33 protein-coding genes, 1 rRNA gene and 2 pseudogenes are annotated in these 57,671 nt (G+C 63.1%); 15 read left to right on the top strand and 21 right to left on the bottom strand.

Going from position 1 to position 57,671, the window contains the following annotated elements:
- Positions 1–131 precede the first annotated feature (131 nt).
- Positions 132–758, bottom strand: a pseudogene (locus DFS21_RS26920) (sterol desaturase family protein); the annotation flags it as partial.
- Positions 759–871: 113 nt separating this feature from the next.
- Here DFS21_RS26920 and elbB point away from each other — a divergent pair.
- Complete coding sequence (elbB, locus tag DFS21_RS13305; protein WP_110700134.1) at positions 872–1,540, top strand: isoprenoid biosynthesis glyoxalase ElbB; 669 nt, start codon at positions 872–874, stop codon at positions 1,538–1,540.
- Positions 1,541–1,629: 89 nt separating this feature from the next.
- Here elbB and DFS21_RS13300 read toward each other — a convergent pair whose 3' ends face one another.
- On the bottom strand, positions 1,630–2,082 hold the full coding sequence (locus DFS21_RS13300) for a YaiI/YqxD family protein (RefSeq protein ID WP_102684976.1): 453 nt from the start codon (positions 2,080–2,082) through the stop codon (positions 1,630–1,632).
- Positions 2,083–2,219: 137 nt separating this feature from the next.
- Entirely contained in the window at positions 2,220–4,163 is a 1,944-nt protein-coding gene (locus DFS21_RS13295; protein ID WP_111532474.1) for a cytochrome c/FTR1 family iron permease, read from the bottom strand.
- A 287-nt stretch (positions 4,164–4,450) separates the two neighbouring features.
- Here DFS21_RS13295 and DFS21_RS13290 point away from each other — a divergent pair, with 287 nt between their 5' ends.
- From DFS21_RS13290 to DFS21_RS13275, 4 genes are read left to right on the top strand one after another with little or no spacing between them, the layout of a single operon-like run.
- Entirely contained in the window at positions 4,451–5,842 is a 1,392-nt protein-coding gene (locus tag DFS21_RS13290; protein ID WP_111532473.1) for a COG3014 family protein, read from the top strand.
- 14 nt (positions 5,843–5,856) lie between these two features.
- Positions 5,857–6,225 (top strand): YcfL family protein, encoded by a 369-nt coding sequence (locus DFS21_RS13285; RefSeq protein ID WP_111532472.1) that lies wholly within the window; start codon positions 5,857–5,859, stop codon positions 6,223–6,225.
- Between the two features lie 21 nt (positions 6,226–6,246).
- Positions 6,247–6,834: a penicillin-binding protein activator LpoB gene (gene lpoB, locus DFS21_RS13280; protein WP_023632455.1), complete on the top strand. Its 588-nt coding sequence runs from the start codon at positions 6,247–6,249 to the stop codon at positions 6,832–6,834.
- 3 nt (positions 6,835–6,837) lie between these two features.
- Complete coding sequence (locus DFS21_RS13275) at positions 6,838–7,581, top strand: penicillin-binding protein activator LpoB (RefSeq protein ID WP_110700128.1); 744 nt, start codon at positions 6,838–6,840, stop codon at positions 7,579–7,581.
- Positions 7,582–7,663: 82 nt separating this feature from the next.
- Here the strand turns inward: DFS21_RS13275 and DFS21_RS13270 are convergent, their stop codons facing one another.
- From DFS21_RS13270 to DFS21_RS13240, 7 genes are all read right to left on the bottom strand, one after another.
- Positions 7,664–8,485, bottom strand: a complete 822-nt coding sequence (locus DFS21_RS13270) for an RHS repeat-associated core domain-containing protein (RefSeq protein WP_256591381.1) — start codon at positions 8,483–8,485, stop codon at positions 7,664–7,666.
- A 105-nt stretch (positions 8,486–8,590) separates the two neighbouring features.
- A complete protein-coding gene (locus tag DFS21_RS13265) occupies positions 8,591–10,009 on the bottom strand; it encodes an efflux transporter outer membrane subunit (RefSeq protein ID WP_110700124.1) in 1,419 nt (472 codons plus the stop codon).
- Entirely contained in the window at positions 10,006–10,881 is an 876-nt protein-coding gene (locus DFS21_RS13260) for an HlyD family secretion protein (RefSeq protein WP_102684980.1), read from the bottom strand. The genes DFS21_RS13265 and DFS21_RS13260 overlap by 4 nt, the downstream gene beginning before the upstream one ends.
- Entirely contained in the window at positions 10,878–11,090 is a 213-nt protein-coding gene (locus tag DFS21_RS13255) for a DUF1656 domain-containing protein (protein ID WP_011531590.1), read from the bottom strand. Before DFS21_RS13255 ends, DFS21_RS13260 begins: the two co-directional genes overlap by 4 nt.
- A complete protein-coding gene (locus DFS21_RS13250; RefSeq protein ID WP_111532470.1) occupies positions 11,087–13,174 on the bottom strand; it encodes an FUSC family protein in 2,088 nt (695 codons plus the stop codon). The genes DFS21_RS13255 and DFS21_RS13250 overlap by 4 nt, the downstream gene beginning before the upstream one ends.
- On the bottom strand, positions 13,171–13,608 hold the full coding sequence (locus tag DFS21_RS13245; protein ID WP_110700120.1) for a MarR family winged helix-turn-helix transcriptional regulator: 438 nt from the start codon (positions 13,606–13,608) through the stop codon (positions 13,171–13,173). Before DFS21_RS13245 ends, DFS21_RS13250 begins: the two co-directional genes overlap by 4 nt.
- 127 nt (positions 13,609–13,735) lie before the next feature.
- The gene (locus DFS21_RS13240; RefSeq protein ID WP_110700118.1) at positions 13,736–14,548 is read right to left on the bottom strand and encodes a tetratricopeptide repeat protein; all 813 of its coding nucleotides are present in this window, start codon (positions 14,546–14,548) and stop codon (positions 13,736–13,738) included.
- A 206-nt stretch (positions 14,549–14,754) separates the two neighbouring features.
- On the opposite strand from DFS21_RS13240, the gene DFS21_RS13235 reads away from it, so the two are divergent.
- Entirely contained in the window at positions 14,755–15,312 is a 558-nt protein-coding gene (locus tag DFS21_RS13235; RefSeq protein ID WP_102684983.1) for a WYL domain-containing protein, read from the top strand.
- Positions 15,313–15,395: 83 nt separating this feature from the next.
- On the opposite strand, the gene DFS21_RS13230 is transcribed toward DFS21_RS13235, so the two are convergent.
- The 7 genes and pseudogenes from DFS21_RS13230 to DFS21_RS13200 all read right to left on the bottom strand — a co-directional run bounded on the left by DFS21_RS13230 (position 15,396) and on the right by DFS21_RS13200 (position 24,295).
- Positions 15,396–16,259: an ABC transporter permease gene (locus DFS21_RS13230; RefSeq protein WP_110700116.1), complete on the bottom strand. Its 864-nt coding sequence runs from the start codon at positions 16,257–16,259 to the stop codon at positions 15,396–15,398.
- Positions 16,260–16,273: 14 nt separating this feature from the next.
- Positions 16,274–17,137, bottom strand: coding sequence for an ABC transporter ATP-binding protein (locus DFS21_RS13225; protein ID WP_110700114.1), 864 nt, complete (start codon positions 17,135–17,137; stop codon positions 16,274–16,276).
- Positions 17,138–17,143: 6 nt separating this feature from the next.
- Positions 17,144–18,163 (bottom strand): ABC transporter substrate-binding protein, encoded by a 1,020-nt coding sequence (locus DFS21_RS13220; protein ID WP_111532469.1) that lies wholly within the window; start codon positions 18,161–18,163, stop codon positions 17,144–17,146.
- Positions 18,164–18,181: 18 nt separating this feature from the next.
- A complete protein-coding gene (locus DFS21_RS13215; RefSeq protein WP_111532468.1) occupies positions 18,182–19,081 on the bottom strand; it encodes a TauD/TfdA family dioxygenase in 900 nt (299 codons plus the stop codon).
- A gap of 321 nt (positions 19,082–19,402) precedes the next feature.
- Positions 19,403–20,761 carry an HlyD family type I secretion periplasmic adaptor subunit gene (locus DFS21_RS13210; protein WP_173862469.1) on the bottom strand — a complete coding sequence of 453 codons (1,359 nt, stop codon included), beginning with the start codon at positions 20,759–20,761 and terminating at the stop codon, positions 19,403–19,405.
- A 7-nt stretch (positions 20,762–20,768) separates the two neighbouring features.
- On the bottom strand, positions 20,769–22,925 hold the full coding sequence (locus DFS21_RS13205) for a type I secretion system permease/ATPase (protein WP_046857557.1): 2,157 nt from the start codon (positions 22,923–22,925) through the stop codon (positions 20,769–20,771).
- Between the two features lie 44 nt (positions 22,926–22,969).
- A pseudogene (locus tag DFS21_RS13200) lies at positions 22,970–24,295 on the bottom strand (TolC family outer membrane protein).
- A 455-nt stretch (positions 24,296–24,750) separates the two neighbouring features.
- On the opposite strand from DFS21_RS13200, the gene DFS21_RS13195 reads away from it, so the two are divergent.
- Positions 24,751–26,877 (top strand): retention module-containing protein, encoded by a 2,127-nt coding sequence (locus DFS21_RS13195; protein WP_111532467.1) that lies wholly within the window; start codon positions 24,751–24,753, stop codon positions 26,875–26,877.
- Positions 26,878–26,940: 63 nt separating this feature from the next.
- Here the strand turns inward: DFS21_RS13195 and DFS21_RS13190 are convergent, their stop codons facing one another.
- Positions 26,941–28,278 carry a TolC family outer membrane protein gene (locus DFS21_RS13190; RefSeq protein ID WP_102684990.1) on the bottom strand — a complete coding sequence of 446 codons (1,338 nt, stop codon included), beginning with the start codon at positions 28,276–28,278 and terminating at the stop codon, positions 26,941–26,943.
- A 348-nt stretch (positions 28,279–28,626) separates the two neighbouring features.
- Here DFS21_RS13190 and DFS21_RS13185 point away from each other — a divergent pair, with 348 nt between their 5' ends.
- Positions 28,627–46,179 (top strand): immunoglobulin-like domain-containing protein, encoded by a 17,553-nt coding sequence (locus DFS21_RS13185; protein WP_111532466.1) that lies wholly within the window; start codon positions 28,627–28,629, stop codon positions 46,177–46,179.
- Positions 46,180–46,339: 160 nt separating this feature from the next.
- Entirely contained in the window at positions 46,340–46,681 is a 342-nt protein-coding gene (locus DFS21_RS13180) for a hypothetical protein (protein ID WP_046857559.1), read from the top strand.
- A gap of 54 nt (positions 46,682–46,735) precedes the next feature.
- Here DFS21_RS13180 and lapD read toward each other — a convergent pair whose 3' ends face one another.
- Both lapD and lapG read right to left on the bottom strand, forming a co-directional pair.
- Positions 46,736–48,682: a cyclic di-GMP receptor LapD gene (gene lapD, locus DFS21_RS13175; protein ID WP_110700104.1), complete on the bottom strand. Its 1,947-nt coding sequence runs from the start codon at positions 48,680–48,682 to the stop codon at positions 46,736–46,738.
- 10 nt (positions 48,683–48,692) lie between these two features.
- On the bottom strand, positions 48,693–49,394 hold the full coding sequence (gene lapG, locus DFS21_RS13170; protein WP_110700102.1) for a cysteine protease LapG: 702 nt from the start codon (positions 49,392–49,394) through the stop codon (positions 48,693–48,695).
- Positions 49,395–49,664: 270 nt separating this feature from the next.
- On the opposite strand from lapG, the gene DFS21_RS13165 reads away from it, so the two are divergent.
- The 6 genes from DFS21_RS13165 (at position 49,665) to DFS21_RS13140 (ending at position 57,239) form a co-directional block, all read left to right on the top strand.
- The gene (locus tag DFS21_RS13165; protein ID WP_102685160.1) at positions 49,665–50,357 is read left to right on the top strand and encodes a GntR family transcriptional regulator; all 693 of its coding nucleotides are present in this window, start codon (positions 49,665–49,667) and stop codon (positions 50,355–50,357) included.
- A 99-nt stretch (positions 50,358–50,456) separates the two neighbouring features.
- A complete protein-coding gene (locus DFS21_RS13160) occupies positions 50,457–50,996 on the top strand; it encodes a hypothetical protein (protein WP_110700100.1) in 540 nt (179 codons plus the stop codon).
- A 598-nt stretch (positions 50,997–51,594) separates the two neighbouring features.
- Positions 51,595–52,371 carry a DUF3050 domain-containing protein gene (locus DFS21_RS13155; protein WP_110700098.1) on the top strand — a complete coding sequence of 259 codons (777 nt, stop codon included), beginning with the start codon at positions 51,595–51,597 and terminating at the stop codon, positions 52,369–52,371.
- Positions 52,368–53,297, top strand: a complete 930-nt coding sequence (locus DFS21_RS13150) for a diiron oxygenase (protein WP_110700096.1) — start codon at positions 52,368–52,370, stop codon at positions 53,295–53,297. Before DFS21_RS13155 ends, DFS21_RS13150 begins: the two co-directional genes overlap by 4 nt.
- Positions 53,298–53,307: 10 nt before the next feature.
- Positions 53,308–56,739 (top strand): amino acid adenylation domain-containing protein, encoded by a 3,432-nt coding sequence (locus tag DFS21_RS13145; RefSeq protein ID WP_111532465.1) that lies wholly within the window; start codon positions 53,308–53,310, stop codon positions 56,737–56,739.
- A 32-nt stretch (positions 56,740–56,771) separates the two neighbouring features.
- Positions 56,772–57,239 carry an SRPBCC family protein gene (locus DFS21_RS13140; RefSeq protein WP_102685165.1) on the top strand — a complete coding sequence of 156 codons (468 nt, stop codon included), beginning with the start codon at positions 56,772–56,774 and terminating at the stop codon, positions 57,237–57,239.
- A 341-nt stretch (positions 57,240–57,580) separates the two neighbouring features.
- On the opposite strand, the gene rrf is transcribed toward DFS21_RS13140, so the two are convergent.
- Positions 57,581–57,671, bottom strand: a 5S ribosomal RNA gene (rrf, locus tag DFS21_RS13130); the annotation flags it as partial.

Raw genomic sequence — 57,671 nt, 5'->3', positions numbered from 1 at the left:
CGCCGGGCGTCGTCCCACAGCTGGGCATAGAACTGCACGTTGGCCCACAGCGGGTTCCAGCTCGCCAAAGGCATGGTCACGCCAAAGATCACCGGCTCGCGCTCGTCCTCTTCCTGGAAGGTGCCGAACAGCCGGTCCCAGATTATGAACACGCCGCCGTAGTTGCGATCCAAGTACAGAGGATTCTGCGCATGGTGGACGCGATGGTTGGACGGCGTGATGAAAATCCACTCGAGCCAGCCCAGCTTGGGCACATGGCGGGTGTGCACCCAGAACTGGTACAGCAGGTTCAGCGATGCCACGGTGATGAACACCAGGGGCGGCACGCCCAGCAGCGCCAGCGGCAGGTAGAAGATCCAGGAAAACAAGAACCCGCTGCTGGTCTGGCGCAAGGCGGTGGTGAGGTTGTACTCCTCGCTCTGGTGATGCACCGAGTGCGCTGCCCACAGGATGTTGCGCTCGTGGCCCAGGCGGTGCAGCCAGTAGTAACAGAGGTCGTAAAGCACGAAGGCGACCACCCACACCCACCAGGCATCCGCCGGCAGCCGCAACCAGGCCAGGTGCTCCCATGCCACGGCATAGGTGACCAGCCCCACCCCTTTGGTCAGCAGCCCGGTGCTGGTGGACAGCGCACCGGTGCTCAGGCTGTTGATCGAGTCGGCAAGCTGGTAGTTGCGACGCCCGCGCACGCGGTCGGCGATCAGCTCCACCGCGATCAGCACGAAGAAGAACGGCACGGCCAGCAGAATCAGGTCCATGAACGGCCACCTCCAAGGTTGTTCACGAAGATTAGGCCCGGCGAAGGGCAAATCCCATGGCTACATCTGCCAAACTAGAGGACATTTAGCGCCTCGACACTGGAGTATTGAGCATGACAAAAAAAGTTGCGGTGATTCTGTCCGGTTGCGGCGTGTACGACGGCGCCGAAATCCATGAGAGCGTGATCACCCTGCTGCGCCTGGACCAGCGCGGCGCCCAGGTGCAGTGCTTCGCGCCGAACATCGCGCAGATGCATGTGATCGACCACCTGACCGGGGAGGAGATGCCGGAATCGCGCAATGTGCTGGTGGAGTCGGCGCGCATTGCCCGTGGCGAGGTGAAGGACATTCGCGAAGCCAAGGTCGAGGACTTCGACGCCCTGATCGTGCCGGGAGGCTTCGGCGCGGCGAAGAACCTGTCGAACTTTGCCGTCGAAGGCGCCAACTGCACCGTGCAACCGGACGTGCTGGCACTGGCCGAGGCGTTTGCCGACGCCTGCAAGCCGGTCGGGCTGATCTGCATCTCGCCGGCCTTGGCGGCGAAGATCTATGGGCCGGGCGTGGTCTGCACCATCGGCACTGACGCCGGCACCAGCGCGGCGGTGGTGAAGATGGGTGGCACCCATGAAGAATGCGATGTGCATGACATTGTCGAAGACACCCAGCGCAAGCTGGTGACTACCCCGGCGTACATGCTGGCCAAGTCGATCAGTGAGGCGGCGGGTGGTATCTACAAGCTGGTGGATCGGGTGCTGGAGCTGACCCACGAGGGTGACAAGTAAGGCCTCGAAGGCCTGCTACGCAGGCCATCGCCGGCAAGCCGGCTCCCACAGGATCACCTACAGATGCGGGAACCGGCAGCCCCACGTACTTAACGCTTGGAAAGCCGTCCCAGAATCCGGTCCAGGGCATTGGCGAACGCCTGCTTCTCGCGTTCGCCATAAGGTGCCTGCCCGCCGCCCACCTGCCCCTGCTCGCGCAGTTCGGTGAACAGGTTGCGCACCGCCAGGCGCTCACCCATGTTGCGCTCGTCGAACTCGCGGCCACGCGGGTCCAGCGCGGCCACGCCTTTCTTGATCAAGCGGTCGGCCAGTGGCACGTCGCTGCAGATCACCAACTCGCCCGGCACGGCGTTGTCCACCAGGTAATCGTCGGCCGCGTCCATGCCGCTGGGCACCACGATAAGCCGCACGCAGGCGAAGGCCGGCTTGATCTGTGGCTGACCGGCCACCATCACCACCTCCAGCTTGCGCTTGAGGGCGAACTTGACGATCAGGTCCTTGGCCGCCTTGGGGCAGGCGTCGGCATCGATCCATACACGCATGGGATTAATCCTGTACTCCGGGCAGTGACGTCGTGGGAGCGGGCTTGCCCCGCGATAGCGCCTGAACAGGCGGACATTATGCCAGCCCCAGCCTCATCGGGGGGCGGCGACGCACCACCCCTTCCCCCTGCACGGACTCAGCTGGCCGCCGCCCGGCGCTTCTCGGCCAAGCGGCTGCGTCCATAGAGGAACACGATAGCCAGCAACGCCACCGCCTGCGCGCTCAGCGAGTAGAGATCGGCGTGGATCCCCAGCCAGTCGAACTCGAAGAACGCCACCGGCCGCGTACCCAGCACGCCGGCCTCCTGCAGCGCCTTGACGCCATGCCCGGCGAACACCACCGACAGCGCACAGAGCAAAGCCGCGTTGATGCTGAAGAACAACGACAGCGGCAGCTTGGCCGAGCCGCGCAGGATCACCCAGGCCAGGCCCACCAGCAGCACCAGCGCCGTGGCACCGCCTGCCAGAACCGCCTGGTGGCCAGCCGGGCCGGCCTGCAGCCAAAGGGTCTCGTAGAACAGGATCACCTCGAACAGCTCGCGGTACACCGAGAAGAACGCCAGCACGGCAAAGCCGAAGCGCCCGCCGCCACTGACCAGGCTGCTCTTGATGTAGTCCTGCCAGGCGGCCGCGTGGCGGCGGTCGTGCATCCACACGCCTAGCCACAGCACCATCACCGCGGCGAACAACGCCGTGCAACCTTCGAGCAGTTCACGCTGCGCGCCACCGACATCGATCACGTAGGCCGCCAGGGCCCAGGTGGCGAAACCGACGACCAGCGCCAAGGCCCAGCCGACGTTGACGCTGCGCACCGCCGACTGCTGGCCGGTGTTGCGCAGGAAGGCGAGGATCGCCGCCAGCACCAGGATCGCCTCCAGGCCCTCGCGCAGCAGGATCAACAGGCCAGAGATGTAGCTCAACGACCAGCTCAGGCCATCGCTGCCCAGCAGCTTCGAGGCCTGTTCGAGCTTGACCTTGGCTTCGGCCAGACGCTGTTCGGCCTGGGCCACCGGCAGGCCGTCCTGCAGCGACTGACGGTAGGCCATCAGTGACTTCTCGGTGTCCTTGCGAGCCTGGGTGTCGATGTTGTCGAGCGAGCTTTCCACCAGCTCGAAGCCTTCCAGGTAAGCCGCCACCGACAAGTCGTAGGCCTGGTCGTGGTTGCTGGCGCGGTAAGCCGCCAGGCTCTTGTCCAGGGTGCTGGAGGTGTACTCGAGCAGTTGCGCCGGGCCACGCTTGACCTGCGGCGGTTGCGCCCGCTGGGCGCGGAACGCGGCCACGGCGTTTGCGCCTTCACTGGCGGCAACCTCGGCCGGGGTCTGCCGGGCCAGGTCGGCGAGATTCCAGGTCTTGTCACTCTTTGCCGCCTGCGGATCGGCGGTGAAGCTGGCGATGTAGGCCGCCACGTCCCAGCGCTGGCGCTCGTCGAGCTGGTCGGCGAACGAGGGCATCTCGGTGCCCTCGATGCCCAGCCCGAGGGTGTTGTACAGGTCGAACAGGCTGAGCTGGTCGAGGCGCGCGGCATCGCGTAGGTTGGCCGGCGCAGGCTCCAGGCCGACGCCGGCCGGGCCATCGCCCAGCCCGGTATCGCCGTGGCAGATCGAGCAATTCTGGGCATACAGCGCTGCGCCACGGGCCGGATCCGGGGTGATCACCGGTGCCTGGCTGACCTCGTAGGCCACCGCCAGGCGTGCGCCCAGCTGGCGGGCCTGGCGAGCAACACCGGCGCCATCCTGACGCTGGTCGATGGCCTGGCGCAGGCTCTGGACACCCTGCTCCAGCGCGCCGCGCTCGGCATGCTCGGGCAGCCCCTTGACCAGCTCGGCCAGCACGCCGCTGAACTCCTGTTGCTCGCGGTATTCCCCGTCGTCCACCACCTTGCCGTCGCGCACGGTCGGCGGGTAGTCGGCACCGATGTAGTCCAGCAGATGCAACGCCTTGGTCGCCTCGGCCGGTGCTTCGGCCAGCGTCGGGGTGCTGCACAGCGCCAGTACCGGGCCAAGCAACAAGGCAGGCAGCCAGGCAAGCAGACGGGAACGGGAAATCATGGCCAATCTCGACGGAAATACGAAAGAGAACATTGTTCACTTCCACTCTCCCCCGCTCAAGGCTCACCCGCATATTTCATGAAAAATCTTGCGACAAATTGACCGGTCGACAACCTGGAAAGCGGTTTTCCGACCTGGCACGCATGCAGAAAATGCGAAGCAATTCGCCATCACGTAGCTACTACTTTGGGTATAATCCCGCGCCGCCGTAATAGCCATTAGCAATCAAGGCGCCTCCATCGAGAGGTTCTGGCGATAAAACAGAGGGATCTGCCGCCCCCGCCCACGCGGCCAACCGTTTCAGGGAAAGAAGAAGTCCGATGGTATCCCGCGCCCTCACCCTGGCGACCCTGGTCGCCGCCGTGCAGCTCACCGGCTGCTCGGTGTTCCGCAGCTACGACAGCGAACTGCAGGAGACCAACAAGCAGTTGGCCGCCGGCAATGTCGACGCCGCCCTCGCCCTGCTGGAAAACAACAACAAGGGCGACAAGAAAGACCTGCTCTACTACTTCGAGAAAGGCGAGCTGCTGCGCTCCAAGGGCGACCTCAAGGGCAGCCAGGACGCCTGGCGCTCAGCCGACAGCGTGGTGTTCCAGTGGGAAGAGTCGGTCAAGCTCGACACCGACAAGTACCTGAGCCAGTTCGGCAGCTACCTGGTCAACGACAAGGTCCGTCGCTACGAAGGCTACGACTACGAAAAAGTCATGCTGACCACGCAGATGGCCCTGAACCTGCTGGCACAGAACGATTTCGACGGCGCCCGCACCGAGATCAAGAAGACCCACGAGCGCGAGGCGATCATCGCCGAACTGCGCGACAAGGAATACCTCAAGCGCGAGGAAGAGGCCGAGAAGGAAGGCATCAAGACCGAGTACAAGGACCTGCAGGGTTACCCGGTCGCCAGCCTCGACGCCCCTGAGGTGGTCGGCCTGAAGAACAGCTATCAGAGCGCCTTCAGCCATTACCTGTCCGGCTATGTCTACGAGGCCCTCGGCGAGAAAGGCCTGGCCGCGCCGGGCTACCGCAAGGCCGCCGAGCTGCGCCCGAACACGCCGCTGCTCGACCAGGCGTTGCTCGAACTGGACAAGAACAGCGCCAAGGCCGGTGAAAGCGACGTGCTGATCGTGGTGCAGACCGGCCTGGCCCCGGCCCGCGATTCGATCCGCATTCCCCTGCCGCTGCCGATCCAGGACAACCTGGTGATCACCCCGCTGTCGTTCCCGATCATCAAGGAAGACACCTCCACCGCGCACCTGAGCGAGATCCAGCTCAACGACAAGGCCCTGGCCCTGACCGCGCTCAACAGCACCACCGCCATGTCGCGCCGCGCCCTGCGCGACGACATGCCGGGCATCATCCTGCGCACCAGCGTGCGCGCCATCAGCCGTGGCGTGGCACAGAAGAACCTGAACCAGTCCAACCCGATGGCCGGGCTGGTGGTGGGAATCGCCTCCACCGTGCTGGAGGGTGCCGATACCCGCACCTGGCGCACCCTGCCCGACGAAACCCAGGTGGCCCGTGTACGCCTCAAACAGGGCGAACACCACCTGAGCCTGCCGTCGAGCCTCGGCGGCACCCAAGTCACGGTGAAAGTCGATCGCCCCTACCAGGTGGTCAGCCTGCGCGTGGTCGGCAACCGCGTGTTCGCTGGCGGCCCGTCCGTCGAAGTCGACCCGCAGGCCGCAGCCACCGCTGTCGCCAGCCTCAAGTAACCCAAGGATCGAACATGCGCAAAACATGCCTCGCCCTGGCCGCCGTCGCCCTCCTGGCCGGCTGCGCCACCCCACCCCCTGCCCCCGGCAGCGCCGCCAGCAAGGTGGTGACCATGGGCCAGCTGGATGACATCGAGATCGGCCAGATGCGCGTCGCCCGCGAAAACGGCTACCTCACCGTCAACGTGGCTTTGACCAACAGCAGCCGCAGCAACCAGACCCTGTTCTACCGCTTCGCCTGGCTAGGCAGCGATGGTTTCCCGGTGGCCGATGAAGAGAGCTGGAAAGCCCTGCCGCTGTACGGCAAACAGGCCAAGTTCCTGCCCGCCATCGCCCCGAGCCCCGCAGCCCGCGACTTCCGCCTCGAAGTCCACACCCGGTAACCCCTTTCAGGAGCACATTCGATGTTTGCACGCCTTTCCCTCGCCGCCCTCGCCATTGCCCTGGTCAGCGGCTGCAGCACCCCTTCGCCGGTTCTCGGCGGCAAGAACATCAGCTACGGCGACAGCAAGGCTGTCGAGCTGGTGACCAACGAGTTCGGCTCCACCGACCTGCAGATGATCGCCGAGAGCATGACCCGTTCGCTGGCCCAGTCCGGCGTGCTGCACGGCCGCCCGGTGGTGCAGGTGTACGACGTGAAGAACAAGACCAGCGAGTACATCGATACCCGCGAGATCACCACCTCGATCAAGACCCAGCTGATGAAGTCCGGCGCCGCCCGCTTCGCCAGCGACAACACCGACATGCAGAGCCAGGTCGACCAGCTCAAGCTGCAGAACCAGAGCGGCCTGTACAAGAAGAAGACCGTGGCCAAGACCGGCAACATGATCGCCGCCAAGTATCGCCTGGAAGGCTCCATCAGCTCGATCGTCAAACGCAGCAGCGACTACAAGGACGTGTTCTACAAGTTCAGCCTGCAGCTGATCGACGTGGAAAGCGGCCTGGCCGAGTGGATGGACGAAAAAGAAATCCGCAAGACCACGGAGCGCTGATCGATGCGTGCATGGATGGCAATCATTGGCCTGGCCTGCGCCTTCGGCGCGCAGGCAGCCCCCAAGGTGGCGGTGACCGACCTGGCTTATCAAGCGCAGGTGGAGGAGTACATCCACACCATCAACGCCCAGAGCAGCGGCCAGGCCGGCATGTACCACGCCAGCGGCCAGTCGAGCTACAGCGAGTACGAGAGCCTCAACAGCTACATCGAGCAGACCGAGCTGCGCAAGTTCGGTGGCGACATCAAGGGTGAGATCCTCAAGACCGGCATGTTCCAGCTGGTCCAGGGCCGTCCTTATACCGCCGACTCGAAGGAAGACGTCTACGACGTGATCCGCCGCATCAAGAACGGCGCGTTCAAGGGCGCCGACTACGTGCTGTTCGGCACCCTGTCGGACATCGACTTCCAGCAGGACATCAACTCGCTGGACCACACCGACAGCTACTCGGCGGTGCTGGGCCTGACCGTGGTCGCCGACTTCAGCCTGATCAACACCCGCACCTACGAGATCACCTCGGCGTTCACCGCCATGGGCGAAGGGCAGGACACCAAGCTGGTGAAAAGCCAGGACCGCCGCGTGACGTTGAACCGTCCGCGGGTGGTGCGCGATGTATCGAAGGCGCTGGGCGAGGATGTGGCGCAGCAGTTGGCCGAGCAGTTGGGCGGCTCGGTGCCTGGGCAGGCGAAGCAGCCGCGTGGGCGGGACAACCTGCCACCGGATGAGCCGGCGCAGATTCTGCAGTGAGGGTAGTCAACGCCCGACCTAAAGGTCGGGCGTTTTCGACGACAGCACATATCTGATTAGAGCCACAAGTGTTGTCAGGACACTAAGTATGGCCACCAACGTCCCGGATATGAACCATCTTCGTTGTGATATGCGTCTTTGAGTCAGTTGATTCTTCTAGGAAGAACGTCACGCGCTGTCCTTGGCTAAGTCGCAACTGCCACTGATGTTGACCTGGGCGAATATTTTTTTTCAGAATTTTCAAATCAACATCTCCCAAATTATCGGCAGCTTCATGCGCCCCTACCTGCGGAACCATTTCCAGGAAGCGCTGATACTGGCCTGCTAATAAAGGAGGCAACTCCTGTACGATACGCTCATTCTTCCGGTTCAATTCCCACACAATCTTGTTCTTTGACTCCGCACTTCCCGATAGCCGCGAGACCGCCGAGCCTTTCTTATTTTTTGCAGGCGATATGACATTCGTGTCAATGGCGGGTCCTGGTGTCCGCCCTCCGTAGCCGATTGCAGCAAGCCTCATTTCGAAAGAGGTAGACCTCTGGGGCTTGGGTTTCTTACCTCCTCCCATGTGCCCTGAAGGATCTGTCTGGTTGACAGGATCCCCCAGAACATATGCATAGGCATTCACACCGCCCTCACCGAATGGACTCCAATCGTCCGGGCTGTTGAACCGCATCAAGACCGGGTTGTACAGCCGGAAACCTTGGCCCAGCAGGTAATGACCAATCACGGGCTCCTGCCGTTCCCCGTTGAAACCAAGGCGGCAGTCCTCAACCCCTTCGGCGTGGCGAAACCCATAGGGTGGATAGGCAAAAGGGGGCGTCTGGCGGGCCAGCCATACCCTTAGAATCGATCCTTGCCAATCTGTTGTCAGCAACTGGTTTTGCCTGACCTTCCGGGCCATCATTGTCTCCTGGGTAAGCTGCCAGTAACGCTAGATTGCGGCCCTGTTCAATTGACGTCTACTGACAGAAATGCCAGCTCTACTGACCGTGCAGGGCAGCGTACCTCAGCGCTGAGCGCTGCCCTTCCAGCCCCCACCCAGCGCCAGAAACACCCCGATCTGTCCCATCGCCACCTGACTGTTGGCCGCCGCCAGCTGCGCCCTTACATCGGTGTAGGTCCGCGTCGCCTGCAGGTCGGCCAGGAACGACTCGCGCCCAACCTGATAACGCAGATGCGTCTGGTCCGCCGACTCCTTGGCGGAACGCTCCGCCTCGGCCAAGGCGTCGCGCCGGTCCAGCAGCGCGCTGTACTGCGCCAGACGGGTCTGGGCTTCGCGAATGGCATTCAGCACCACCCCGTCGAAATGCGCCAGCGCGGCCTGGGTCGAGGCCTCGGCCATGCGGATGCGCGCGCGGGTGCCGTTGGTGGGGATGGTCCAACTGACCTGCGGGCCGAAGCCCCAGCGGTTGGTGGCCGGCTCGCCGAGGTTCTCGAGGATGCCGATGGTGCCCACCTGGGCGCCGATGCTGATATCCGGATACAGCGCGCCGGTGGCCACACCGATGGTGGCAGTGGCTGCCGCCAGCTGGCGTTCGGCCTGGCGCACATCCGGGCGGCGCTTGAGCAGAGCGGCGCCATCGCCGACCGGAACCAGTTGCGACAGCTGTGGCAGCTCGGCGCAATCGGTGGTGTCGGCAGGCAATTGCTCGACAGGCTTGGCCAGCAACGCGGCCAGCGTGTAGAGGCCCGCCTCGCGCTCGGCCTTGAAGCGCGGCAGCTCGGCGCGCAAGGACTTGAACTGGGTCTGCGACCGGGTAACCTGGCTCTCGTCGCCACGGCCGGCGTCGCGCAGACGCTGGGTCAGTTGCACGCTCTGCTGCTGCAGGTCCAGCGACTCGCGGGCGATGTGGTACTCCTCATTGGCCGAGCACACCTGGGTGTAGGCCTTGACCACATCGGCCACCAGGGTGATGCGCGCGGTGTCGGCGGCGGCCTGCACGGCATCGGCATTGGCCTTGGCGGCCTCGGTGCCGCGTTTGAAAGTCCCCCACAGGTCGAACTGGTAGCTGGCGCTGATGATCGCCTCGCCGATGTTGGCCACCGGCACTTTCTCCGGCAGCAGGAACGCTTCGCCGGACTCCTGCAGGCGCTGGGCACCCAGCTTGACGCCACCATTGAAGCCACCCTGCGACTCGGCCACCTCCACCTGGGCGCGGGCCTTGGCGATGTTGGCGGCAGCCACGCGCAGCTCGGTGTTGGCACCGAGCGCTTCGCGCACCAGTTGGTTGAGCCGTTGATCCTGATACAGCTGCCACCAGTCCTCGGGCACCGGCGCCGAGACCACGCTGTCGGCGTCCTGGCGCAGCGGACCGTTGAGGTCGCCGCGCTGCACGGCGGCCTCCTTGGGCAGCTCGTAGTCCGGGCCGACCATCATGCAAGCGCCGAGGGACAGGCACAGCCCCGCCAGGATCAATTGTTTCATGGGCGTTGGTCCTCGATGATCGACACCGTGGCGGTACGTCCGGCGATCATGCGAAAGTCTGCCGGCACTTCGTCGAAGGTGATGCGTACCGGGATCCGCTGGGCCAGGCGCACCCAACTGAACGCCGGGTTGACGTTGGGCAGCAGGTTGGCGCCGCTGCTGCGGTCGCGGTCCTCGATACCGGCAGACAGGCTCTGCACCCGGCCGCGCAGGCGAGTGGGGTCGCCCATCACACGGATATCCACGGCGTCGCCGATATGGATCCCACCCAGCTTGGTCTCCTCGAAGTAGCCATCGACGTGGTACGAGGCGCTGTCGACCACCGACAGCACCGGGCGCCCGGCGCTGACGAACTCGTGGGCGCGCGGGGCGCGGTCGTTGAGGTAGCCGTCCACCGGGCTACGCACCACCGAGCGATCGAGATTGAGCTGGGCCACATCCACCTGCACCTGGGCCTCACTCACCGCCGAGCGGGCGCGGGCCTCGCGGGACTGGCTCTCTTCAAGCTGCTCGGCCGCCACCAGGTTGCCCAGCTTGCGGTTGCGCTGGGCCTCGCGGGAGGCCTGGGCCAGGGTTTCCTGGCGCTCGGCCAGGGTTGCCTTGGCCTGGCGCAGGGCCAGGGTGAAACGGTCCTGGTCGATGGTGAACAGCACGTCACCGCGCTTGATGGTCTGGTTGTCGCGCACCTCGACCTGCTGGATCAGCCCGGAAACATCCGGGGCGATCTGGATCACGTCAGCGCGGATATGACCGTCGCGGGTCCAGGGGGCGAACATGTAGTACACCACCATCTGCCACACGAGCACGGCGGCGAAGGTCACTACCAGCAAGGTCAGGACCACGCGGCCCAGGGTCAGCAAAGGTTTTTTCATGGCAGCATCAGGCTTCGGCAAAAGTGGTCCACCGCGCCAAGCAGCACGGCATACAGGGCAACGTTGAACAGCGCCCGGTGCCAGACCAGGCGGTAGAAATGCAGGCGCACCAGCACCGCGTGCACCCCCAGGTACAACAGGTAGGTGCCAAACATCATCACCAGCAGCGTGGGCAGGAACACCCCGCTGATATCCAGTTCACCGATCACAGGGGTGCTCCGTCGAGGCCCGGGGGCAGTTGCGTTTGTTCGGCGGGCTCGAGCATCACCTCGACACCTGGCAGCAGCGCCAGGCGCAAACCGGCCAGGGCGTGCAGCAGGTGGGTGCGGGCATCGCCGCGCTCGTAAAGCTCATTGAGGTTCAGCGCCTGGCGCGCGCGCTCCATATTGCGCAGCAGTGCCGCCGGGGCATGCAGGCGCTCGCCGGTGCGCAGGCAGGCGGCGTAGTGCGCGCCGACTTCCTCGATCACCGTCTGCAGGCGCTCGCGAGCCTGGGCGCCGGCGCGGGGCATGTAGGCCAGCAGGTCGAGCAGGTTCAGGCCCACGCGCAGGTCGCGCAGGGCCACCCCGCTGTCCTGGCCGGTCTGCGACAGGCGTGGCAGGTGCTGCATCAGGCGGTCGAGCATCTGCACCCCGACCTGGCGGTGCTCGGCCAGGGTGGCCGGCGCGGTCATCTCGACGATGTCGCGCCAGGCGAAGCGGGTCATGCGCTTGGCCGCCAGCTCCACGCCGAACGGGCGTACCACCAGGGTCCAGATAAAAGCGAACAGCAGCCCCACGGGGCCGGCCAGGTTGGAATTGAGGAATGTGAAGAAGTCGGCGTCGTAGGCGCCCTGGATGCTGATGAAGGTCGAGGTGTTGACGATGGTCAGCAAGGTGCCAAGGTAGAAACGCGGCTGCACGGTCAGGGTGCCGACGCAGATGAACGGCACGGCGAAGGCCAGCACCAGCATGGCGAAGTCGTGCAGGTTGGGCAGCACCAGGAACAGATACAGGCTGGAGAAGATCACCGACATCAGCGTCCAGAAGAAGAACCGGTAGATCTGCGGCGCCGGGTCGTCCATGGCGGCGAAGAAACTGCACGACACGGCGGCGAGGATCACCGCGCTGGCGCCGTCGTTCCAGCCCAGGCCGATCCACAGGCCGCAGGCGACGACGATGGCGGTGACCGTGGAAAACACCGAGTAGAGCATCAGGCCGCGGTCGAAGAACGGTGTCAGCCGGCCCAGGCGCCAGTGACGGTAGACCGCGCGCCAGGGCGTGGCGTCGTCCTTGCGCAGGGCGTGCTGCAGGCTGCAGCAGTCCTGCCAGAGGTCGGCCCATTCGGTCAGGCGATAGAGGGCGTTGGACAGCAGCAGCTCAGAGCGCTGGTCGAGGGCGGCGGCGCCCGGCTGCAGGCGGTCGATCTGCTCGTGCAGGGCGGTCCAGCGTGCCACCGAGGCGCTGTCGGCGGTGCCTTCGAGCCATTCACGGGCGCTGCCCAGCACCGGTTGCAGCAGCGCGAACTGCGCCGGGGCGCGACCTTCAAGGGCGATCAGGGCATCGTCGAGCGCGTCGATCACCGGCAGCAGATGGATCATCCGCCCGCGCAATTCGCGGGCGTTCTTCAAGGTATGCGGGCCGGCGCCTTCATGGCCGAGCTGGCCGATCATCAGCTCCAGCGAGTTGAAGGTGGCGACCATCGCGCCACGCATGCCGCCGACCTTGTCGGCGCCGGCTTCGCGGGCCAGGTAGGTGTCGCAGTAGCGGATCGCCTCGCCGAACCAGCTGCCGGTGGCGCCGACCACCACGGGCGCCAGCCGGCGCGGCCAGAACACCGCGCCAACCACCGCCGCACAGACGATCCCCAGGCAGATTTCCTGGGCCCGGGACGAGGCCACGTCGAACACTGCCAGCGGGTTGTCGACCACCGCCAGGGCGATCATCGGCAGGGTGTAGCCGGCCAGCATCAGCACGTAGTTGTTGGCCGTGCGCAAGTTCAGCGAGAGGAATAGCAACGTGCCGGTCCACAGGGCGATGGCGATGCTCAGCAGCAGCGGGGATTGCACCAGCGGCGGCACCAGCAGGATTGCCCCACCTGCGCCCAGCAGGGTGCCCAGGGCGCGATACAGCGCCTTGGAGGTGGTCGGGCCGAGGAATGGGCTGGAGACGATATAGACCGTGGCCATGGCCCAGTAAGGGCGTGGCAGCTGCATCAGCAGGGCGATATACAGGGCAATCATCGATGCGGCGAAGGTGCGCACGCCGTAGAACCAGTCGCGGGCCGGCGGGACCGAGCTGAAGAAACCATTCATGGCTGCATGCCTGCCTGTTCGAAGGCATGGATGACCCGCAAGGTGGCCTCCAGGTCGGCCTGGTCGATGCCTCCAAGCACCTCACGACGCAGGCGTACCAGCTCGCCTTCAATGGACTCGGCCAGGGCGCGGCCCTCGACGGTCAGGCTCAGCGCCTTGGCACGACGGTCCAGAGGGTCCTCGCTGCGGCATACCAGGCCAGCCTTGCACAGTTGGTCGAGCAGGCGCACCAGCGACGGGCTTTCCAACCCGGCCGCCTGGGCCACCGCCACCTGATGCACGCCATCGCCCAGGCGCACGATCATCAGCAAGGGGACGGCGCAGGCTTCGGAAATGCCATAGCCGGTCAGGGCGCCCTGACACAGGCGGCGCCAGTGCCGGGCAGCCACAACCATGCCGCTGCTGATCTTCAGATGCAGTGCGTCGAGGGACATGTGAGAACCGAGGATATTCATAGTTTGCTAACTATCAATATACGCCCTGCCCTCCCCCTTTCGTCAACCGCAGGTGACGGAGGGAAAAGATGAAAGGTTGTTCATGATCCCTGCAGGCACGCTGCGCTCAAGGCTGGATCTGGTCTTCCAGCTTCATGGTCAGCGCCAGCGTGCTGCCCAGCTGGATCGCCTGGTCGCGCCAGCCAAGGTAGCGCGCTGCGTCGCGGCTGCTGAAATGCACCGCCAGCTCCTCGGCGGCCTGCATCACCCCGGTCGCCGCCGCCAGTTCCAGCCAGTACAGGCCGGCCTTGGTGTCAGCCTCCACATACACGCCATGCAGCAATCGGTAGCCCACCTCGAAGCGACAGCGCTTCTCACCACGCTCGGCGCCACGCAGAAACCATTGGTAAGCCTCGAGCGGATCGACCTGCCACACCTGGTCGCCCTCGCACACCTCCTCCTCGTACAGATCGCCCAGCGCCGCGGCGGCATGCACCATGCCCCGCTCGAAAGCATGGCGGTAGTATTCGGCCGCATTGACGTAGGAAACATCGACGCCCTTGCCGAAGTAGTGCTGCTGCCCAAGGTTGAACCAGGCCGCAGCATTGCCCTGCAACGCCGCCATGCGCAACAGGTGCCCCGCCAGCACCGTGTCGCCGCGCCAGTATTTGCCATTGAGCCAGATCCAGCCCAGGTCATTGAGCGCCGCGACATTGCCCAGCAGGGCCTGGCGGCAGAGGTCGTGGTAGACCGCCTGCAGGTCCACTGCCTCGTCCAGGCGGTCGATCAGGCCAAAGCGCTCGCCGCTCAGGGCCTGCTGGGCGGGCATGCCCACCCCGGCGAACAGCCGGTGGCGCTGCCCGGGGCGGGCCGGCGCCGGAACGATCCGCTCGGGTAGAAGCCGGGCAAGCAGCGAATGGATATTGCTGGCGGCAGACATGTTCATCCTCATTGAACGACCCACAGCTCCAACCTCCACTGTGGTGAGGCGTGATTCTGCGCGATGCCACGACAAAACCTGTCGCGAACGAATTGATCCCAGGCAACCAAATGCATCTTCCTTGATCTGAGCAGGCTGTGGCCAATTGCCATGCCCTGCCCGTGCCGCCATCCTATGCCGGCAAGCCTAGACAAGGACGTTTCCTTTTGCCGTTCGCCACCACCCGCGCCACCCTCAGCCGCCAATGGGCATTGCTGCGCCAGCTACCCAGCCGCTCTCCCGGGATCACCAGTGCCGAACTGGTGTGGCGCCTGCGTGACGTGGGCTTCAATGTCAGCAAGCGCACGGTCGAGCGCGACCTCAACGAGCTGTCGCTGATCTTTCCGCTGGAGCGCAATGACAAGAGCATCCCGTTCGGCTGGCACTGGTCGGCCAACGCCGGCGGCGAGTTGCGTGGGAACTTCGACCTGCAGGGGTATTTGCGCGGCGATACGTTGCAGCCTGGCCAAGGGGAAGGCATCGAACTGCAGGCGTGGATCAGCGACTTGCTGGCTCGCCGTCTGCGCGAGACGCCGCTGACCGCCGACATGCAGTTGACCGCGCTGGATCAGGGGCACCGATTGCGGGCAACCGTGGCGGATGGCTGGCCCTTGCGCTGGTGGTTGCTGAGCCAGGGGGATGGGCTGGTGGTGGAAGCGCCGCAGGCATTGCGCGAGGAGATTGCGCGGACGTTGGCCAGCGCAGCGGCGCAATACCTGGAATGACTGGAGGCCCAATCGCGGGGCAAGCCCGCTCCCACGATGTGGCCCTGAATCTCTGCGTGGGAGCCGCGATCGGGCCCGGATATCTAGCGCTGCATCCCCCAGCGTCGCACGGTCAGCCGTTCGAGGGTGTTGAACACCAGCCCCTCCACCAACAGGCCGATCAGGATCACCACTGCCAGCCCGGCGAACACCTTGTCGGTATACAGCTCGTTGCGGTTCTGGAAGATGTACCAGCCAAGCCCACCCTTGCCGCTGCTGGCGCCGAACACCAGCTCGGCGGCGATCAATGTGCGCCAGGCGAAGGCCCAGCCGATCTTCAGCCCCGACAGGATCGACGGCAGCGCCGCCGGCACCAGGATGTGCAGCACCAGGCGCAGGCCACGCAGCCCGTAGTTGCGCCCGGCCATGCGCAGGGTCTCGGATACGCCGAGAAAGCCTGCGTAGGTGTTCAGCGCCAACGCCCACAGCACCGAATGCACCAGCACGAAGATCAAGCTGTTGTCGCCCAGGCCGAACCAGAGCAAGGCCAGCGGCAGCAGGGCTATGGCCGGCAGCGGGTTGAACATCGAGGTCAGCGTGCCCAGCAGGTCGCGCCCCAGCTGCGTCGAGACAGCCAGGCTGGTCAGGCCGAATGCCAGGACGATGCCCAGCACATAGCCCTTGAGCAGCACCACCAGCGAAACGCCGACCTTGGCCGGCAGCTCGCCGCTGAGCAGCCCGTCCCACAATGCGCTGGAGGTTTGCAGGAAGCCCGGCAGCAGCAGGTCGTTGCCGGTATAGCGAGCCACCGCCTCCCAGGCCACCGCGAGCAGCATCAGGATCACGGCCTTGCGCAGCCAGCCCTGTTGCCACAAGCGTTGCACCAGCGGCAACTCGCGCTCCAGCGGCACACCCGGCAGGGGTTGCAGCTGCACTTCGTATTCCTGGCGTACAGGTGTCGTGGTCATGTCCTGGCTCCTGTTCAGTAGGCAATACGGATATCGTTGAAGCCCAGATCACCCGTGCTTTCCGGGGCGTCGGCCTGGTCGAACAGCAACCGGTGGATGCGCCGGGCACTAGCCTGGAAGTCGCTGGCGCCGAGGCTGCCGAGGTCGTACTGATGGCTGTGCACCTCGGCCCGCACGCGCCCGGGATGCGGCGACAACAGCAGGATGCGGTTGCCCACCACCAGCGCCTCTTCGATGGAATGGGTGACGAACAACAGGGTGAAACGCACCTCTTCCCACAGCAGCAGCAGCTCCTCCTGCATCTTGCGCCGGGTGAGCGCATCGAGCGCGGCGAACGGCTCGTCCATCAACAGGATCTTCGGTTGCGTGGCCAGTGCCCGGGCGATCGCCACGCGGGCTTTCATGCCGCCGGACAAGGTATGGGGGTATGCGTCGGCGAAGGCGGCCAGGCCGACCTTCTCCAGGTAATGCAGCGCCCGCTCTTCGGCCTCGGCGCGCTTGAGCTGGCCGGACACCAGCAGCGGGAACATCACGTTCTGCTTCACCGTCTTCCAGGGCGGCAGCTGGTCGAATTCCTGGAACACCACGATGCGGTCGGGCCCAGGGCCGCGCACCGGCTGGCCCTGCAGCAGGATCCGCCCTTCCCGGGGTTCGATGAAGCCAGCCACGGCCTTGAGCAAGGTGGACTTGCCGCAGCCGGACGGGCCGAGCAGGACGAAACGGTCGGCGCGGTCGACTTCGAAGCTGACTTGATGGGTGGCCCGCACCACGCGTTGGGCAGTGCGGTATTCGAGGCTCAGGTTGTCCACCGCCAGCAGCGGTGGCGTGGCGACACGGCTCAGGGTGCTGGCCGCGTGGCCTGGCAATGGGGCGGTCATTGGCGGTCAGCTCCCTTGCAGCGGGCGTTCATCCTGGAAGAAATAGTCCTTCCACGATTCGGGTTTGTGCTTGATCGCGCCGACCCGGTAGAGGAACTCGGCCAGCTTGTAGGTGTTCTTCGGAGTGACGGTGAATTCGTACTGCGGATTGTCGATCAGCTTGATCAGCGTCTCGCGGTCGATCTTGGCCTTGGTCACGCGGATGTAGGTATCGGCCGCGGCGGCCTTGTCTTTCTGGGCGAAGTCGGCGGCTTCGGCAAGGGCATCAACGAAGGCCTTGTAGGTCTTGGGATTGTCCTTGCGGAATTTCTCGGTGGCGAACAGCAGGGTCGGTGAGTTGGGCCCGAGCAGGTCGTAGCTGTTGAGCACCACGTGCACGTTCTTGTTGGCCAGTACCTGGTCCTGGAACGGCGGGTTGGAGAAGTGCCCGTTAAGCTCGGTGCCGCCGGCCAGCAAGGCCGCAGTGGCGTCCGGGTGCGGCACGGCCAGGGTGTACTTGTCCAGGCGGTTGTATTCCTTGTCGCCCCACTGCCGTGCGGCGGCATACTGCAGGAAGCGCGACTGCACCGAAACCCCCACCGCTGGGACGGCGATACGATCTTTCTCGGAAATATCGGCGATGGTCTTCACATTGGGATTGCTGCTGACCAGGTAGTAGGGGAAGTTGCCCAGTGAGGCAACGGCCTTGACGTTCTGGCGGCCCTTGGTGCGATCCCACACGGTGAGCAGCGGCCCGACGCCGGCGCCGGCGATGTCCACCGAGCCGGACAGCAACGCGTCGTTGATCGCCGCGCCACCGGAGAGCTGGGCCCAGTCGACCTTGATGTCGAGACCCTGCTCCTTGCCGTGCTTCTCGATCAGTTGCTGGTCACGGACCACGTTGAGCAGCAGGTAGACGATGCCGAACTGCTCGGCGATGCGGATCTGCCCTTCGGCGTGAGCCACGGTGGGCACCGCCAGACTGCCTAGACCCAAGCTGGCGCCCAGGCCGATACTTGCCGCCAGGCGGCTGATGGATTTGCGCATGGTGTATTTCCTCAGTCGTCAGAACGGGGCATCGCCCTGGATGGTGGTGCGGTACAGCTTGCGGCGCAGGTGCGCGGGGCAACCGGCGGCCAGGTGGATCAGCGAGCGGTTGTCCCAGAACACCAGGTCGTGGGGCTGCCAGTGATGGCGGTAGAGGTTCTGCTCCAGCACGCTCAGGGCGTACAGCTGTTGCAGCACGTCGCGGCTTTCGTCATCCGGCAGGCCGACGATGCGGGTGGTGAAGCCTTCGCTGACGAACAGCGCCTTGCGGCCGTTCTCCGGATGAGTACGCACCACCGGGTGGATGACCTCCTGGACCTGGGCCAGTTGCTCGGCGGTCAGCGTCGGGCGCCAGTTGCCTTCGAACTTGGTCTCGGCATAGCGGGCGGTATAGGAATGGGCGGCACTGCGGCCCTCGACGACCCGGCGCAGGGCGTCGGGCACCGCGTCCCAGGCCTTGTGCATGTCGGCGAACAAGGTGTCGCCACCCTCGCTGGGCAGCTCCTGGGCGTGCAGCATCGAGCCCAGGCTCGGCAGTTCCTTGTACGACAGGTCCGAGTGCCAGAACTTGCCGGCGTCGCCCAGGCCGACGTTGCGGCCGTCCTCGACGATGTTGGACACGATCAGGATCTCGGGATGGCCGGTGAGCAGGAACTGCTTGAGCACATGGATCTGCAGTTCGCCGAACCGGCGGCTGAAGGCGATCTGTTGTTCAGGGGTGATGCGCTGGTCGCGAAACACCAGGACATGGTGGTCCAGGTGGGCGCGGTGAATGCGGGTGAAATCCTCGGCATTGACCGGACGGCTCAGGTCGAGGCCGATGATCTCGGCGCCAACGGCGCCGGGGAACGAGCGGATGTCGAAGGTTTGCGGTTGGGCGCTGTCGATGGTCGACAAGGCGTTCGAGGCGGCTGGCATTGTTCACTCCCACGCAGTGCGCGACTCCAGGGCGCGCAACGATCGGAAACGCACGGGGATTGCCCGTGTGGGTTCGAGTCGTGCGGCGCGCCGATTGGTCAGCGGGTACGCAGTGGGGTGACTATAAAGTCATAAGAACCGCAATTTAAATACCTTTATTGCATATCCATATGAATATGCTAAGCCCTGCTCCAGCCTACAAAGCGAGGGCGTGGGAGAGGGCTCGCCCCGCAATGACGTCGGCAGCAACAACCTCGCTGCCTGGGCGAACGCCATCGCGGGGCAAGCCCGCTCCCACAGGATTTCCGCCCCCGCGCGCGATCAACGCTCGCGCAAGGCTTCCGAACGGGCCTTGATGATCGGCTTGAGCAGGTAGCTCATGATGGTCTTCTTGCCGGTCATGATATCCACCGTGGCCACCATCCCCGGGATGATCAGCAGCGGCTTCTCGTCGGTGCCCAGGTGACTCTTCTCGGTACGCAGCTTGATCAGGTAATAGGTGGTCTTCTTGTCTTCGTCGGTGATGGTGTCGGCACCGATCTGCTCGAGCTTGGCCTTCATCCCGCCGTAGATGGTGTAGTCATAGGCGGTGAACTTCACCGTGGCTTCCTGGCCCGGGTGCAGGAAGGCAATGTCCTTGGGCAGGATCTTCGCCTCCACCACCAGGGTGTCGTCCAGCGGCACGATCTCGATGATGTCGCTGCCCGGCTGGATCACGCCGCCGATGGTGTTGACCAGCAGCTGCTTGACGATACCGCGCACCGGCGAGATGACCATGGTGCGGTGCACGCGGTCGTCCAGCGCCTTGCTGGTGGCAGTGGCCTTGTTCAGCTCGGTACGGGCCTCGTTGAGCTGGGTCAGCGCCTCGCTGCGGAACTTGCCGCGGGTCTCCTCGATCTTGCTCTCGACCTCCTTGATCGCCGCCTCGGCCCGCGGGATGGCCAGGGTGGTGGAGTCCATCTGGCCCCGGTTCTCGACCTCGGCGCGGCGCAGGCGCAGCACCTCGACCTGGGAAATAGCACCCTGAGCCACCAGTGGCTCGGACATCGAGATTTCCTGGCGCAACAGCTGCAGGCTGTTGGCGTACTGGGCGCGCTTGGAATTGAACTCGCGCAGCTCCTGCTGCTTCTGCACCAACTGCTGCTGCAGGCCGCCGATCTCGTCCTGCAACTGCTGGCGACGGCTCTGGTACAGCGATTGCTCGTTGGCGGCCTGGCTCGGCGCGGCCTTGCGCAGCTCTTCGTCGATCTGCAGCGGCTTGTCCTCGACCTCGGCCGTGAGGCGCTGCACGCGCAAGGCCATGGCCAGACGCGAAGCCTCGGTCTCGTCGACATTCGAGGCGAAGCGGGTCTCGTCCAGACGCAGCAGCGGCTGGCCGACTTCGACGATCTCCCCCTCCTTGGCGAAGATCTCGGCAACGATGCCGCCTTCGAGGTTCTGGATCTTCTGCACCTTGGACGACGGGATGGCCTTGCCCTCCCCGCGCGTCACCTCGTCGATGGGCGCGACGCTGGCCCAGACGATGAGAAACAGGAAGAACGCGATCACTCCCCAGATGGTCAGGCGCACCACTCGCGGCGCGTCCTCGATCAGCGCCTTGTTGACCTCGGGCAGCGGCTGCCCGGCCAGCGACTCGGAGCCCTTGAAGTAGCGGCGCAGGTTGTCCTTGAAACGCCCCATATCCAGCTTATGCAACACTGATCTGCCCCTTCTTCAGCGCATCCATGACGGCGGCTTTCGGGCCATCCGCGACGATCTGTCCACGATCGATGACGATCAACCGGTCCACCAGCGACAGCAGCGACGCCCGGTGGGTGACCAGCAGCACGGTCTTGTTCTCGATGACTGCGGCCAGGCGCTGCTTGAGGCGTTCCTCACCGGTGTTGTCCATGGCGCTGGTGGGTTCGTCGAGCAGCAGGATCTGCGGGTTGAGCAGCAGCGCCCGCCCCAGGGCGACGTTCTGCCGCTGGCCACCGGAGAGGTTCTGCCCGCGCTCGCCGACCTGCAACTCGTAGCCGTCGGGGTGCAGGCGGGCGAACTCGTGCACGCCCGCCAACTCGGCGGCTTGCAGGATCAGCTCGTCCTCGATGTAGCGGGCACCACTGACCAGGTTGTCGCGCAGGGTGCCGGCCAACAGCTGGATATCCTGGGGCACATAGCCGATGTTATGGCGCAGTTCACTGACATCGATCTGACGAATGTCCACGCCATCGACCAGCAGCGAGCCGTTGTCCGGCTCGTACAGGCCGACGATCAACTTGGCCAGCGAGCTCTTGCCCGAGCCGCTGCGGCCGATGATGCCGACCTTCTCGCCTGGGCGGATGTTCAGGTTGATGCCCTTGAGCGCCTGGTTCTGCTGGTTCGGGTAGGTGAACTCGACGCCGCGGAACTCGATGGCGCCCTGCAGCACCTGGCGGCTCAGCGGACGCTCTTCGAAGTTGCGCTCCTGGGGCAGTTCCATCATCTGGTCGGTGGCGACCATGGTCACCTTGGCTTGCTGGTAGCGGGCCAGCAGGCCGTTCAGCGAGCCCAGCGGGCCAAGGGCGCGACCGCTGAGCATGTAGCAGGCCACCAAGCCACCCATGCTGAGGTTGCCGTCGATGATCAGGTACACGCCCACACAGATCATCGCCACGCCGGCCAACTGCTGGATCAGCAGGGTGATGTTCATGGCCAGGCCTGAAAGCACCTTGACCCGCAGCTCGAGGCGGCTGAGGGTGCCGAGGGTCTGCTCCCACATGTACTGGCGCTCGCTCTCGGCGTTGTTGACCTTGATCCCGTCCAAGCCGGCCAGGGTCTCGATCAGGCTCGACTGGCGCTCGGAGGCCAGGGCCATGGTGCGTTCCATGGTCGCCATCAGCGGCTTCTGCAACGCGTAGCCGATACCCAGGGCCAAGGGGAAGGCAAGGACCGGGATCCACACCAGGTGCCCGCCGATGATGGCGATGACCATCAGGATCAGCAGGGTGAACGGCAGGTCGATCAGGCTCGTCAGCGTCAGCGAGGCGAGGAAGTCGCGCAGGCCCTGGAACTCATGGATGTTCTGGGCGAAGCTGCCGACCCGCGCCGGGCGGTACTTCATGGCCATGCCGACGATGCGCTCGAACAGCGTCGCCGAGATGATCAGGTCGGTCTTCTTGCCGGCCAGGTCCAGACAGAGGCTGCGCAGCCCCTTTAGAATCAGGTCGAAGACATAGGCCCCGGCGATACCCACCGCCAGCACCCATAGCGTCGAGGTGGCCTGGTTGGGCACGACGCGGTCGTACACGTTCATCACGAACAGCGGCGCGGCCAGGGCGATCAGGTTGATCACCAGGCTGGCGGCGATGGCATCGATGTACAGCCATTTGCTGCGCAGCAGCGTGTCGCGGAACCAGGAGCGCGCGCGTGGGATCAGGTTGCCGTGGTTGACGTCGAACTTGTGCTGGGGCTGGGCGAAGAACACCTTGCCGCTGTAGTCGCCCAGCAACGCCTCACGGGTGACATGCACTTCACCGCCGTCGCTCTCGCTGAGCAGCAGCCGCGCGGTGTCCTCGTTTTCCCAACCCAGCAGCACCGCGCAGCGGCCTTCCTTTAGCAGCAGCATCGCCGGCATGGCGATGCTGGGTATCTGCTCCAGCTTGCGCTGCAACAGGCGCCCCTGCAGCCCGGCCCGGGCGGCCGCACGCGGCAGCAGCTCGGCGGTCAGGCGTTGCGAGGGCAAGGGCAGCCCGGTGGTCAGCATGGCCCGGCTGGCGGGCTTCTGATGCAGGACACACAGGGTCAGCAGACTGTCCAGCAGCGGGTCGTCATGCTGACTGCGTGGATCGTGGCTGAGTTGGACTCGACTGACTTCGGATTCCACGCGGCGCTCTCTTCATCCTTGCGGGGGTGGGTTCAAGGCGCCTTTCAGTTCATGCCTGGCAGGTTCACCTTGGGTTTCAGGTCGTTCTGCACAACGGTGCCAGCGGTGCTACGACACCCTGACTCTTGAGCAGCTGGCCAATGGTCGCCTTGATTCGGTACTGAGTAAACATTTGTATGTTCTTCACCTCTACCAGACGACGCTGGGCGGTGAAGGTTTCATTCTCGCTGTCGAGCAGGGTTCGCTCGCCCAGGCCGAACTGCTGTTGGTAGGCGCTGCGCACCCGGTTGCCGTGATCGACGTACTGCTGGGCGATCGGCACCTGGGCGTTGGCGTTTTCCAGAGCATTCCATGCCAAGCCTAACTCCTCATTGAGCTGGCGCAAGGCGTTGTTGCGAATGTCCGAGGCCTGGTTGGCCAGATACGACTTCGATTCCAGGCCCGCCTTGTTGCTGCCGCCAGCGTACAGGTTGAAGTTCATGCGCAGCATGGCCTGCCATTCGTTGCTGTGGCCGATTGCACCGTCGAGGTTGTTGTCCGCCGCTCGTCCAGTTTCGGCATCGAAACGCGGGTAGAACGTGGACTTTGCCGCTTCGTACTGCTTCTCGGCGCCCGCGATGTCCGACTCGGCCGAACGCAGGATCGGACTGTCCTCAATCAACTGATGACTGCCTCCTCAGGGTGGCCGGCAGCAGGTCGAGAAATGGCGCAGGCGTGCTCAATTCGCCGGGCATCTGTCCGACGACGCTCAGGTAGTTGGTGTTGGCATCGGCCAGGTTGGTCTGCTCGGTGATCAGGTTGTTGCGGGCTTGGGCAAAACGCGCTTCGGCCTGGTCGAGGTCGGCCAGGCGGCCCACACCACGGCTGGTACGCAGTTTGATCGGATCAAGGATGCGTTCGTGGTTGCGCAGGTTGTCTTCGGCCAGACGCACCATCTCACGGCGCGACAGGACGTCCAGGTAGACCTGGGCGACGCTCAGCACGGTGCGCTCGGAGGTCCCCAGCAAGGAATAGGCGCGAGCGTTGACAGTGGCCTGTTGACGACCGACCTCGCTGGAGGTGACGAAGCCGTCGAATACCATCTGCCGCAGGCGGATCGCCGATTCGCCACGGCTGAGCGTCTCCCTGCGGTTGCGGGTGCCTGGGCTGTCGGTGCCCTCGCGGCCATAACCAGCTGTCACATCGACCCGCGGCAAATAGCCTCCTTGAGCGGCGTGCAACTGATAGTCCGCCGCCGCGCTGGCGTTCAACCCGGCCTGGATTTCCGGATGCACCTCGAGGGCTTTCTGTATGGCTTCGGGCAACGTCTGGGTTTGAACAACAGTAGTGATGAAAGTGAAAGGCAGGACGGCGAACAAGGACACACGCATTCAACTGATTCTCGGAAAAATACTGGCACAGACATAAAAACTAATTTTTTCTAACTTTTTAAAGTGAAAGCTCACTTGTAGTCGTGGGAATTCTTCCTCAATCATGTACGACAAGTAGGAATATTCTTCAGGCAGCCCACTACCAATATGAGGCGCTTGAATTATTGCTTAGCATTATCCGAAAGATGCCAAAGACTCAGGCACACAAACCTGGGACTTGTGCAAATAGTAGTCTAGCGGCGATCAGGCAAGGCAAAAACAGGCGAGGAACGGGCCGAGTCGCGCTCGGCTTTACAGGCTATGAATGAACACCCCAAGCCTATTTTCAACCGACATAGTCGTCGCGCAAGTAAAACCTAAAGCCTGCCCTACACACCTAAGTACGCCAAATCCAAGTTAAACACCAACATGATCGCCACTATGGCAGACCACCAAATACAATTCTGGAGATTTAAATGAGCACTGTTGTCGCCATCGTCAAAAGCATTGTTGGCCAGGTTATCGCAGTTTCCCCAGAGGGTATCCAGCGTGTATTGATCGAGGGTGACCGCTTACTTGCCGGAGAGCAACTGGACACCGGCATCGGTGGCTCGGTGGCCCTTGAACTGGCCGATGGCCGCATCCTCGAACTGGGTCGCAACACCCGGTGGACCGGCTCCCCCCCAGACAGCAGCGACCTCAGTAAGGCCGCATCGTCGACTGAAGCGCTGCTGCAGACCATCATGGCAGGCACAGACGCAACTATCGAGTTCGAAACCACAATCGTCGCCCCAAACGCCCCTGATGACGGTGGCCACAGCAGCGTGATGCTACAAGAAACCGCGGGAAAGGTTGCCCCGAGCATCGGCTTCCCAACCAAGGCAGGCACGCCATCGAGCTGTAACGATCTCCACGACTCGCCTGGCAATGCATATACCGTAAGCAATCGGGCGCACAACACGCTCCATGCATCTACCGCGACGCCATCCTTTACTGATCAGCCGCAGGCCTACGTCGACATCAATCTGAACGAGGGAGATGACAGCTACACCGGTACCGCCGATCACAATATCGTTGTGGCAGACATCGCGGGCTGGCGTGTCCTGCCTGGGCAGAACTACAACCTTGCGTTCATCGTCGACACCTCTGCCAGTATGAAAGAGGAAGGCGTAAGTGCAGCGAAAAAGTCCCTCGAGTCAGTATTCAAGATATTGGCCGCCAGCGCCCAGGGCCCACACTCAGGCAGCGTGAACATTCTCCTGGTGGACTTCTCCTCCGAGGTCAACAGCATCGTTTCGGTAACCCTGAACGATGCAGGCCTACAGCAATTGCTCGGTAGCTTGAACACCCTCAAAGTGGGAGAGGGCCAAAACGGGGGCACAAACTATGAAGATGCATTCAAGACAACTGCCAACTGGTTCAATAATCTCCAGAGCGCTGGCAGCTCCGCCAGCAACCAGACATTCTTCATCACCGATGGCGTGCCAACCCATTATCAAGAAGAGCGCATCAATCCGACACTGGGTGACTCAGGCATTACCCTGGACATTTTTCTGAGCACGATAGGCTATCAGCAGGGCATGGTATACAACGGCCATCTGGACAGGGGCACCACCACTATAAACATCGACAGCGATGGCAGCCTGAAGCTGAACTATCTCAGCGATAATACATGGGAGTATGAGTTTCTTGGAAAACTGCGCGCAAATGGCAATGGCGCTTACGAACTGTCAACTGTAGTACATGAAAACCCAAAGAAAGGCCCTAACTCCCATATCAATGCACTTGCCAGCTTCAAACTGCTGACAGGCCTGTCCAATGTCGAGGCCATCGGCATGAATGACAGTATCAAGCTTACGGAGCTGAACCCTTTTGACTCCGACGGCGAGCCGCAGGCCAATATCGACCCCAGCAAGCTGGCCGGGGCTATCTTCGGAAATACCGAGTACATCCGACCGGGTAACGATACCGTCAATGGTGGTGGCGGCAACGACATTCTTTTCGGCGATCTGATCAGCTTCGACGGCATCGCCAGCGCTGGTGTTCATGCGATTCAAGCTTACGTCGCCGACAAATTGAGCATGACAGTGAATGCTGTGAATACCGATACCATGCACAATTTCATCACCGAGCACAGCGCCGAGTTTAACGTTTCGGGCAGCAATGATGGGGCCGACACTCTGCTGGGCGGTGCCGGCCAGGACATTATCTTCGGCCAGGGTGGCGACGATCACATAGAGGGTGGCAAAGGTAACGACGTGATGATCGGAGGCAAGGGAGCCGATACCTTCATGTGGAGGGTCGGCGACCAAGGTAAGGATGTGATCAGGGACTTCAACGTTCGGGAAGGCGACCGACTCGACCTGCGCGATCTGCTACAGAGTGAGGAGGACATTGCCATCGATAACTTCCTCAGAATCACCACCATCGACGACGAGACCACGCTACAAGTGAGCAGCGACGGCAAGTTGAACGCTGCCGGCGGCTTGGCAAATGCCGATGTCAGCATCAAGCTCGAGGGTGTCAACTGGTCGAACACCACGATCCACTCACTGATCAGCGGTGCCGATCCGACCATCAAGATCGACCACTCCAACAGCTGAACCCGCTCCCACCAACGACCTGCAGCCACCGCTGGAAGGAGCCGGGGATACTCAAGACTTCCCTCAGTTCATACCCGGCAGGTTCACCTTGGGCTTCAGGTCGTTCTGCACAACCGTTGCCATCGGCGCGACGACACCCTGGCTCTTGAGCAACTGGCCAATGGTCGCCTTGATTCGGTACTGAGTAAACATTTGTATGTTCTTCACCTCTACCAGACGACGCTGGGCGGTGAAGGTTTCATTCTCGCTGTCGAGCAAGTCGAGCAGGGTTCGCTCGCCCAGGCCGAACTGCTGTTGGTAGGCGCTGCGCACCCGATTGCTGTGATCGACATACTGCTGGGCGATCGGCACCTGGGCATTGGCGTTTTCCAGAGCATTCCATGCCAAACCTAACTCCTCATTGAGCTGGCGCAAGGCGTTGTTGCGAATGTCCAGGGCCTGGTTGGCCAGATACGACTTCGATTCCAGGTCCGCCTTGTTGCTGCCGCCGGCGTACAGGTTGAAGTTCATGCGCAGCATGGCCTGCCACTCATTGTTGTGGCCCACCGCGCCGTCGAGGTTGTTGTCGGCCGTTCGTCCGAGTTCGGCATCGAAACGCGGATAGAAAGTAGACTTTGCCGCTTCGTATTGCTTCTCGGCAGCCGCGATGTCCGACTCGGCCGAACGCAGGATCGGGCTCTCTTCGACCAGTTGGTGACGCGCCTCTTCGAGGGTGGCCGGCAGCAGGTCGACAAATGGCGCAGGCGTGCTTAACTCGTCGGGCATTTGCCCGACGACGCTCAGGTAGTTGGTGTTGGCATCGGCCAAGTTGGTCTGCTCGGTGATCAGGTTGTTGCGGGCCTGGGCCTGGCGCGCTTCGGCCTGGTCGAGGTCGGCCATGCGGCCTACGCCACGGCTGGTGCGCAACTTGATCTGGTCGAGGATGCGCTCATGGTTGCGCAGGTTTTCTTCGGCCAGGCGCACCATCTCACGGCGCGACAGCACGTCCAGGTAGACTTGGGCGACGGTCAGCGCGGTGCGCTCGGACGTCCCCAGCAGGGAGTAGGCGCGAGCGTTGACGGTGGCTTGTTGACGCCCGACCTCGCTGGAGGTGGCAAAACCGTCAAAGACCATCTGCCGCAGGCGGATCGCCGATTCGCCACGGTTGAGCGTCTCCCAGCGGTTGCGGGTGCTTGGGCTGTCGGTGCCCTCGCGGCCATAACCGGCCGTCACATCGACCCGCGGCAAGTAGCCGCCCTGGGCTGCACGCAGTTGGTAGTCCGCAGCCGTACGGGCGTTCACGCCGGCCTGGATTTCCGGGTGTACCTCGAGGGCCTTCTGCATGGCTTCAGGCAAGGTTTGTGCTTGAGCGAAAGAGGCGGCGAGAGCGAAAGGAAGAGCGGTGAACAGTGACGCACGCATTTTTACTGGTTCCCGAGAGAGCTGTTGTCCCAAATCACAGCCGAAGCCGTGCCTGCCTTGGAAAATGGCGAACCCTGATCTGTATGTAGGAAGCTTCCGAATAGGCAGTGCGATTAATACAAAAGAAAGGGGTTGGCTGGCCAAATATCAATGTGACATTACCTTGGCGATTGTTTAGGATGGCAGCCAGAAGGTCAATAGTTTGGCATAAACTTAATAGCCAGAAATTATAGACGTAAAATTGACGCAATTATGCGTCAAAAACATTATTGAAACATTCCATCAGTCGCCGCCTTCGAATGCCGGCCGGGCATGGAAGCCAACTGAACGGGTAGTCCGGAGAGTCCAATGAGCACTGTTGTTGCCATCGTCAAAAGCATTGTTGGCCAAGTCATCGCAGTTTCCCCAGAAGGCATCCGGCGCGTACTGATCGAAGGCGATCGCCTGCTTGCCGGTGAACAGGTAGACACCGGCACTGGCGGCGCGGTCACTCTGGAGCTGGCCGACGGCCGTCTGCTCGACCTCGGTCGCGACACCCAGTGGAGTGCCGACGCCCCCGACAGCAGCATCGACCTGAGCCAGGCCACCGCCCAGGCGGCGCCCTCGGTGGAGGAGCTGCAACAAGCCATCGCCGCCGGCGTCGACCCGACCACCGAACTGGAGGCCACCGCTGCCGGCCCGGCCGCGGCAGGCGGCGGTTCGGTAGGCGGCGGGCATAGCTTCGTCCTGCTCCAGGAAACCGCCGGGGTGGTCGACCCGACCATCGGCTTCCCCACCGGCCCAATAGGCTTTGCCAACGGGCTGGGTATCGATGAGCAGGGCGGGCTGGACGGCAACAACGCCAGTACCAACACCACCAACGCCCCGCTCACCACAGGGCTGACCCTGAGCGCCACTCCCACGATCACCGAGGCGGGTGGCGTAATTGTCTATACCGCCACCGTCGGCCAGCCACCGCTGACCAACCTGACCGTGACCCTGTCCAATGGCGCTGTCATCGTGATCCCGGCGGGCCAGACCACCGGCACCGTCAACGTCAATGTCCCGGCCAACGACACGCCCTACATCGATGGCGGCCAGATCTCCGCGACCATCACCGGAACCAGCGGCGGCAACGGCCTGATCGTCACGCCGAGCACCACGCCGGCGGTGACCGAGGTCACCGACACCATCGATACCACCACTGCCACGCTGACCGCCAACCCAAGCGTGACCGAAGGTGGCGTGATCACCTATACCGTGACCCTGACCAACCCGGCCCAGACCCCAGTCACCGTCACCCTGTCCAATGGCCAGACCGTCACCATCGAAGCCGGCAAGTCGTCAGGCAGCGTTGATTTCCAGACCCCAGCCAATGACGTCTATAACAACGGCAGCACCGTCAGCACCACGATCACGGGGGCAACGGGCGGTAATTTCGAGAATCTGGTGCCAAACCCGGCACCTGCGGAAACGAAGATCAACGACTCCGTCGACACTACCACCGCCACCCTGACCGCGACCCCAAGCGTGACCGAAGGTGGCGTGATCACCTACACCGTGACCCTGACCAACCCGGCCCAGACTCCGGTCACCGTCACTCTGTCCAATGGCCAGACCGTCACCATCGAGGCTGGCAAGTCGTCCGGCAGCGTCGATTTCCAGACCCCGGCCAACGACGTCTATAACAATGGCAGTACTGTCAGTACCACGATCACGAGCGCAACGGGCGGCAACTTCGAGAAACTGGAGCCGAACCCGGCACCAGCGGAAACGAAGATCAACGACTCGATCGACACCACCACCGCCACTCTGACCGCGACTCCAAGCGTCACCGAAGGCGGCGTGATCACCTACACCGTGACCCTGACCAACCCGGCCCAGACTCCGGTCACCGTCACTCTGTCCAATGGGCAGACTATTACCGTCAAGGCCGGCGAAAGCACTGGCAGCGTCGACTTCCAGACCCCGGCTAACGACGTATTCGTCAACGGCAGCACGGTCAGCACCAGCATCACTGGTGTCACCGGTGGCAACTTCGAGAAGCTGGAACCCGACACTACGCCGACCCAGACCGTGATCAGCGACAGCATCGACACGGTGACCGTCAGCATCGCCAGCAATGGCAACGTGACCGAGGCCGAACAGCCGACCTTCACTGTATCGGTCAGCCAGAAGCTCGACCATGACCTGACCGTGACCCTGTCCAATGGCGCCACTGTGGTCATCAGCGCCGGCCAGACCCAGGCCACCTACAGCCTTCCGGCCCAGGGCGACGACGTATTCAACGACGCCGGCTCCGTGACCCTCGCCGTGACCGATGCCAGCGTGGCGGGCAAGACCTTCGAGAACCTGCAGTTGGGTGGCGATGCCACCGTGCAGATCACCGACACCGTCAGTGAAGTGGTCGCAACCCTCACTGCCGACAAGACCACTGTGTCCGAAGGTGGCCAGATCACCTACACCGTGACCCTGACCAATGCCCAGGGTCTGCCGGTCAGCGGCCATAATGGCCTGACCTTCACCCTGACCGATGGCACCAAGGTCACCATTCCGGCAGGCAGCACCAGCGGCACCTTCACCATCACGGCTCCTGACGACGTATTCGTCGGTGGCCAGCCTTCGATCGTCAACAAGATTGAATCCGTTGCCGGTGGCGACAACTTCGAGAAGCTGACCCTCGGCGACAACTCGGTCACCACCACCGTGACCGACGAGCCAGGTACCGGCACTCCAGGCACCGACAACCAAGGCGACAAGGTCACCGTCACCATCGTCGGCAAGGGCGATGTCACCGAAGACCAGCAGCCGGCCTTCACCGTCAAGGTCAGCCAGAAGCTCGACCACGACTTGACCGTCACCCTGTCCAATGGCGACAAGGTGGTGATCCCTGCTGGCCAGACCGAAGCCGAGTACAAGGCCAAGGCCCAGGGCGATGACGTATTCAAGGATGGCGATACCCTGACTGTCGGCATCACCGATGCTGCCGTTGACGGCAAGGCCTTCGAGAACCTGGAACTGGGCGGCAACGCCTCGGTGCAGATCACCGACACCATCAGCGAAGTCGTCGCGACCCTGACCGCCGACAAGACCACTGTGTCGGAAGGTGGCCAGATCACTTACACCGTCACCCTGACCAATGCCCAGGGTCTGCCGGTTAATGGCCACAACGGCCTGACCTTCACCCTGACCGATGGCACCAAGGTCACCGTACCGGCCGGCAGCGCCAGCGGCACCTTCACCATTACCGCACCGGATGACGTGTTCGTCGGCGGCCAACCAACCATCACCAACAAGCTGGAAGGCGTCACCGGCGCCGACAACTTCGAAAAACTGACCCTGGGTCAGGACGAAGTGAAGACCTCCGTCACAGACGAGCCGGGCACTGGTACCCCAGGCACCGACAATCAGGGCGACAAAGTCACCGTCACCATCGTCGGCAAAGGCGATGTCACCGAAGACCAGCAACCGGCCTTCACCGTCAAGGTCAGCCAGAAGCTCGACCATGACCTCACCGTAACCCTGTCCAACGGCGACAAGGTGGTGATCCCAGCAGGCCAGACCGAAGCCGAATACAAGACCAAGGCCCAGGGCGACGACGTCTTCAAAGACGGCGATACCCTGACTGTCGGCATCACCGATGCTGCCGTTGACGGCAAGTCCTTCGAGAACCTGGAACTGGGTGGCAACGCCTCGGTTCAGATCACCGACACCATCAGCGAAGTGGTCGCAACCCTGACCGCAGACAAGACCACCGTCACCGAAGGTGGCCAGATCACCTACACCGTGACGCTGACCAATGCCCAAGGTCTGCCGGTCAACGGCCACAACGGCCTGACCTTCACCCTGACCGATGGCACCAAAGTCACCATTCCGGCGGGCAGCGCCAGCGGCACCTTCACCATCACCGCACCGGATGACGTGTTCGTCGGCGGCCAGCCTTCTATCGTCAACAAGATCGAATCGGTCGCCGGTGGCGACAACTTCGAGAAACTGACCCTCGGCGACAACTCGGTCACCACCACCGTGACTGACGAGCCAGGTACCGGCACCCCAGGCACCGATAACCAAGGCGACAAGGTCACCGTCACCATCGTCGGCAAAGGCGATGTCACTGAAGACCAGCAGCCAGCCTTCACCGTCAAGGTCAGCCAGAAGCTCGACCACGACCTGACTGTCACCCTGTCCAATGGCGACAAGGTGGTGATCCCTGCTGGCCAGACCGAAGCCGAGTACAAGGCCAAAGCCCAAGGTGATGACGTCTTCAAGGACGGCGATACCTTGACCGTCGGCATCACCGATGCTGCCGTTGACGGCAAAGCTTTCGAAAATCTGGAGCTGGGCGGTAACGCTTCCGTCCAGATCACCGACACCATCAGTGAGGTCGTCGCAACCCTGACTGCGGACAAGACCACCGTCAACGAAGGTGGCCAGATCACCTACACCGTGACCCTGACCAATGCCCAAGGTCTGCCGGTCAACGGCCACAATGGCCTGACCTTTACCCTGACCGATGGCACCAAGGTCACCGTTCCTGCCGGCAGTGCCAGCGGTACCTTCACCATCACCGCTCCTGACGACGTATTCGTCGGCGGCCAGCCGAGCATCGTCAACAAGATCGAATCGGTTGCCGGTGGCGACAACTTCGAGAAGCTGACCCTGGGTCAGGACGAAGTGAAGACCTCCGTCACAGACGAGCCAGGCACCGGCACTCCAGGCACCGACAACCAGGGCGACAAGGTCACCGTCACCATCGTCGGCAAAGGCGATGTCACCGAAGACCAGCAACCTGCCTTCACCGTCAAGGTCAGCCAGAAGCTCGACCACGACCTGACTGTCACCCTGTCCAATGGCGACAAGGTGGTGATCCCTGCTGGCCAGACCGAAGCCGAGTACAAGGCCAAAGCCCAAGGTGATGACGTCTTCAAGGACGGCGATACCTTGACCGTCGGCATCACCGATGCTGCCGTTGACGGCAAGTCCTTCGAGAACCTGGAACTGGGTGGCAACGCCTCGGTTCAGATCACCGACACCATCAGCGAAGTGGTCGCAACCCTGACCGCCGACAAGACCACCGTCACCGAAGGTGGCCAGATCACCTACACCGTGACGCTGACCAATGCCCAAGGTCTGCCGGTCAACGGCCACAACGGCCTGACCTTCACCCTGACCGATGGCACCAAAGTCACCATTCCGGCGGGCAGCGCCAGCGGTACCTTCACCATCACCGCTCCTGACGACGTATTCGTCGGCGGCCAGCCGAGCATCGTCAACAAGATCGAATCGGTTGCCGGTGGCGACAACTTCGAGAAGCTGACCCTCGGCGACAACTCCGTCACCACCACCGTGACCGACGAGCCAGGTACCGGCACTCCAGGCACCGACAACCAAGGCGACAAGGTCACCGTCACCATCGTCGGCAAAGGCGATGTCACCGAAGACCAGCAACCAGCCTTCACCGTCAAGGTCAGCCAGAAGCTCGACCACGACCTGACCGTGACCCTGTCGAACGGCGACAAAGTCGTCATTCCAGCCGGTCAGACCGAAGCCGAGTACAAAGCCAAAGCCCAGGGCGACGACGTCTTCAAAGACGGCGACACCCTGACTGTCGGCATCACCGCTGCTGCTGTCGACGGCAAGTCCTTCGAGAACCTGGAACTGGGCGGCAACGCCTCGGTGCAGATCACCGACACCGTCAGTGAAGTGGTCGCGACCCTCACCGCTGACAAGACCACCGTGTCCGAGGGCGGCCAGATCACCTACACCGTGACCCTGACCAATGCCCAAGGTCTGCCGGTCAACGGCCACAATGGCCTGACCTTTACCCTGACCGATGGCACCAAGGTCACCGTTCCTGCCGGCAGTGCCAGCGGTACTTTCACCATCACCGCTCCTGACGACGTATTCGTCGGCGGCCAGCCGAACATCGTCAACAAGATCGAGTCGGTTGCCGGTGGCGACCACTTCGAGAAGCTGACCCTCGGCGACAACTCGGTTACTACAACCGTGACCGATGAGCCGGGTACTGGCACTCCAGGCACCGACAACCAAGGCGACAAGGTCACCGTCACCATCGTCGGCAAGGGCGATGTCACCGAAGACCAGCAGCCAGCCTTCACCGTCAAGGTCAGCCAGAAGCTCGACCACGACTTGACCGTCACCCTGTCCAATGGCGACAAGGTGGTGATCCCAGCTGGCCAGACCGAAGCCGAGTACAAGGCCAAGGCCCAGGGCGATGACGTATTCAAGGATGGCGATACCCTGACTGTCGGCATCACCGATGCTGCCGTTGACGGCAAGGCCTTCGAGAACCTGGAGCTGGGTGGCAACGCCTCGGTACAGATCACCGACACCATCAGCGAAGTCGTCGCAACCCTGACCGCTGACAAAACCACCGTCACCGAAGGCGGCCAGATCACCTACACCGTGACGCTGACCAACGCCCAGGGTCTGCCGGTTAACGGTCACAATGGCCTGACCTTCACTTTGACCGATGGCACCAAGGTCACTATTCCTGCGGGCAGTGCTAGCGGTACCTTCACCATCACCGCTCCGGATGACGTGTTCGTTGGTGGTCAACCAACCATCACCAACAAGCTGGAAGGCGTCACCGGCGCCGACAACTTCGAAAAACTGACCTTGGGTCAGGACGAAGTGAAGACCTCCGTCACTGACGAGCCGGGCACCGGCACTCCAGGCACCGACAACCAGGGCGACAAGGTCACCGTCACCATCGTCGGCAAAGGCGATGTCACCGAAGACCAGCAACCGGCCTTCACCGTCAAGGTCAGCCAGAAGCTCGACCATGACCTCACCGTAACCCTGTCCAACGGCGACAAGGTGGTGATCCCAGCAGGCCAGACCGAAGCCGAATACAAGGCCAAGGCCCAGGGCGACGACGTCTTCAAAGACGGCGATACCCTGACTGTCGGCATCACCGATGCTGCCGTCGATGGCAAGTCCTTCGAGAACCTGGAACTGGGCGGCAACGCCTCGGTGCAGATCACCGACACCATCAGCGAAGTGGTCGCGACCCTCACCGCCGACAAGACTACCGTCACCGAAGGTGGCCAGATCACCTACACCGTGACGCTGACCAATGCCCAGGGCCTGGCGGTCACCGGCCATAACGGCCTGACCTTCACCCTGACCGATGGCACCAAAGTCACCGTTCCGGCCGGCAGCGCCAGCGGGACCTTCACCATCACCGCCCCGAGCGACGTATTCGTCGGCGGCCAGCCCTCGATCGTGAACAAGCTCGAAGGTGTCAGCGGCGCGGACAACTTCGAGAAGCTGACGCTCGGCAAGGAGACACTCACCACTACTGTCACTGATGATCCGGATACCGGCAACAAGGTATCTGTCACCATCGTCAGCAACGGCGATGTCACCGAAGACCTGCAGCCGTCCTTCACCGTCAAGGTCAACCAGAAGCTGGACCAGGATCTCACCGTCACCCTGAGCAATGGCGCCAAGGTGGTGATTCCGGCTGGCCAGACCCAGGTCGAGTACAAGGCGGATGCCCAGGGCGATGACGTCTTCAAGGATGGCAGTTCGCTGACCGTCGGCATCACTGATGCAGTCGTTGATGGCAAGACCTTCGAGAACCTGCAGCTGGGTGGCGATGCCACCGTGCAGATCACCGATACCGTCAGCGAAGTCGTCGCGACCCTGACCGCCGACAAGACCACTGTGTCCGAAGGTGGCCAGATCACCTACACCGTGACCCTGACCAATGCCCAGGGTCTGCCGGTCAGCGGCCATAATGGCCTGACCTTCACCCTGACCGATGGCACCAAGGTCACCATTCCGGCAGGCAGCACCAGCGGCACCTTCACCATCACGGCTCCTGACGACGTATTCGTCGGCGGCCAGCCTTCGATCGTCAACAAGATTGAATCCGTTGCCGGTGGCGACAACTTCGAGAAGCTGACCCTCGGCGACAACTCGGTCACCACCACCGTGACCGACGAGCCAGGTACCGGCACTCCAGGCACCGACAACCAAGGCGACAAGGTCACCGTCACCATCGTCGGCAAGGGCGATGTCACCGAAGACCAGCAGCCGGCCTTCACCGTCAAGGTCAGCCAGAAGCTCGACCACGACCTGACTGTCACCCTGTCCAATGGCGACAAGGTGGTGATCCCTGCTGGCCAGACCGAAGCCGATTACAAGGCCAAAGCCCAAGGTGATGACGTCTTCAAGGACGGCGATACCTTGACCGTCGGCATCACCGATGCCGCCGTCGATGGCAAGGCCTTCGAGAACCTGGAACTGGGCGGCAACGCCTCGGTGCAGATCACCGACACCATCAGCGAAGTCGTCGCGACCCTGACCGCCGACAAGACCACTGTGTCGGAAGGTGGCCAGATCACTTACACCGTCACCCTGACCAATGCCCAGGGTCTGCCGGTTAATGGCCACAACGGCCTGACCTTCACTTTGACCGATGGCACCAAGGTCACTATTCCTGCGGGTAGTGCCAGCGGCACCTTCACCATCACCGCGCCGGACGACGTGTTTGTCGGCGGTCAGCCTTCGATCGTCAACAAGCTCGAAAGCGTCAGCGGCGCGGATAGCTTCGAGAAGCTCACGCTCGGCAAGGACACCCTCACCACGACCGTGACCGATGAGCCAGGTACTGGCACGCCCGGCACTGGCAACGAAGGCGACAAGGTTTCCGTGACCATCGTTGGCAACGGCGCAGTCACCGAAGATCAGCAGCCGTCGTTCACCGTCAAGGTCAGCCAGAAACTCGGTCAGGACCTGACCGTAACCCTGAGCAACGGCGATAAAGTGGTGATCCCGGCCGGCCAGACCGAAGCCGAGTACAAAGCCAAGGCCCAAGGTGATGACGTCTTCAAGGACGGCGACACCCTGACCGTAGGGATTTCCGACGCCTCGGTCACCGGCAAGACCTTCGAGAACCTCGAGCTCGGCGGCAACGCCAGCGTTCAGATCAACGACACCATCAGCGAAGTCGTAGCGACCCTGTCTGCCGACAAAACCACCGTCAGTGAAGGCGGCCAGATCACCTACACCATTACCCTGACCAATGCCCAGGGCCTGTCGGTCACCGGCCACAACGGCCTGACCTTCACCCTGACCGACGGCACCAAGGTCACCGTGCCAGCGGGCAGCGCCACCGGCACCATCACCATCAATGCGCCGGACGACGTATTCGTCGGCGGTCAACCTACCATCACCAACAAACTGGAAGGCGTGACCGGTGCCGACAACTTCGAGAAACTGACCCTGGGTCAGGACGAAGTGAAAACCTCCGTCACCGACGAGCCAGGCACCGGCACTCCGGGCACTGGCAACGAAGGCGACAAGGTCTCGGTCACTATCGTCGGCAACGGCGCGGTGACCGAGGACCAGCAGCCGTCGTTCACCGTCAAGGTCAGCCAGAAACTCGGCCAGGACCTGACCGTCACCCTGTCGAATGGCGATAAAGTCGTCATCCCGGCCGGTCAGACCCAAGTTGAGTACAAAGCCACCGCCCAAGGCGATGACGTATTCAAGGATGGCGACACCCTGACCGTCGGTATTTCCGATGCGTCGATTACCGGCAAGACCTTCGAGAACCTCGAGCTCGGCGGCAACGCCAGCGTTGAGATCACCGACACCGTCAGCGAGGTCGTCGCCACGCTGACCGCCGACAAGACCACTGTGTCTGAAGGCGGCCAGGTCACCTACACCGTGACCCTGACCAACGCCCAGGGCCTCTCGGTCAACGGCCACAATGGCCTGACCTTTACCCTGACCGATGGCACCAAGGTCACCGTTCCTGCCGGCAGTGCCAGCGGTACCTTCACCATCACCGCTCCTGACGACGTATTCGTCGGCGGCCAGCAGAGCATCGTCAACAAGATCGAATCGGTTGCCGGTGGCGACAACTTCGAGAAATTGACTCTGGGTGACAACACAGTCACCACGACCGTGACCGACGAGCCAGGTACTGGTACCCCAGGCACCGACAACCAGGGCGACAAGGTCACCGTCACCATCGTCGGCAAAGGCGATGTCACGGAAGACCAGCAGCCAGCCTTCACCGTCAAGGTTAGCCAGAAACTGGACCATGACCTGACCGTCACCTTGTCGAATGGCGACAAAGTCGTCATTCCTGCTGGCCAGACCGAAGCCGATTACAAGGCCAAAGCCCAAGGTGATGACGTCTTCAAGGACGGCGATACCTTGACCGTCGGCATCACCGATGCCGCCGTCGATGGCAAGGCCTTCGAGAACCTGGAGCTGGGTGGCAACGCCTCGGTACAGATCACCGACACCATCAGTGAAGTGGTCGCGACCCTCACTGCCGACAAGACCACCGTCACCGAAGGTGGCCAGATCACCTACACCGTGACGCTGACCAATGCCCAGGGGCTGCCGGTCAACGGCCACAATGGCCTGACCTTCACCCTGACAGATGGCACCAAGGTCACCATCCCGGCCGGCAGCGCCAGCGGCACATTTACTATCACCGCGCCGGACGACGTGTTCGTCGGCGGCCAGCCTTCGATCGTCAACAAACTTGAAGGCGTCAGCGGTGCGGGCAACTTCGAGAAGCTCACGCTCGGCAAGGACACCCTCACCACGACCGTCACCGACGAGCCAGGTACTGGTACTCCGGGCACCGGCAACGAAGGCGACAAAGTCTCGGTCACCATCGTCGGCAACGGCGCTGTCTCCGAAGACCAGCAGCCAAGCTTCACCGTCAAGGTCAGCCAGAAACTCGGCCAGGACCTGACCGTCACCCTGTCGAATGGCGATAAAGTCGTCATCCCGGCCGGTCAGACCCAAGTTGAGTACAAAGCCACCGCCCAAGGCGATGACGTATTCAAGGATGGCGACACCCTGACCGTCGGTATTTCCGATGCGTCGATTACCGGCAAGACCTTCGAGAACCTCGAGCTCGGCGGCAACGCCAGCGTTGAGATCACCGACACCGTCAGCGAGGTCGTCGCCACGCTGACCGCCGACAAGACCACTGTGTCTGAAGGCGGCCAGGTCACCTACACCGTGACCCTGACCAACGCCCAGGGCCTCTCGGTCACCGGCCACAATGGCCTGACCTTCACTCTGACCGATGGCACCAAGGTCACCGTACCGGCCGGCAGCGCCAGCGGCACCTTCACCATTAACGCACCGGACGACGTGTTCGTCGGCGGCCAGCCTGCGATCGTCAACAAGATCGAAGGCGTCAGCGGCGCAGAAAACTTCGAGAAGCTCACCCTCGGCGACAACACGGTCACCACGACCGTGACCGACGAGCCAGGCACCGGCACTCCAGGTACCGATAACCAAGGCGACAAGGTCACCGTCACCATCGTCGGCAAAGGCAATGTCACCGAAGACCAGCAGCCGTCGTTCACCGTCAAGGTCAGCCAGAAACTGGCGCAGGACCTGACCGTGACCCTGAGCAACGGCGACAAGGTCGTGATCCCGGCCGGTCAGACCCAGACCGAGTACAAGGCTGCCGCCCAGGGCGACGATGTGTTCAAGGATGGCAGCTCGCTGACCGTCGGCATCACCGATGCCGCAGTCACCGGCAAGACCTTCGAAAACCTGGAGCTCGGTGGCAACGCCACTGTGCAGATCACCGATACCATCAGTGAAGTCGTCGCGACCCTCACCACCGACAAGACCACTGTGTCCGAAGGTGGCCAGATCACCTACACCGTGACCCTGACCAATGCCCAGGGCCTGTCGGTCACCGGCCATAACGGCCTGACCTTCACCCTGTCCGACGGTACCAAGGTCACCATCCCCGCCGGCAACGCTACCGGCACTGCCACCATCAATGCACCGGACGATGTGTTCGTCGGCGGCCAGGCGACCATCAGCAACAAACTGGTGACCGTCAGCGGTGCCGACAACTTCGAGAAACTGACCCTCGGCCAAGGTGAGGTGCAGACCTCCGTGACCGACGAGCCGGGCACTGGAACCCCGGGCACCGACAACCAGGGCGACAAGGTCTCCGTCACCATCGTCGGCAATGGCAATGTCACCGAGGACCTGCAGCCCTCGTTCACCGTCAAGGTCAGCCAGAAGCTTGGATACGACCTGACTGTCACCCTGTCCAACGGCGACAAGGTGGTGATCCCGGCCGGTCAGACCCAGACCGAGTACAAGGCTGCCGCCCAGGGCGACGACGTGTTCAAGGACGGCAGCTCGCTGACCGTCGGCATCACCGATGCCACGGTTCCAGGCCATACCTTCGAAAACCTGGAGCTGGGTGGCAATGCCACCGTGCAGATCACCGACACCATCAGTGAAGTCGTGGCTACCTTGTCCGCCGACAAGACCACCGTGTCCGAAGGCGGCCAGGTCACCTACACCGTGACCCTGACCAACGCACAGGGCCTCTCGGTCACCGGCCACAACGGCCTGACCTTCACCCTCACCGATGGCACCAAGGTCAGCATCCCGGCCGGCAGCGCCACTGGCACCGCCACCATCAATGCGCCGGACGACGTGTTCGTCGGTGGTCAGCCGACCATCAGCAACAAGATCACCGGCGTCACCGGCGCGGACAACTTCGAGAAGCTGACCCTGGGTCAGAACGAAGTGAAGACCTCCGTCACTGATGAGCCGGGCTCGGGCACACCAGGCACCGGCAACCAGGGTGACAAGGTCTCGGTCACCATCGTCGGCAATGGCAACGTCACCGAAGACCAGCAACCGTCGTTCACCGTCAAGGTCAGCCAGAAACTGGCGCAGGACCTGACCGTGACCCTGTCCAACGGCGCCAAGGTGGTGATCCCGGCTGGCCAGACCCAGGTCGAGTACAAGGCCGCCGCCCAGGGCGACGACGTGTTCAAGGACGGCAGCTCGCTGACCGTCGGCATCACTGACGCCGCAGTTACCGGCAAGACCTTCGAGAACCTCGAACTGGGCGGCAACGCCACCGTGCAGATCAACGACACCATCAGTGAAGTGGTCGCCACGCTGTCCGCTGACAAGACCACCGTGTCCGAAGGCGGCCAGGTCACCTACACCGTGACCCTGACCAACGCCCAGGGCCTGTCGGTCACCGGCCACAATGGCCTGACCTTCACCCTTTCCGATGGCACCAAGGTCACCATCCCGGCCGGCAGTGCCACCGGTACCGCCATCATCAACGCGCCGGACGACGTGTTCATCGGCGGCCAGGCCACCATCAGCAACAAGATCACCGGCGTCACCGGCGCCGACAACTTCGAGAAACTGACCCTGGGTCAGAACGAAGTGAAGACCTCCGTCACCGACGAGCCGGGTTCGGGCACTCCAGGCACCGGCAACCAGGGCGACAAGGTCTCGGTCACCATCGTCGGCAACGGCGATGTCAATGAAGCCCAGCAGCCATCGTTCACCGTCAAGGTCAGCCAGAAGCTCGACCAGGACCTGGCCGTCACCCTGAGCAATGGTGCCAAGGTGGTGATTCCCGCCGGCCAGACCCAGGTCGAATACAAGGCGCCGATCCAGGGCGACGATGTGTTCAAGGACGGCGGCCCGCTCACCGTTGGCATCAGCGATGCCAGCGTGGTCGGCAAGACCTTCGAGAACCTCGAGCTCGGCGGCAGCGCCACCGTGCAGATCAACGACACCATCAGTGAAGTCGTGGCCACCTTGTCCGCCGACAAGACCACCGTGTCCGAAGGCGGCCAGGTCACCTACACCGTGACCCTGACCAACGCACAGGGCCTCTCGGTCACCGGCCACAATGGCCTGACCTTCACCCTGTCCGACGGCACCAAGGTCAGCATCCCGGCCGGCAGCGCCACTGGCACCGCAACCATCAATGCGCCGGACGACGTGTTCGTCGGTGGTCAGCCGACCATCAGCAACAAGATCACCGGCGTCACCGGCGCGGACAACTTCGAAAAACTGACCCTCGGCCAGAACGAAGTGAAGACCAGCGTCACCGACGAGCCAGGTTCGGGCACGCCGGGCACCGGTAACCAGGGTGACAAGGTCTCGGTCACCATCGTCGGCAATGGCAACGTCACCGAAGACCAGCAACCGTCGTTCACCGTCAAGGTCAGCCAAAAACTGGCACAGGACCTGACCGTGACCCTGAGCAACGGCGCCAAGGTGGTGATCCCCGCCGGCCAGACCCAGGTCGAGTACAAGGCCGCCGCGCAGGGCGACGACGTGTTCAAGGACGGCAGCTCGCTGACCGTCGGCGTCACCGAGGCCGTAGTCACCGGCAAGACCTTCGAGAACCTGGAGCTGGGTGGCAATGCCACCGTGCAGATCACCGACACCATCAGTGAAGTGGTCGCCACGCTGTCCGCCGACAAGACCACCGTCACCGAGGGCGGCCAGGTCACCTACACCGTGACCCTGACCAATGCCCAAGGTCTGTCGGTAGTCGGGCACAACGGCCTGACCTTCACCCTGACCGACGGCACCAAGGTCAGCATCCCGGCCGGCAGCGCCAGCGGCACCTTCACCATTACCGCCAAGGACGACCCGTACCTCGGTGGCCAACCGAACATCGTCAACAAGATCGAGTCGGTCGCCGGTGGCGACAACTTCGAGAAGCTGACCTTGGGCAGCAATACCGTCACCACCAGCGTCACCGACGAGCCGAGCGGCCAGGGCGACCTGACCACTGTCGGCATCAGCGGCGACACCTCGGTGACCGAAGGCGACACCGCCCACTACAACCTGACCCTGAGCAATCCGTCGAAGTCCGAGGTGACCATCACCCTGACCTACAGCGGCACCGCCACCGACGGCCAGGACTTCACCGGTGTGGTCACCGTGAAGATCCCGGCCGGCAGCAGCGGCACCACCTTCGACATCAAGACCATCGACGACAAGCTGGTCGAGGGCTCGGAGAACTTCACAGTCAAGATCAGCGGTGCCACGGGCGGCGGCTTCGAGAACCTGCAGGTCGACGCCGGCAAGTCCAGCGTCACCACCACCATAATCGACAACGACCATGCACCGGTGTCGACCGGCGGCGCGGTGACCGGCAGCGAAGACACCGACTACGTGTTCAAGTGGGGCGACTTCAACGTCAGCGACGCCGATGGCAACACTGGTCTTTCGGTGACCATCAGCAAGCTGCCGGACCTGGGCGGCCTGAAGTTCTTCAACGGCACCTCCTGGGTCGATGTCTCGCTCAACCAGAATATCAGCCAGGCTGACATCGCCGCCGGCAAGCTCAAGTTCGTGCCGCAGGCCAACCAGTCGGGCGTCGACGGTTATGGCGGCAGCGGCGTGGGCAACAAGCAGGCCGACTACGCGCAGATCAAGTACAAGCCCAACGACGGCACCAACGCCGGCGGCGAAGTGACCATGAAGGTCGATATCGCGCCTGTAGCCGATAAGCCTGACCTGAACATCGGCAACAACAACGTCAACTCCATCGGCCTGCTCAAGGAAACCTGGAACAGCCTCACCGGCCTGGGCAGCAACGGCAACGGCATCACCGGCGATGCGCTGAAGAATGTCTTCGCCAACGCCGGCAATGCCAGCAAGAGCGAAACTGTCACCGGTGTCGACACCGTTGCCAGCGTGACTGCGGGCAGCGGCTCGAAGACTTCCGGCCTGATCTACCTGGAAGCCGGCAAGACCTACGCGTTCAGCGGTACCGCCGATGACAGCCTGCAGATCGTCGTGGGCGGCAAGAACGTCGCCAGCGGCACCTGGGGCTCGGGCAGCGGCGCCATCTCCGGCAGCTTCACCCCGACCACCAGCGGCTACTACACCCTGGAGATCTACAACGCCAACCAGGCCGGTCCTGGCAGCCTGGACGTCAACATCAAGGTGGGCAACGGCGCGGTCACCGACCTCAACAGCGCGAACATCCCGATGTACCCGAGCGTCAAGGACCTGACCAACGCCGGCGTGACCGTCGGCGACCTGCACGGCAGCAACAACCAGGGGTACTACGACGGCTACAAGCTCAACGAAGGCAGCGAGAACGGCGCCCCGGTCAAGCTGGTGGGCATCAGCACCAACCTCACCGACACCGACGGCTCCGAGTCCCTGAGCGTCAAGCTCAGCGGCATCCCGGCAGGCTCGGTACTGGCCGATAATGCCGGCCATACCTTCACCGTCGGCAAGGACGCGGTGGACGTTACCGGCTGGAACCTGGGCAGCCTGACCATCAAGCCGCCGGCCTACTACCAGGGCCAGTTTGACGTGAAGGTCAGCTCGACCTCCACCGAGAGCGTCGGCGGCAGCACGGCAACCAGCGAAGGTACCATCAAAGTTACCGTCTACCCGCAGGCCTACACCACCAGCAACCTGTCCTCGGACAGCGACAACATCACCGGCACCGACGGCAACGATGTAGTGGTTGCCGACGTCACCGGCCTGCACGTGGTGCCGGGCCAGGACTACAACCTCGCCTTCATCGTCGACACCTCGGGCAGCATGGGCTCGTCCGGCGTGGATGCGGCGAAGAAATCCCTGGAATCGGTGTTCAAGACCCTGGCCGCCAGCGTCAAGGGCGACCAGTCGGGTACCGTGAACGTCCTCCTGGTGGACTTCGCCACCCAGGTCAAGAGCAGTGTTGCGGTGACCCTGAACGATGCCGGCCTGCAGCAGTTGCTCAACGCCCTGAACAACCTGCGGGCAGACGGCGGCACCAACTACGAGGACGCCTTCAAGACCACCGCCAACTGGTTCCAGAACCTCAAGGATGGTGGCAATACCGGCAGCAACCAGACGTTCTTCATCACCGATGGCAAGCCGACCTACTACCAGACCAACGAGAACTCCAACCCGACCCTGGGCACCTCGGGCATCACCCTGGACACCTTCCTGGCTTCGATCAACTACAAGCCGGGCATGGCGTACAACGGCTACATCGACAGCAGCAACACCAACTACGTCAGCATCGACAATGCCGGTAACCTGCAGGTGCAGTACTACCGCAACGGTTGGAAATACGGCGTATCGGGCGAGCTGCACGCGGAAGGTAACGGCACCTACGAGCTGTCTTCGCGTGGTGGCCTGGGCTACGACACCAACAGCACCACCACGAACAACTCGCAGGACAGCTTCAAGTTGCTCTCGGGCCTCTCCGAGGTCGAGGCCATCGGCCTCAACAATGGCGTCAACACCAACGACCTGAAACCGTACGACACTGACGGCAAGCCGCAGACCAACATCGACCCGAGCAAGCTGGCCGAAGCCATCCTCGGCCATACCGAAGTCACCCAACCGGGCAACGACACGGTCAATGGTGGCGACGGCAACGACATCATCTTCGGCGACCTGATGGTCTTCGACGGTGTTGCCGGTACCGGTGTCGAGGCGATCCGCGGCTATGTCGCCGACAAGCTGGGCGTAGACGCGGGCAGCGTGGACGCACGGGCGATGCACAAGTACATCACCGAGCACTACACCGAGTTCGACGTCTCACGCAGCAACGACGGCGCCGACACCCTGCTGGGCGGCAACGGCAACGACATCATCTTCGGCCAGGGTGGCAACGACTACATCGACGGCGGCAAGGGCAACGACATCCTGCTCGGCGGCACCGGCAACGACACCCTGCTCGGCGGTGAAGGCAACGACATCCTGTTTGGCGGTGCCGGCAATGACATCCTCATCGGCGGCAAGGGCGATGACATCATGACCGGTGGCAGTGGTGCCGACACCTTCGTGTGGAAGGCCGGCGACCTGGGCAATGACGTGATCAAGGACTTCAAGGCAAGCGAAGGCGACCGCCTCGACCTGAGAGACCTGCTCCAGGGCGAGAAGGCCAGCACCATCGACAACTTCCTGAAGATAACCACGGTCAATGGCGAGTCGACCCTGCAAGTCAGCACCGAAGGCAAGCTCAACGCCGCCGGCGGCCTGGCCAACGCCGATGTGAGCATCAAGCTCGAAGGGGTCAACTGGTCCAACACCACGATCAACTCGTTGATCAGCGGTGGCGACCCGACCATCAAGATCGACAACTCCAACAGCTGATCCCCACCCCCGCGGCAGCCGGCAACGGCCGCCGCGTCGGGGGCGGGCTTTCCCCGCCAACGCTTCACGCGCATACTCGTGCACCGGGCCTACACGCCCGGTGAACTTTGCCTATGCTGCTGACTACCAACAAGGAATCATCGTGACGAGGGACGCCGCCATGTTCTACGTGCAACGCGACGCTGACGGCCGTTTGCTGCGAGTGGAAGCCGCCGGGTTTGATGGATTTACGGACATGGTCCCCGCCGACAGTGCCGAGATCCAGGAATGGTTCGCCGACGATGTCGTTGAGAACAGCCTCAAGCAGCTCAAGCAGAGCGATCTGGACATGATCCGGGTGCTGGAAGACCTGATCGAGGTGCTGACTGCCAAAGGCGTGTTCAGCATCACCGACCTGCCGCCCGGCGCCCAGGCCAAATTGCTCAACCGCTCCACCGCGCGCAAGGCGCTGGGTAGCCTGAACAACCTGATCGAGGAAGACGAGGAAGGCGGGCTGATCTGACCATGCTGGCGGCGCATCGCGGTGTGAATTGCCCCGCGATGACGCCGGGTTTGCTCAACGCCAGGGCGCCGGCCCACCCACCAGTTGCCCCTGGATACCCTGCACGCCCATCTCCCGCAGCACCTTCAACTCCCCTTCGGTCTCCACCCGCTCGGCGATCAGCGGCAGGTCGATGCTGTGCGCAGCCCGCTGGATGGCTTCGATGAACAGGCGCTTGTGCCGTTCCTGGTCAATGTTGCGGATATAGCCACCATCGACTTTCAGGTAGGCCAGCCCCAGGTGGGCCAGATTGCCGATCATGCTGAAGCGCCCGCCGAAGCGTTGCAGCGCCAGGCTGAAGCCCAGGGTGCGCAGGCGCCGGGTGAGTTGCTCGAGCACTGACTGCTCGGGCAACTGCTCCTCGCCGATCTCGAAGGTCAGCCGCTGCCCCAGCGCGCCGTGCTGCCCCAACAGTTCATAGACGCGCTGCAACGCCTTGGGGTCGGCCAGGGTGGCGGCCGACAGGTTCAGCGCCAGCGCTTCGCCATGCCCTTGCAGATGCTTGAGCACCTTCTCCAGCACCAGCAGGTCCAGCCGCGCCATCCAGCCGAAGCGCTCCAGCCAGGGCAGGAAGCGGCCGGCCGCCAGGGCTTCGCCCTCCTCGTCGTGCAGGCGCGAGATGACCTTGTAGTGCAGCACCCGCTCCGGCGCCTTGGCGTCCACGACCGGTTGGAAGAACAGTTCGAACTGGCCCTTGCCCAGCGCCTGGTCCAGGCGCGTGTGCCAGGCGTGGTGGCTGTCGGCGGCCTGGCCCGCAGCGCCCTGCTCCAGGCATACCCAGCCCGGCGTGGGCTGGCTCTCGGCGCGGGCCAGGGCCTCGTCGGCAAGCTTGAGCAGCGCTTGCGGGGCATCGCCGGGGCTGTAGGGGGCAAGGCCGATGCAGGCCACCGGGTCGACATCGCTGGCACCGGTCTCGTGCAGGCTCTGCAAGGTAGCCTCCAGGGCCTGGGCCAGCTGGATCGCCTCGTCATGGACCATGCCCGGCGCCAGCACCGCGAACTCGCCGCCACGGCTGCGGGTGATCAGGTCGTTGGTCTCCGGGTAGTTCGCACAGGTACGGCGCAGTTGCTCACCCACCGCCTGCAGCAACTGGTCGGTGCGTTGGCCACCCAGGCGGGCATTGAGCCCGGCCAGGTCCTGGACCCGCAGCAGCAGCAGGTAGCCGGTACGGGCCTCCTCCAGGTTGCTGACCCGGGCATTGAGCTGCATTTCGAAGTAACGTCGATTGGCAAGGCCGGTGAGGCTGTCCTGGTACGACTCCGCCCGCAGCTTCTCGCTGCGCTCGGCCTGCTCGGTGAACAGTGCCTTGAGCTTCTCGACCATCTGGTTCATCGCCTGCACCACTCGGCGCAGCTCGGGGGTGCGTGGCAGCTCGGGCAGGCTGAGGAACTCACGACGGGCGATAGCGTGGGACTGCGCCACCATGTAGTCGAGCGGGCGCAACTGACGGCGCAGCAGCAGTGCCCCAAGCACCGCGCTCACCGCGCCGCACAGCAGCAGCCAGCCAAGGCTGCCCAGGGCGCTCTGCCAGAGTTTGCCCAGGGCAAACATCGGGTGGCTGATCACCTCGACCCGCGCCGCCTGCTGCCAGCCGCGGCTGACGAGGGCATCACCACCGGCCGGCTCCAGGCCGATGAGCTGGATGAACCAGCCCGGCACACCGCCGGCGTCAGGCTCGGCGTGGCGCTCGACCAGCACGGCGTTGGAGTCCAGGTCGATGACCTTGATACTCGAGTAGTAGCCACTGTCGAAAATCGAGCTGACCATCAGCTCGACCATCGCTGGGTCGTCGATGTTCGGCGTCAGCGACAACGCCAGCGCGGTCGCGGCGTCCTGGGCATGGGAACGCAGCTGGTTGACGTACTGGCTGCGCGAGCTCTCCAGGCTGACCATGAAGCTGCCACTGAAGGCGATCACCAGGAACAGGCAAATGGCTAGCAGCAATTGTTTGAACAGTGACATCTGTGCTCCTTCAGTAAACCGGTTCGGCCGGGAACCCTTCGGCCTGCATTTTCTTCAGCAGATCCTGCCAACGCGACAGGCGCTTGGTGTCGCCGACCTTCTTGTTGCCGCCCGCGCCGGTCAGCCACAGGCCTTCACCGTTGAAGGCATACACCGGCAGCAGGTCGGTACGCTGGCTGGCCGGCTTGATCGCGTCCATCAGGCTGTCCAGCACAAGCGGCTGGGCCTGTGGGCTTGAATAATAGGTCAGGACCATGTGCGCACGGTTCTGGCGCAAGGCCTTTACGTAGGTGATGCGTAGCTTTTCCGCCGGAATGCCCATGCGCCGCAGGCTGAAGTACTTGGCGATGGCATAGTCCTCGCAGTCGCCCGCACCCTTTATCAGCGATTGTACCGGCGTGGCCCAGTAATCGACCTCGTGCCACAGGTCGATGTCTTCGACATAGCGCAGCTGCTTGTTGAAGAACAGGTTGACCACCTGCAGCTGCTCCAGTTCGCTGCCCTGCTTCTGTGTCGCCATCAGGTTCTGCCAGGCATCGATACGCCCCTGGCCCGCGCCCATCGGGCCATAGAGCGCCTGGGCGCGGCGACTGATCTGCGAGAAGTCCCAATCAGCCTGGGTGACGCCCAGCCACAGGCAACCGAGCAGCACGGCAAGGCCGAGCCGGCGTGCGGTCGCATTGAGAGGCCAAGGTATCGCCACTGCGGACACCCGTTCAGATCAGTCGAAAGCAGCGATGGTGCGGGCTGGAGACGCAAAAGACAATGGCACCGTGCGATCATGCTGCCAACTGTCGGCAAACCCGCTTCGTACAAGGGCTGGCGACCTTGGCTATCTTCCCAATGCCGGCAACTTGCTTCACGATAGCCGCGTTTTGACTCTGCGCCACGGCGCATCGCTTGATCAATCCGTTTGACAAGCGCACCCTTCCCTCACTAGGGTTATTGGATCCAATTTTCATGTTGCCGAGGCGAACCCCGCGTGGCTGAGAAACCCAAACTCCTGAGCACCGTACTGGGTAGCGAACAAGTACCACCGCACCTGGCCCGGGGTGTTATCGAAGAGCGCCTGCGCAGTGCCATCCTTGATGGCCGCCTGCCCCCGGGCACCGCCGTGCGCCAGCAAGAGCTGGCGACTTTGTTCGGTGTCAGTCGCATGCCTGTGCGCGAGGCGCTGCGCCAACTCGAAGCCCAGTCGCTGCTGCAGGTGGTGATGCACAAAGGCGCCGTGGTAGCGCCATTGATCGGTGAGGACGCCGTCGACACGTACGCCCTGCGCGTACTGCTCGAGACCGAGGCGTTGCGCCAGTCGATCCCCTTGCTCGATGCCGGCGACATCGCCCAGGCCAGGGCTTACATCCGTCAACTGGAGACCGAGACTCGTCATGCCGAAATCGGTCGGCTCAATCGCCTGTTCCACATGGCCCTCTACAGCAAGGCGCAGAACCAGAAACTGCTGCGCATGATCGAGATCGAGCTGAACGAAGAGGAACGCTTCCTGCGTTTCCATCTGTCCTCGATGGGCCTGGGCAAACTCACTCAGGATGACCACATTGCCCTTGTCGATGCCGCCAACGACAGACTGGTGGACGAGGCCGTGAAGCTCCTGGAAGAACACCTCAACCATGCCGCGCGCACCATCAGGAAATACCTCGACAGGCAATCGGCCAACTGATCCTGCCCAACCGCGCAGCCGCCCCAGGCGACCACCCCGCTGCGCCGACACGATCCGCCACAAGGAACGGCAGTGCACGTGCAGACTCGACAGGACACAATGCCCGACCAGCCGCCCAGGATTCGCCTGATCTGCCTGGCAAACACACGGCAGCAACTTGCCCAGTACCGCACCTGGGCAAGGACCCTGAGCGACCCCATCGAGCTGGTCGCGGTCGATGTCCCCTCCATTGCCGACCTCGAACAATCTCTGCCCATTTCCGGGCGCCTGACCCAGGCCCTGGTAGAGCAGCTCCAGCCCTACCTTATGCAGCCACATGCCGTGTTTGCCCAAGGCCTGGGCGCGCACATCGCCTTGGCCTTGATCCAGCAAGTGCAAGGTGCTTGTCCGGGCCTGACCCGTCACTTGTTTGTTTCAAGCTGTGACAGCCCACAATTCAGTACCACTTACCTGCCCCTGCATATCCCCATGACCGTGCTCTATCCGCCGGGCTCGCTGGCGGCGATGCTCGGCTGGCACAGCCTGGTACGCCGGGAGCTGGAGCTGATTGAGCTACCGGTGCAAGCGGTCGATACTTCGCTGCTTAACCAGCGCCTGGTGCGCATCTTCAACGCCCACCTCGGGTTGCTGAGCTTCTAATCCTCCCTTTGCCATCCGTGCGCTGATCAAGGCTTTTCCGCTGCCTGGTCAGTGCCTGGCCATGGCAGTGCCAGCATTTTGGGCACACTCTACCCCCCGCAGCGGCCGCTGATCATCAGACGTGGACCTGGCCGTTTGCCTCCTCATTCACCTGCAGAAGGAACCTGGCACCGGGGCAAGGACCGCAAGCGATCAGCAGCCCCTCAATAGTCACTCTCTCCATCTCCGTTCATTCGTGCTCCGAGTGAGGCATTCACTCTGTGTCATTTTTCTGATCGCTAATTATCGGAAGGAGCACGTATTGCCAAAATAAAACTTACTCAACGTTTTATTCAGGCACTTACATTCCAAGAAAAGTCCGAAGATAAAATAATCAAAAAAACAATTGCGACAAACTTTGAAGTTGTTCTAACTTTTATATCGCCAGCCAAGGGCAGCCAGGCGTCACCGTGGACGCCCAGCCAAACAAGCCCTGCCGGCCTCTGCCTGTTGTTCGAATTCGAGTTTTCACTCGAGGCCGTCATTCGCCCGGCATTTAGTTGCCTTGCAACTTCCAGAGCATAACGCCCTTGTATATCACCTCTAAACGGATCTCATCATGAGCACATTGAAGCGCACACTTTCCGACAAGAAACATGAACTTTCCCTGCACCCGCTATTTTCCGAAATCGACTCTATTGAGACCCTGCGTGGGTTCATGGAAACCCACGTGTTCGCCGTCTGGGACTTCATGTCGCTGACCAAGCGCCTGCAGCAGGAACTGACCTGCGTCAGCCTGCCCTGGCTGCCACCGACAGACCCGGCTGCGGCGCGCCTGATCAACGAGATCGTCCTGGGCGAGGAATCGGACGATCGCCTCGATCATGGTCACTACAGCCACTTCGAGCTGTACCTGGATGCCATGCGCGAAGTCGGTGCCAGCACCCTGGCCATCGAGCGTTTCGTCAGCCTGCAGCAACAAGGCGTCGCGGCATTCGACGCGCTGCAACGCTGCGGCGCCAGTGAAGCCGCGCAGCGGTTCGTTCGCGATACCCTCGAAGTGGCCATCGAGGCACCGCCCCACCAGGTTGCCGCCGCCTTCCTGCACGGGCGGGAAAGCGTCATTCCATCGATGTTCCAGCAGATTCTCGACGAGTGGGGCATCGGCACCGAGCAGGCGCCGACCTTCCGCTACTACCTGCAACGTCACATCGAAGTCGACTCCGAGGACCACGGCCCCGCCGCCGAGCAATTGCTGGCACGCCTGGTCGATCATGATCCGCTGCGCCAGGAAGACGTCTACGTGGCCGCCATCGCCGCAGTGGACAGCCGCATGGCCCTGTGGGACCGCCTGCGTACGTCGCTGAAAACGGCTGTTGCCGAGGTCACCCCATGAATGCCCTCGAGTATCGCTCCTTTGCCGAGGCCTGGGAGGCCAGGGCGACCATTCGCACCCGGCCCCGGCGCCTGGTGGAGGATGACCAGCGCCTGATCTACCCCCTGAGCCGCCAACCCCTGGTTCTTGGCGCGACGTTCCAGCGCGAGTGCCCGCAGCTGCGCGACTTCGTGCTGGTACAGAGCCTCTACAAGTTCATCAATGACGTGGTGATCTTCGAGACCGAGATCGTCGACCGCACCGCCCGGCGCATCGCCAAGGACCGCTTTGCCGTGCGTTTCCCGTTCGCCTGCCGCTACGACGCGATGACCGTGGTGGTGGACGAGGACTATCACGCCCTGGTGGCGATGGACTTCCTGCAGCAGACCATCGCCCTGACCGGGATCGAGCCGATCACCCTGCCCCAGGAAATCGAACTCAGCCGCGCCATTCCAGCCGCGCTGGAACAGGTGCCCGAGGCCCTGCGTGACGCCTTGGAGCTGATCTGCGTGGGCATCGCCGAGAACACCCTGACCGACGATGTCGCGGCCTTTGCCCGCGACGACTCGGTCAAGCCCTCGGTGAAGGGCCTGATGGCCGATCACCTGCTGGACGAAGGTCGTCACTCGAGCTTCTGGGCGCGCCTGACGCGCATCTACTGGCATACCGCGCCCGAGGCGGATCGCCAGATGATCGCCAAGGTACTGCCGTTGTTCCTGCGCCAATACCTGACCAACGACATCCAGCAGGCTTTCGACTGTGCCCTGATCGACGCCTTGCCGGTGACCGACACGGTGCGCCAGGCCCTGCGTGAGGAAGTGCTGGGCCTGGCCTACCCGATCAACCGCCAGCATCCGCTGCTGGGCAACATCCTGCGTTTCTTCCGCAGCAGCTCGATGCTCGAGTCGCCCTGCGTACAGGACGCCTTGCGCGACTATCTACCCTGAGGACCTAGACATGAGACGCCTCGACATACTCCTGGTGGGCACCAGCCCTCCCCTGGAGGAGTTCGCCCGCATGCTCGCCGAGCACGGACATGGCTCGGCCAGGGCCGATAGCGCCCAGGCCTTGCCCCGGCAGCTGTCGGCCCATCCCGACCTGGTGGTGGAGGATGGCAGCCTGGCACTGAGCAGCAGTGATTGGCAGCCCCTGGGCGGCACGCCGCTGCTCAGGCTGCGCCTGGGTGCGAGCTGCGCCGACACCCTGCCGCAACTGGAGGCCCTGTGCTGGTGCGGCAGTGCCAGCGCCCAGCGCCTGATCCATCGCGTGCCGATACACACGCCGCGCTCCGGTAATGGCCAACAACTGCGTGAGGACACCTTGCAAGCCCTGTGCGAGCAACTGGCACTGCAGGTCACCCGCTTCGCCCGCAACCCGTTGCATTTGCAGGAAACGCCTGCGGTGAACCCGGGAGATCAGGAGCGCGAGCACAGCCTGGACTGGCTGGACACTTTGGCTTACCGACATCCGTTCAACCGCACGCTACGCGCCGATTTGCTGGAGAAGGCCGAAACAGACCTGATCGGCGACCTGGAACACAGCCTGCGTGTGTACGCAGAGTGTCACGCCGTGAGCCACGACGGCCTGCGTTGCACTTATGAGCAGCTGCATGCCCGCACCGCCGTCATCCAGCAGGCCTTGTTGCCGCTGTTGCCCAACGCCGGGGAACAGCCGCCTGTGGTCGCCGTGTGCATGGGCAAGTCACCCGAGCTCTACGCCAGCCTGTTGGCGGTGCTGGGCTGCGCCGCCATCTACCTGCCAGTGGATCCGGCCACGCCGGCCGAGCGCCGCCAGCTGATCCTCGACGACGCTGGCGCCTGCGTTCTGCTGCACGACGGTCAGGCGCCTGTGGATATCCCTGATGTTGATGTGCGCAACCTTCCTTTGCCGCAGGACTTGCCGCTGCCCAGCCTGGCGTTGCGCCAGGCTGCCGCCGACCAGGCCTGCGTGGCGATCTACACCTCCGGCACCACCGGCCAACCCAAAGGCGTGTTGCTCACCCAGGGCAACCTGGCGCACTTCATGGCCTGGTATCGCGAGCATGTGGGCTTGGACCGGCACAGCCGGGTCCTGCAGTTCTCCACCATCGGCTTCGACGCCTCGCTACTGGATATCCTGCCGACGTTCGCCTGTGGCGCGGAACTGGTCCTGCCCAGTGAGGACCAGCGTCGCGATCCGCAGCTGCTGATGCAACTTATCCACAGAGAGGAGGTGAGCCACGCGTTCCTGCCACCGGCGCTGCTGAGTATCCTTCCCCGTGATCTGCACCTGGGCCTGCGTCACCTGGTGACCGGTGGCGACGTCTGCGAACCGGAAGTCATCGCTCGATTGGCCGGGCAATGCCACATGCACAACATCTACGGGCCGACCGAAACCACCGTGCTGGCCACGACCCGCGTGTTCGGCGCAGGCGACGACAACCGCAACCTGGGGTTACCGATTGCCAACGCCCAGGTGCTGATACTCGACCAGCACCTGCAGCCGGTTTGTGAGCAGACCCCCGGCGAGCTGTACATCGCCGGGCCAGGTGTCGGCCTGGGTTACCTGAACAATCCCGAACTGAGTGCCGAACGCTTTGTCGAGCTGAGCTTGCCCGCGGGCCGCACACTGCGCGCCTACCGCACGGGAGACATCGGCAAATGGACCGAGCGGGGCATCGAGCTGTGCGGCCGGCGAGACAACCAGGTGAAGATCCGAGGTTTCCGGGTTGAGCCCGAAGAAATCGAGCACTGCCTGCGCGATAGCCAGCTGTTCGCCCAGGTGGCGGTGGTGATCGACGCCCAGCGGCGGGTCCTGGCCTTCCTTGCCCACCCGCAACGGGCCGATGCCGAAGCCTTGCTGCGCGAGCATGCCGAGCGACACCTGCCCGACTACATGCGCCCGACGTTCTATCAGGTACTGCAGCAGATGCCCTATACCGCCAACGGCAAGGTGGATCGCCGGGCGTTGTCGTTGCGTCCACTGGCCTTGCCAACCAGCCAGCGCATCGAACCACGGACCGCGACCGAGGAGCGCCTGCGCCGGCTGTGGAGCACGCTGCTGGAGCTCCCACAAAGCGAAATTTCCGCCGACGACAGCTTCTTCAATCTCGGCGGTCACTCCATCCTGCTGTCGCGCCTGCTGCTGGAGGTCAGGGAGCACTTCGGCCAGGGGGTTGCCATCAACCGCTTCATCGAACAGCCGACCCTGCAGCGCCTGGGCGCGCTGCTCGATGGCGATCACGAGGCGTTGCAGACCTCCCTGGTACGCCTGGAGCAAGACGCCAACCGCGAACTGGACCTGCAAGTGCAACCGATGGAGCGCCTGGGTGATGTGCACAAGGTGATCGTCACCGGAGCCAACAGCTTCCTTGGCGTGCATCTGGTCGAGGCCCTGCTGGAGTGGGGCGCGAGTGAAGTCGCTTGCCTGGTACGCAGCGCCGCAGGGATGTCCGCCGATGAGCGTTTCTCCCAGGCCCTGCGGGACAACCACGTCACCCTGGACCGCAGCCGCGTGCGGGTATTCGAAGCGGACCTGCGTAAGCCACTGCTGGGTCTGGCCCAGGCCGACTACGACTACCTGGACAGCAACTATGGCGCGTTGCTGCACAACGCCGCGCAGGTCAACCATGTACTCGACTACGAGGTACTGGCAGCCGACAACATCGAGCCGTTGTTCGAATGCCTGCGCTTGTGTGAGGGACGGCGCAAGAAGATCTTCAACTTCGTCTCCACCCTGTCCGCCTGCAGCGCCGTGGATGGCGAGGGCCATGTGCTGGAGAGCGACCCCGCAGACACCCCGCCGATCTACATCCGCAATGGCTACAACCTGAGCAAATGGGTCGGCGAGCGCATCCTCAGCCGTGCCCGTGAACAAGGCGTGTGGGTCAACCTGTTCCGTCCCGGCAACATCACCTTCGATAGCCGCACAGGGGCCTGCCAGCCTCAGCGCAACCGGCTGATGCTGATGCTCAAGGGCTCGCTGCAGTTGGGCCAGGTGCCGGAGCTGGAAATCGACTTCGACCTCATGCCGGTGGACTTCCTGTCCCGCTTCATCGCTTTCCACAGCAGCCGTCACCAGGCCGGCCTGTGCGTGTTCAACCTGCATAACCCCGAACCCCTGCGCTGGCGTGACTACCTGGCTTCGTTCCATGCCCAGGGCCATGCCTTCGAACTGGTCAGCATCGAGCAGTGGCAGCGCCAGTTGGCCAGGGTCGATAGCGACAACGCGCTGTACGACGTCCTGGGCTTCTACCTGGACGGTTTCGAAGAAGACATCGGTGACATCTCCGGCATCGCCCACGACAACGCCCGCGCCGGCGTGCAGCGCATGGGCGCGCGTTACCCAAGCAAGGACCCGGCGCTGCTCAGTCGCGGCTGCCGCTACCTGGCCGACATCGGCTTTATCTGATCCCTTTCATGTACAACAGGAGCAACATCCCAATGCAAGCACTCAAACCCGATACCCTGATCCGCAACCCGCAAGGCTGTCTTGTGGTTTCCAGCGTGGAGATCGCCGCACCGGCGGCCAACGTGTGGAACATCGTCGGCAACTTCGCTGGCTTCCCGGTGTTCATTCCTGCCCTGGCGCATATCGAGATGACCGGCAGCGGCGTGCGCTCGGTGCGCAAGAAGCTGTTCAAGGATGGCAACGTGGTGATCGAGCAGTTGAACACCCGTGACGATCAAGCCATGAACATGACCTGGAGCCTGATCTACACCAGCCTGAACATCGGCAATCTGTGGGCGGCCATGCAAGTGCAGGCGATCGACGCCAGCCGCAGCCGTGCGACCTGGACCATCCAGGCCGAGCCATGGGAAGGCGGGCCGGAGGCACTGCCGGGCTTCCAGGCATTTCTGCAGGGCTTTGCCGATGAGGCGATGGGGAATGTGCGTAACCTGCTGAGCTGATATCACTGGAAGGGGCTTGTGCCCCGATGGCAAAAAAGGCCGCTCCCGACCGGGAGCGGCCTTTTTTTGTCTTGAACATCAAGGGAGCTCTTCGGGCTGTGCTGTTGCACAGCAAAAAGAGATCTCTGTAGGAGCGGCTTTAGCCGCGATGCAAGCAACTCGGTGTCTGGCACCCGCTTCGCGGGTGATCGCGGCTGAAGCCGCTCCTACAGGGGCCGTGCTGCGCTTTTGAATACTGCCAGCGCAGGGAGCTGGACGATCTCATACGAGAACTTCACGCATCGATACCCTGAAAAGACAAAGCCCCTGATCGCATCGCGATCAGGGGCTTTGGAATTGAATCTTGACGATGACCTACTCTCACATGGGGAAACCCCACACTACCATCGGCGATGCATCGTTTCACTGCTGAGTTCGGGATGGGATCAGGTG

The organism is Pseudomonas sp. 2848 (genome assembly GCF_003253945.1).
Classification (GTDB): Bacteria; Pseudomonadota; Gammaproteobacteria; order Pseudomonadales; family Pseudomonadaceae; genus Aquipseudomonas.
The sequence above is the reverse complement of the archived record's forward strand: the minus strand, read 5'-3'. Positions and strand labels throughout refer to the sequence as shown.

Coding starts and splice junctions, on each gene's coding strand:
- elbB (WP_110700134.1), top strand. CDS start 872: ATGACAAAAAAAGTTGCGGTGATTCTGTCCGGTTGCGGCGTGTACGAC.
- DFS21_RS13300 (WP_102684976.1), bottom strand. CDS start 2,082: ATGCGTGTATGGATCGATGCCGACGCCTGCCCCAAGGCGGCCAAGGAC.
- DFS21_RS13295 (WP_111532474.1), bottom strand. CDS start 4,163: ATGTTCTCTTTCGTATTTCCGTCGAGATTGGCCATGATTTCCCGTTCC.
- DFS21_RS13290 (WP_111532473.1), top strand. CDS start 4,451: ATGGTATCCCGCGCCCTCACCCTGGCGACCCTGGTCGCCGCCGTGCAG.
- DFS21_RS13285 (WP_111532472.1), top strand. CDS start 5,857: ATGCGCAAAACATGCCTCGCCCTGGCCGCCGTCGCCCTCCTGGCCGGC.
- lpoB (WP_023632455.1), top strand. CDS start 6,247: ATGTTTGCACGCCTTTCCCTCGCCGCCCTCGCCATTGCCCTGGTCAGC.
- DFS21_RS13275 (WP_110700128.1), top strand. CDS start 6,838: ATGCGTGCATGGATGGCAATCATTGGCCTGGCCTGCGCCTTCGGCGCG.
- DFS21_RS13270 (WP_256591381.1), bottom strand. CDS start 8,485: ATGGCCCGGAAGGTCAGGCAAAACCAGTTGCTGACAACAGATTGGCAA.
- DFS21_RS13265 (WP_110700124.1), bottom strand. CDS start 10,009: ATGAAACAATTGATCCTGGCGGGGCTGTGCCTGTCCCTCGGCGCTTGC.
- DFS21_RS13260 (WP_102684980.1), bottom strand. CDS start 10,881: ATGAAAAAACCTTTGCTGACCCTGGGCCGCGTGGTCCTGACCTTGCTG.
- DFS21_RS13250 (WP_111532470.1), bottom strand. CDS start 13,174: ATGAATGGTTTCTTCAGCTCGGTCCCGCCGGCCCGCGACTGGTTCTAC.
- DFS21_RS13245 (WP_110700120.1), bottom strand. CDS start 13,608: ATGTCCCTCGACGCACTGCATCTGAAGATCAGCAGCGGCATGGTTGTG.
- DFS21_RS13240 (WP_110700118.1), bottom strand. CDS start 14,548: ATGTCTGCCGCCAGCAATATCCATTCGCTGCTTGCCCGGCTTCTACCC.
- DFS21_RS13230 (WP_110700116.1), bottom strand. CDS start 16,259: ATGACCACGACACCTGTACGCCAGGAATACGAAGTGCAGCTGCAACCC.
- DFS21_RS13225 (WP_110700114.1), bottom strand. CDS start 17,137: ATGACCGCCCCATTGCCAGGCCACGCGGCCAGCACCCTGAGCCGTGTC.
- DFS21_RS13220 (WP_111532469.1), bottom strand. CDS start 18,163: ATGCGCAAATCCATCAGCCGCCTGGCGGCAAGTATCGGCCTGGGCGCC.
- DFS21_RS13215 (WP_111532468.1), bottom strand. CDS start 19,081: ATGCCAGCCGCCTCGAACGCCTTGTCGACCATCGACAGCGCCCAACCG.
- DFS21_RS13210 (WP_173862469.1), bottom strand. CDS start 20,761: ATGGGGCGTTTCAAGGACAACCTGCGCCGCTACTTCAAGGGCTCCGAG.
- DFS21_RS13195 (WP_111532467.1), top strand. CDS start 24,751: ATGAGCACTGTTGTCGCCATCGTCAAAAGCATTGTTGGCCAGGTTATC.
- DFS21_RS13190 (WP_102684990.1), bottom strand. CDS start 28,278: ATGCGTGCGTCACTGTTCACCGCTCTTCCTTTCGCTCTCGCCGCCTCT.
- DFS21_RS13185 (WP_111532466.1), top strand. CDS start 28,627: ATGAGCACTGTTGTTGCCATCGTCAAAAGCATTGTTGGCCAAGTCATC.
- DFS21_RS13180 (WP_046857559.1), top strand. CDS start 46,340: ATGTTCTACGTGCAACGCGACGCTGACGGCCGTTTGCTGCGAGTGGAA.
- lapD (WP_110700104.1), bottom strand. CDS start 48,682: ATGTCACTGTTCAAACAATTGCTGCTAGCCATTTGCCTGTTCCTGGTG.
- DFS21_RS13160 (WP_110700100.1), top strand. CDS start 50,457: ATGCCCGACCAGCCGCCCAGGATTCGCCTGATCTGCCTGGCAAACACA.
- DFS21_RS13155 (WP_110700098.1), top strand. CDS start 51,595: ATGAGCACATTGAAGCGCACACTTTCCGACAAGAAACATGAACTTTCC.
- DFS21_RS13150 (WP_110700096.1), top strand. CDS start 52,368: ATGAATGCCCTCGAGTATCGCTCCTTTGCCGAGGCCTGGGAGGCCAGG.
- DFS21_RS13145 (WP_111532465.1), top strand. CDS start 53,308: ATGAGACGCCTCGACATACTCCTGGTGGGCACCAGCCCTCCCCTGGAG.
- DFS21_RS13140 (WP_102685165.1), top strand. CDS start 56,772: ATGCAAGCACTCAAACCCGATACCCTGATCCGCAACCCGCAAGGCTGT.